Origin of the sequence: Streptomyces cyaneofuscatus, assembly GCF_042718795.1 — a bacterium.
GTDB classification, from domain to species: Bacteria; Actinomycetota; Actinomycetes; order Streptomycetales; family Streptomycetaceae; genus Streptomyces; species Streptomyces cyaneofuscatus_A.
Genome location: NZ_JBHXOX010000020.1, coordinates 110,483 through 167,025, shown reverse-complemented (window position 1 = coordinate 167,025; position 56,543 = coordinate 110,483). Strand labels below are relative to the sequence as shown.

52 protein-coding genes and 2 tRNA genes (2 of these 54 running past the window's edge) are annotated in these 56,543 nt (G+C 71.6%); 13 read left to right on the top strand and 41 right to left on the bottom strand.

Annotated elements, in window-relative coordinates; translation table 11 throughout:
* Nucleotides 1-66: the start of a bifunctional pyr operon transcriptional regulator/uracil phosphoribosyltransferase PyrR gene (gene pyrR, locus ACFWRT_RS23460; RefSeq protein ID WP_018515203.1), read on the bottom strand. It extends 519 nt beyond the left edge of the window; 66 of the gene's 585 nt are visible here — the first part of the coding sequence; its start codon is at nt 64-66; its stop codon lies beyond the left edge, outside the window.
* 221 nt (nt 67-287) lie between these two features.
* Here pyrR and bldD point away from each other — a divergent pair, with 221 nt between their 5' ends.
* Nucleotides 288-788 carry a transcriptional regulator BldD gene (bldD, locus tag ACFWRT_RS23455; RefSeq protein WP_006123181.1) on the top strand — a complete coding sequence of 167 codons (501 nt, stop codon included), beginning with the start codon at nt 288-290 and terminating at the stop codon, nt 786-788.
* A 205-nt stretch (nt 789-993) separates the two neighbouring features.
* Here the strand turns inward: bldD and nusB are convergent, their stop codons facing one another.
* The 13 genes from nusB to ACFWRT_RS23390 form a co-directional block, all read right to left on the bottom strand.
* The gene (gene nusB, locus ACFWRT_RS23450) at nt 994-1,425 is read right to left on the bottom strand and encodes a transcription antitermination factor NusB (protein WP_380953492.1); all 432 of its coding nucleotides are present in this window, start codon (nt 1,423-1,425) and stop codon (nt 994-996) included.
* Between the two features lie 2 nt (nt 1,426-1,427).
* The gene (gene efp, locus ACFWRT_RS23445; protein ID WP_007453234.1) at nt 1,428-1,994 is read right to left on the bottom strand and encodes an elongation factor P; all 567 of its coding nucleotides are present in this window, start codon (nt 1,992-1,994) and stop codon (nt 1,428-1,430) included.
* A 50-nt stretch (nt 1,995-2,044) separates the two neighbouring features.
* Nucleotides 2,045-3,151 carry a M24 family metallopeptidase gene (locus ACFWRT_RS23440; RefSeq protein WP_380953491.1) on the bottom strand — a complete coding sequence of 369 codons (1,107 nt, stop codon included), beginning with the start codon at nt 3,149-3,151 and terminating at the stop codon, nt 2,045-2,047.
* 69 nt (nt 3,152-3,220) lie between these two features.
* On the bottom strand, nt 3,221-4,126 hold the full coding sequence (locus ACFWRT_RS23435) for a Pro-rich N-terminal domain-containing protein (RefSeq protein ID WP_380953490.1): 906 nt from the start codon (nt 4,124-4,126) through the stop codon (nt 3,221-3,223).
* A 123-nt stretch (nt 4,127-4,249) separates the two neighbouring features.
* Nucleotides 4,250-4,690 (bottom strand): type II 3-dehydroquinate dehydratase, encoded by a 441-nt coding sequence (gene aroQ / locus ACFWRT_RS23430; RefSeq protein ID WP_380953489.1) that lies wholly within the window; start codon nt 4,688-4,690, stop codon nt 4,250-4,252.
* On the bottom strand, nt 4,687-6,324 hold the full coding sequence (gene aroB / locus ACFWRT_RS23425; protein ID WP_380953488.1) for a 3-dehydroquinate synthase: 1,638 nt from the start codon (nt 6,322-6,324) through the stop codon (nt 4,687-4,689). Before aroB ends, aroQ begins: the two co-directional genes overlap by 4 nt.
* Nucleotides 6,321-7,505, bottom strand: coding sequence for a chorismate synthase (gene aroC / locus ACFWRT_RS23420; protein ID WP_380953487.1), 1,185 nt, complete (start codon nt 7,503-7,505; stop codon nt 6,321-6,323). The genes aroB and aroC overlap by 4 nt, the downstream gene beginning before the upstream one ends.
* A 146-nt stretch (nt 7,506-7,651) precedes the next feature.
* Nucleotides 7,652-8,479 carry a shikimate dehydrogenase gene (locus tag ACFWRT_RS23415; protein WP_380953486.1) on the bottom strand — a complete coding sequence of 276 codons (828 nt, stop codon included), beginning with the start codon at nt 8,477-8,479 and terminating at the stop codon, nt 7,652-7,654.
* A complete protein-coding gene (gene mltG, locus ACFWRT_RS23410) occupies nt 8,476-10,248 on the bottom strand; it encodes an endolytic transglycosylase MltG (RefSeq protein WP_380953485.1) in 1,773 nt (590 codons plus the stop codon). The genes ACFWRT_RS23415 and mltG overlap by 4 nt, the downstream gene beginning before the upstream one ends.
* 101 nt (nt 10,249-10,349) lie before the next feature.
* Entirely contained in the window at nt 10,350-10,823 is a 474-nt protein-coding gene (gene ruvX / locus ACFWRT_RS23405; RefSeq protein WP_380953498.1) for a Holliday junction resolvase RuvX, read from the bottom strand.
* An 8-nt stretch (nt 10,824-10,831) separates the two neighbouring features.
* Nucleotides 10,832-13,501 carry an alanine--tRNA ligase gene (gene alaS, locus ACFWRT_RS23400; protein WP_380953484.1) on the bottom strand — a complete coding sequence of 890 codons (2,670 nt, stop codon included), beginning with the start codon at nt 13,499-13,501 and terminating at the stop codon, nt 10,832-10,834.
* Complete coding sequence (locus ACFWRT_RS23395; RefSeq protein WP_380953483.1) at nt 13,501-13,839, bottom strand: DUF6167 family protein; 339 nt, start codon at nt 13,837-13,839, stop codon at nt 13,501-13,503. Before ACFWRT_RS23395 ends, alaS begins: the two co-directional genes overlap by 1 nt.
* 7 nt (nt 13,840-13,846) lie before the next feature.
* Nucleotides 13,847-14,305, bottom strand: coding sequence for a DUF948 domain-containing protein (locus tag ACFWRT_RS23390; protein WP_380953482.1), 459 nt, complete (start codon nt 14,303-14,305; stop codon nt 13,847-13,849).
* A gap of 197 nt (nt 14,306-14,502) precedes the next feature.
* On the opposite strand from ACFWRT_RS23390, the gene ACFWRT_RS23385 reads away from it, so the two are divergent.
* Nucleotides 14,503-16,713, top strand: a complete 2,211-nt coding sequence (locus ACFWRT_RS23385) for an ATP-binding protein (protein ID WP_380953481.1) — start codon at nt 14,503-14,505, stop codon at nt 16,711-16,713.
* Nucleotides 16,714-16,730: 17 nt separating this feature from the next.
* On the opposite strand, the gene rpsD is transcribed toward ACFWRT_RS23385, so the two are convergent.
* Nucleotides 16,731-17,345, bottom strand: coding sequence for a 30S ribosomal protein S4 (gene rpsD / locus ACFWRT_RS23380; RefSeq protein WP_007457953.1), 615 nt, complete (start codon nt 17,343-17,345; stop codon nt 16,731-16,733).
* Between the two features lie 191 nt (nt 17,346-17,536).
* On the opposite strand from rpsD, the gene ACFWRT_RS23375 reads away from it, so the two are divergent.
* Nucleotides 17,537-18,238 carry a DUF2470 domain-containing protein gene (locus tag ACFWRT_RS23375; protein WP_380953480.1) on the top strand — a complete coding sequence of 234 codons (702 nt, stop codon included), beginning with the start codon at nt 17,537-17,539 and terminating at the stop codon, nt 18,236-18,238.
* Nucleotides 18,239-18,260: 22 nt separating this feature from the next.
* Here the strand turns inward: ACFWRT_RS23375 and ACFWRT_RS23370 are convergent, their stop codons facing one another.
* Nucleotides 18,261-19,628 (bottom strand): replication-associated recombination protein A, encoded by a 1,368-nt coding sequence (locus tag ACFWRT_RS23370; protein ID WP_380953479.1) that lies wholly within the window; start codon nt 19,626-19,628, stop codon nt 18,261-18,263.
* Between the two features lie 57 nt (nt 19,629-19,685).
* Complete coding sequence (locus ACFWRT_RS23365; protein ID WP_380953478.1) at nt 19,686-20,324, bottom strand: vitamin K epoxide reductase family protein; 639 nt, start codon at nt 20,322-20,324, stop codon at nt 19,686-19,688.
* Nucleotides 20,325-20,608: 284 nt separating this feature from the next.
* On the opposite strand from ACFWRT_RS23365, the gene ACFWRT_RS23360 reads away from it, so the two are divergent.
* The 3 genes from ACFWRT_RS23360 to ACFWRT_RS23350 are packed head-to-tail and all read left to right on the top strand — an operon-like array spanning nt 20,609 to nt 22,454.
* Complete coding sequence (locus ACFWRT_RS23360) at nt 20,609-21,499, top strand: histidine kinase dimerization/phosphoacceptor domain-containing protein (RefSeq protein ID WP_380953477.1); 891 nt, start codon at nt 20,609-20,611, stop codon at nt 21,497-21,499.
* A gap of 2 nt (nt 21,500-21,501) precedes the next feature.
* Nucleotides 21,502-21,837, top strand: coding sequence for a sensor histidine kinase (locus ACFWRT_RS23355; RefSeq protein WP_380953476.1), 336 nt, complete (start codon nt 21,502-21,504; stop codon nt 21,835-21,837).
* A complete protein-coding gene (locus ACFWRT_RS23350; RefSeq protein WP_128850623.1) occupies nt 21,834-22,454 on the top strand; it encodes a response regulator in 621 nt (206 codons plus the stop codon). Before ACFWRT_RS23355 ends, ACFWRT_RS23350 begins: the two co-directional genes overlap by 4 nt.
* Before the next feature lie 90 nt (nt 22,455-22,544).
* On the opposite strand, the gene hisS is transcribed toward ACFWRT_RS23350, so the two are convergent.
* Both hisS and ACFWRT_RS23340 read right to left on the bottom strand, forming a co-directional pair.
* Nucleotides 22,545-23,807 carry a histidine--tRNA ligase gene (hisS, locus tag ACFWRT_RS23345; RefSeq protein ID WP_380953475.1) on the bottom strand — a complete coding sequence of 421 codons (1,263 nt, stop codon included), beginning with the start codon at nt 23,805-23,807 and terminating at the stop codon, nt 22,545-22,547.
* 21 nt (nt 23,808-23,828) lie between these two features.
* Nucleotides 23,829-24,518 (bottom strand): MBL fold metallo-hydrolase, encoded by a 690-nt coding sequence (locus ACFWRT_RS23340; protein ID WP_380953474.1) that lies wholly within the window; start codon nt 24,516-24,518, stop codon nt 23,829-23,831.
* A gap of 168 nt (nt 24,519-24,686) precedes the next feature.
* Here ACFWRT_RS23340 and ACFWRT_RS23335 point away from each other — a divergent pair, with 168 nt between their 5' ends.
* Nucleotides 24,687-25,481 (top strand): peptidylprolyl isomerase, encoded by a 795-nt coding sequence (locus ACFWRT_RS23335; RefSeq protein ID WP_380953473.1) that lies wholly within the window; start codon nt 24,687-24,689, stop codon nt 25,479-25,481.
* A gap of 202 nt (nt 25,482-25,683) precedes the next feature.
* Nucleotides 25,684-26,913, top strand: coding sequence for a DUF349 domain-containing protein (locus ACFWRT_RS23330; protein WP_380953472.1), 1,230 nt, complete (start codon nt 25,684-25,686; stop codon nt 26,911-26,913).
* Between the two features lie 59 nt (nt 26,914-26,972).
* Here the strand turns inward: ACFWRT_RS23330 and ACFWRT_RS23325 are convergent, their stop codons facing one another.
* The 15 genes from ACFWRT_RS23325 to pgsA form a co-directional block, all read right to left on the bottom strand.
* Entirely contained in the window at nt 26,973-29,573 is a 2,601-nt protein-coding gene (locus ACFWRT_RS23325) for a RelA/SpoT family protein (protein ID WP_380953471.1), read from the bottom strand.
* 148 nt (nt 29,574-29,721) lie between these two features.
* A complete protein-coding gene (locus tag ACFWRT_RS23320; RefSeq protein WP_380953470.1) occupies nt 29,722-30,273 on the bottom strand; it encodes an adenine phosphoribosyltransferase in 552 nt (183 codons plus the stop codon).
* Nucleotides 30,273-31,361, bottom strand: a complete 1,089-nt coding sequence (gene secF / locus ACFWRT_RS23315; protein ID WP_380953469.1) for a protein translocase subunit SecF — start codon at nt 31,359-31,361, stop codon at nt 30,273-30,275. The genes ACFWRT_RS23320 and secF overlap by 1 nt, the downstream gene beginning before the upstream one ends.
* A gap of 1 nt (nt 31,362) precedes the next feature.
* Nucleotides 31,363-33,159 (bottom strand): protein translocase subunit SecD, encoded by a 1,797-nt coding sequence (secD, locus tag ACFWRT_RS23310; protein ID WP_380953468.1) that lies wholly within the window; start codon nt 33,157-33,159, stop codon nt 31,363-31,365.
* A gap of 150 nt (nt 33,160-33,309) precedes the next feature.
* Nucleotides 33,310-33,810 carry a preprotein translocase subunit YajC gene (gene yajC, locus ACFWRT_RS23305; RefSeq protein WP_380953467.1) on the bottom strand — a complete coding sequence of 167 codons (501 nt, stop codon included), beginning with the start codon at nt 33,808-33,810 and terminating at the stop codon, nt 33,310-33,312.
* Nucleotides 33,811-33,976: 166 nt separating this feature from the next.
* Nucleotides 33,977-35,062 (bottom strand): Holliday junction branch migration DNA helicase RuvB, encoded by a 1,086-nt coding sequence (ruvB, locus tag ACFWRT_RS23300; RefSeq protein WP_380953466.1) that lies wholly within the window; start codon nt 35,060-35,062, stop codon nt 33,977-33,979.
* A gap of 30 nt (nt 35,063-35,092) precedes the next feature.
* Complete coding sequence (gene ruvA, locus ACFWRT_RS23295) at nt 35,093-35,719, bottom strand: Holliday junction branch migration protein RuvA (protein ID WP_380953465.1); 627 nt, start codon at nt 35,717-35,719, stop codon at nt 35,093-35,095.
* Entirely contained in the window at nt 35,716-36,321 is a 606-nt protein-coding gene (gene ruvC, locus ACFWRT_RS23290) for a crossover junction endodeoxyribonuclease RuvC (RefSeq protein ID WP_380953464.1), read from the bottom strand. The genes ruvA and ruvC overlap by 4 nt, the downstream gene beginning before the upstream one ends.
* Before the next feature lie 170 nt (nt 36,322-36,491).
* Nucleotides 36,492-37,244 carry a YebC/PmpR family DNA-binding transcriptional regulator gene (locus tag ACFWRT_RS23285; protein ID WP_026242063.1) on the bottom strand — a complete coding sequence of 251 codons (753 nt, stop codon included), beginning with the start codon at nt 37,242-37,244 and terminating at the stop codon, nt 36,492-36,494.
* 61 nt (nt 37,245-37,305) lie between these two features.
* The gene (gene pdxT / locus ACFWRT_RS23280) at nt 37,306-37,899 is read right to left on the bottom strand and encodes a pyridoxal 5'-phosphate synthase glutaminase subunit PdxT (protein WP_326706809.1); all 594 of its coding nucleotides are present in this window, start codon (nt 37,897-37,899) and stop codon (nt 37,306-37,308) included.
* Nucleotides 37,900-37,905: 6 nt separating this feature from the next.
* Complete coding sequence (pdxS, locus tag ACFWRT_RS23275) at nt 37,906-38,826, bottom strand: pyridoxal 5'-phosphate synthase lyase subunit PdxS (protein WP_380953463.1); 921 nt, start codon at nt 38,824-38,826, stop codon at nt 37,906-37,908.
* A 111-nt stretch (nt 38,827-38,937) separates the two neighbouring features.
* On the bottom strand, nt 38,938-39,486 hold the full coding sequence (locus ACFWRT_RS23270; RefSeq protein WP_380953462.1) for a hypothetical protein: 549 nt from the start codon (nt 39,484-39,486) through the stop codon (nt 38,938-38,940).
* A 105-nt stretch (nt 39,487-39,591) separates the two neighbouring features.
* Nucleotides 39,592-40,752: a glycosyltransferase family 4 protein gene (locus ACFWRT_RS23265; protein ID WP_380953461.1), complete on the bottom strand. Its 1,161-nt coding sequence runs from the start codon at nt 40,750-40,752 to the stop codon at nt 39,592-39,594.
* Between the two features lie 79 nt (nt 40,753-40,831).
* On the bottom strand, nt 40,832-41,743 hold the full coding sequence (locus ACFWRT_RS23260) for a phosphatidylinositol mannoside acyltransferase (protein WP_380953460.1): 912 nt from the start codon (nt 41,741-41,743) through the stop codon (nt 40,832-40,834).
* Nucleotides 41,740-42,420 carry a phosphatidylinositol phosphate synthase gene (gene pgsA, locus ACFWRT_RS23255; protein WP_380953459.1) on the bottom strand — a complete coding sequence of 227 codons (681 nt, stop codon included), beginning with the start codon at nt 42,418-42,420 and terminating at the stop codon, nt 41,740-41,742. Before pgsA ends, ACFWRT_RS23260 begins: the two co-directional genes overlap by 4 nt.
* A gap of 265 nt (nt 42,421-42,685) precedes the next feature.
* Between pgsA and ACFWRT_RS23250 the strand changes: the two genes are divergently transcribed.
* Together ACFWRT_RS23250 and ACFWRT_RS23245 are read left to right on the top strand one after the other, a co-directional pair.
* Complete coding sequence (locus tag ACFWRT_RS23250; protein ID WP_380953458.1) at nt 42,686-44,908, top strand: elongation factor G-like protein EF-G2; 2,223 nt, start codon at nt 42,686-42,688, stop codon at nt 44,906-44,908.
* Nucleotides 44,909-45,088: 180 nt separating this feature from the next.
* On the top strand, nt 45,089-46,759 hold the full coding sequence (locus tag ACFWRT_RS23245; RefSeq protein ID WP_380953457.1) for a hypothetical protein: 1,671 nt from the start codon (nt 45,089-45,091) through the stop codon (nt 46,757-46,759).
* A 112-nt stretch (nt 46,760-46,871) separates the two neighbouring features.
* On the opposite strand, the gene ACFWRT_RS23240 is transcribed toward ACFWRT_RS23245, so the two are convergent.
* A complete protein-coding gene (locus ACFWRT_RS23240) occupies nt 46,872-47,432 on the bottom strand; it encodes an HIT family protein (protein ID WP_031123634.1) in 561 nt (186 codons plus the stop codon).
* A gap of 66 nt (nt 47,433-47,498) precedes the next feature.
* Here ACFWRT_RS23240 and ACFWRT_RS23235 point away from each other — a divergent pair, with 66 nt between their 5' ends.
* A complete protein-coding gene (locus tag ACFWRT_RS23235) occupies nt 47,499-48,176 on the top strand; it encodes a potassium channel family protein (protein ID WP_380953456.1) in 678 nt (225 codons plus the stop codon).
* Nucleotides 48,177-48,206: 30 nt separating this feature from the next.
* On the opposite strand, the gene thrS is transcribed toward ACFWRT_RS23235, so the two are convergent.
* From thrS to ACFWRT_RS23220, 3 genes are all read right to left on the bottom strand, one after another.
* Nucleotides 48,207-50,183: a threonine--tRNA ligase gene (thrS, locus tag ACFWRT_RS23230; protein ID WP_380953455.1), complete on the bottom strand. Its 1,977-nt coding sequence runs from the start codon at nt 50,181-50,183 to the stop codon at nt 48,207-48,209.
* A 99-nt stretch (nt 50,184-50,282) separates the two neighbouring features.
* The gene (locus ACFWRT_RS23225) at nt 50,283-51,533 is read right to left on the bottom strand and encodes a hypothetical protein (RefSeq protein WP_380953454.1); all 1,251 of its coding nucleotides are present in this window, start codon (nt 51,531-51,533) and stop codon (nt 50,283-50,285) included.
* Complete coding sequence (locus tag ACFWRT_RS23220) at nt 51,533-52,126, bottom strand: DUF4365 domain-containing protein (protein WP_380953453.1); 594 nt, start codon at nt 52,124-52,126, stop codon at nt 51,533-51,535. The genes ACFWRT_RS23225 and ACFWRT_RS23220 overlap by 1 nt, the downstream gene beginning before the upstream one ends.
* A 194-nt stretch (nt 52,127-52,320) precedes the next feature.
* Between ACFWRT_RS23220 and ACFWRT_RS23215 the strand changes: the two genes are divergently transcribed.
* Complete coding sequence (locus ACFWRT_RS23215; RefSeq protein ID WP_380953452.1) at nt 52,321-53,046, top strand: 3'-5' exonuclease; 726 nt, start codon at nt 52,321-52,323, stop codon at nt 53,044-53,046.
* 64 nt (nt 53,047-53,110) lie between these two features.
* Here the strand turns inward: ACFWRT_RS23215 and ACFWRT_RS23210 are convergent.
* Nucleotides 53,111-53,182: transfer RNA gene (locus ACFWRT_RS23210), tRNA-Val, on the bottom strand.
* 196 nt (nt 53,183-53,378) lie between these two features.
* Here ACFWRT_RS23210 and ACFWRT_RS23205 point away from each other — a divergent pair.
* Nucleotides 53,379-55,895 carry an SCO7613 C-terminal domain-containing membrane protein gene (locus ACFWRT_RS23205; protein WP_380953451.1) on the top strand — a complete coding sequence of 839 codons (2,517 nt, stop codon included), beginning with the start codon at nt 53,379-53,381 and terminating at the stop codon, nt 55,893-55,895.
* 113 nt (nt 55,896-56,008) lie between these two features.
* On the opposite strand, the gene ACFWRT_RS23200 is transcribed toward ACFWRT_RS23205, so the two are convergent.
* A tRNA-Val gene (locus ACFWRT_RS23200) sits at nt 56,009-56,080 on the bottom strand.
* 78 nt (nt 56,081-56,158) lie between these two features.
* Nucleotides 56,159-56,543, bottom strand: partial view of a TIGR02611 family protein gene (locus ACFWRT_RS23195; protein ID WP_380953450.1) — the 3' portion only. 80 nt of this gene lie beyond the right edge of the window; only the last 385 of its 465 coding nucleotides appear in the window; the start codon falls outside the window, past its right edge — the gene reads right to left on this strand; it ends in the stop codon at nt 56,159-56,161.

Here is a 56,543-nt window from a genome sequence, read left to right as displayed (position 1 = left end):
GGCGATGTCGGGGGCCTCGAGAACGGGGCGTGCCGCGTTGCCGGTGTCGTCGTGCTGTGCGTCCATAAGAAACGGACCTCCTTCTCCGCCTCACGGGACGGACCTTAAAGGACGTCGAAATTACGTCATCCACGTTACCAGGGCTTGTGTGAGGCCTTGGCCCCGCCCTCTGGAGGTGCCGGTCCGGACCATCCGGCTTGACGCATCCAAGTAACGCTGCGTAACCTCACAGTGAGTTACCAGCCACGCGGCGGAGCCGCACACTGTTCCAGCGTCCGGGGAGCCATATGTCCAGCGAATACGCAAAACAGCTCGGGGCCAAACTCCGTGCCATCCGCACCCAGCAGGGACTCTCCCTCCACGGCGTGGAGGAGAAGTCACAGGGTCGCTGGAAGGCCGTCGTGGTCGGTTCGTACGAGCGCGGCGACCGTGCCGTGACCGTACAGCGCCTCGCCGAGCTGGCGGATTTCTACGGGGTCCCGGTGCAGGAGCTGCTGCCCGGTACGACTCCGGGCGGGGCCGCCGAGCCGCCGCCGAAGCTCGTCCTGGACCTGGAGCGCCTCGCCCACGTCCCGCCGGAGAAGGCCGGTCCGCTGCAGCGCTACGCGGCGACCATCCAGAGCCAGCGCGGTGACTACAACGGCAAGGTGCTCTCGATCCGCCAGGACGACCTGCGCACGCTCGCCGTGATCTACGACCAGTCGCCGTCCGTCCTGACGGAACAGCTCATCAGCTGGGGCGTGCTGGACGCGGACGCGCGCCGCGCGGTCTCCCACGACGAGAGCTGAGACCGGGGCCGAGAGGTCCGGGTCGGCCGCCCCCAGCGGGCCCCTCAGCAGAAACGTGCCGCCGGGTCGGCGGGAGCCTTCGGGTTCCCGCCGACCCGGCGGTTTTTCGGTCCGTAGCGGTGGCGCGTAAGCCGAAGGGCCCACGGTCAACTGACCGTGGGCCCTTCGCGGCGTACGTGGCGCGGCGGCCCCGCACCGGGGCGGGCTACTGCTCCCGGCGGAGGTTCGGCTTGAGGTCCTTGAAACGGGCCAGCAGGCCGTTCACGAAGGACGGCGACTCGTCGGTGGAGAACTCCTTGGCGAGCTGGACCGCCTCGTCGATCACCACGGCGTCCGGGGTCTCGTCCATCCAGATCAGCTCGTACGCGCCGAGCCGGATGATGCTGCGGTCCACGACCGGCATGCGGTCGATCTCCCAGTCCACGGCGTACGTGACGATGAGGTCGTCGATCCGGTCCGCGTACTGCGCGTACCCCTCGACCAGCTCCATCGTGAATTCGCCGACCGGCGGCTGACGGTCGTCGGTCCGCGAGTGCCGGACCCAGTCCGCGAGAACGCTCTGCACGGACTCGCCGCGCTGGTCGGCCTCGAAGAGGATCTGGAAGGCGCGCTTGCGGGCCTTGTTCCGGGCAGCCACGGTTAGCTGTTCACCCGGCCGAGGTAGTCGCCCGAGCGGGTGTCGACCTTGATCTTCTCGCCGGTGGAGATGAAGAGCGGCACGCCGATCTCGTAACCGGTCTCCAGGGTGGCGGGCTTGGTGCCACCGGTGGAGCGGTCGCCCTGGACGCCCGGGTCGGTGTGCTGGATGGTCAGCTCGACCGCGGCGGGCAGCTCGACGTAGAGCACCTCGCCCTCGTGCTGGGCGACGGAGGCGGTGAAGCCCTCGATCAGGAAGTTGGCGGCGTCGCCGACGGCCTTGCGGTCGACCATGAGCTGGTCGTAGGTGTCCATGTCCATGAAGACGAAGTACTCGCCGTCCATGTACGAGAACTGCATGTCGCGGCGGTCGATGGTGGCCGTCTCGACCTTCACGCCGGCGTTGAACGTCTTGTCGACGACCTTGCCGGAGAGCACGTTCTTGAGCTTGGTGCGCACGAAGGCGGGGCCCTTGCCGGGCTTGACGTGCTGGAACTCGACGACGGACCAGAGCTGGCCTCCGTCGAGCTTGAGCACCAGGCCGTTCTTGAGGTCGTTCGTGGAAGCCACGGTTGCGGAATCTCCTGGACTGAAGCTGGTGGAACGACCGGGGATGCGCGCTAGAGCGCGAGCAGTTCCTTGGTCGTCATGGTGAGTAGCTCGGGTCCGCCGTCCGCCTCGGGGCGCACGACGAGCGTGTCATCGATCCGGACACCGCCCCGGCCCGGGAGGTGGACCCCCGGTCCGACGGTGACCGGCACACAAGCGTCCAGTTTACCCATGGCTGTCGGTGCCAATTGCGGGTCCTCCTCGATTTCGAGCCCCACACCGTGCCCGGTCCACGGCTGAAGGCCCTCACCGTGCCCCGCCGACTCCAGGAGATGCCGGGCCGCGCGGTCCACGTCCCGGTAGGCGGCGCCCGGCGCCAGCGCCTCCCTGCCGCCCCGCTGAGCGGCGAAAACGAGGTCGTACAGCTCGATCTGCCACGGGGCGGGGGCGGTGCCGATGACGAAGGTCCGGCCGATCTCGCAGCGGTAGCCGTGGTAGTTCGCGCCGAGGCGGACGGAGAGGAAATCGCCCTCCTCGACCCGGCGGTCGGAGGGCCGGTGGCGCCCCTGGCCTGAGTTGGGGCCGGTGGCGACGGAGGTGGCGAAGGCGGGGCCGTCCGCCCCGTGGTCGACCAGGCGGCGCTCCAACTCCAGCGCGAGATGGCGCTCGGTGCGGCCGACGAGGATCGATTCGAGGAGCTCTCCGAGCGCCTGGTCGGTGATCTCCGCGGCGATGCGGAGGCAGCCGATCTCCTCCTCATCCTTGACGATCCGCTGCTGTTCGACCGTGAAGCCGAGGTCGGCCATCCGGAGGCCCGGCGCGGCCTTCCCCATGGCCCGGTGCCGGGCCACCGTCAGGTCGTGCTCCTCCACCGCGAGCGAGTCCGCGCCCGATGCGGCGGCGAGGCCCGCGGCCGCCACCACCGGGTCCCCGTCGGGAACGGGCAGGACATCGACCCGCAGCGCCTCGTCGGGCCGCCCGTGCCCGGCCTCCCCGCTCGGGGCGCGGGGGCAGAGCAGAACGTCCTCGCCGGGGCCGAGCAGCAGCACGGCGCCGGGCGGCGCTCCGCCCGCGAGATAGCGGACGTTGGCGGGGCGGGAGACCAGGGCGGCCGCGGACCCCGCGGCGGCGCACCGGTCGCGGAGCAGCCCGCGTCGGACGGCGTGCACCTCAGACATGCTCCGAGCGTACGAACGAATCCCGCTCCCCGCCCGGCCGGCGCATCCGACCGGGGCACACAGGGCCGCTTACCAGGTGGGCGGGGAGGCGATGGAGCGGGCGAGCACGTCGTCCAGGACCCGGGCGGTGGTCTCCACGTCGTACGTCGAGTTGTCGATGATCGGGAGCCCGGAGCCGTACCAGCCGGCCATCCGGCCGTGGATGCGGGCGACCTCCTCGTCGGAGAGCCTGCGGTTGCCGCTGCGGGCGGCGTTGCGCTCCAGGACCACCTCCAGGCCGGGCAGCAGCACGACGGGCAGCAGTCCGGGGCCCACATGGCGCTTCCAGCCGCCGAGGCCGACCACCGGGCGGTCGGGGAATACGGCGTCGTCGAGGATGCAGGAGATGCCGTTGGCGAGGAAGTTACGGGCGGCGAAGCCGCAGGTGCGGCGGGCCAGCCGGTACTGGGCCTCGGAGTGGTCGTTCCAGCCGGCCTGGGGGTCGGCGAAGCCGGAGCAGACCCATTCGCGGACGTCGTCCAGGGAGACGTGGGCGGTGGGCACCCGGCGGCGGGCCGCCCAGAGCCGGGCCACGGTGGTCTTGCCCGCGCCGGCGGGGCCGATCAGCAGCACGGCGAGCGTGGCGCCGCCGGTGCCCGGCTCGGCGGGGGGTGCGGGCAGCGGGACGGGGCCGCCCGGGGGCAGCGGGACGTGCCCGGTGGGCTGCCCGCCGGAGGGCGGCGGGGTGGGCCCGGTGCCGCTCCAGCCGTACTGCGGGGCCTGACCGGGGGCGGGAGGCTGCGGTGCTTGCCCCGGGGCCGGAGGCGGTGGGGCCTGGCCGTGCGCGGGGGGCTGGGGGGCCTGGTGCGGCGGGGGTATCGGGGGCGGGCCCGGCGGTCCGGGGTGACCGGGGTGCTGGGCCTGGTGCGACCAGCCCGCCGGCCCGTTCCCGGGTCCCTGGGGCGGCGGCAGCGGGGCCCCCACTGGGTGCTGCATCCGGTGGCCACTCCGTCTCGTAACTGCGACTGACGCTGATGGGACGGCTACCGTACCCTCCCGGACCGTCTCGAGGTGAACGGCCCGGGAGGGCGTGGAGTGCCCGTGAGCACCGGGGGGCTGTCAGTCCGTCAGTTCGTCGGCCAGGGCCCGCAGGGCGAGCCGGTAGGAACCGATGCCGAACCCGGCGACGGTGCCGGTGGCCACCGGGGCGACCACAGAGGTGTGCCGGAACTCCTCGCGGGCGTACGGGTTGGAGATGTGCACCTCGATCAGCGGGGCGGTGCGCTGGGCGGCCGCGTCCCGCATCCCGTACGAGTAGTGCGTGAAGGCGCCCGGGTTGAGGACGACCGGAATCGAACCGTCCGCCGCCTCGTGGAGCCAGCGGATCAGTTGGCCCTCGTCGTTCGTCTCGCGTACGTCGACGTCGAAGCCGAGCTCCTTGCCGAGCGCGGTACAGGTCTCGACGAGTCCGGCGTAGGAGGTGGCCCCGTACACGTCGGGTTCGCGGGAGCCGAGCCGACCGAGGTTGGGGCCGTTGAGGACGAAGACCCTGCGGGTCACGCGGAGACCTCCCCGTAGGCGGCGAGCAGCACGGCCGGGTCGGGGCCCTCCAGGACGGTGGGCTTGCCGAGGGCGTCCAGGACGATGAAGCGCAGGAGGTCGCCGCGCGACTTCTTGTCGACCTTCATGTTCTCCAGGAGCTTGGGCCACTGGTCGCCGCGGTAGGTGAGCGGCAGGCCCACCGACTCCAGGATGGTGCGGTGCCGGTCGGCGGTGGCGTCGTCGAGGCGTCCGGCGAGCCGGCCCAGCTCGGCGGCGAAGACCATGCCGATGGAGACGGCGGCCCCGTGGCGCCACTTGTAGCGCTCGTTCTTCTCGATGGCGTGGCCGAGCGTGTGGCCGTAGTTGAGGATCTCGCGGAGTCCGGACTCCTTGAGGTCGCTGGAGACGACCTCGGCCTTGACCCGGATGGAGCGCTCGATCAGCTCGGCGGTGTGCGGCCCGGAAGGCGTACGGGCGGCCTCCGGGTCGGCCTCGATCAGGTCGAGGATGACCGGGTCGGCGATGAAGCCGGCCTTGATGATCTCGGCCATGCCGGAGACGTAGTCGTGGACCGGCAGCGATTCCAGGGCCGCGAGGTCGCAGAGGACCCCGGCGGGCGGGTGGAAGGCGCCGACGAGGTTCTTGCCCTCGGCGGTGTTGATGCCGGTCTTGCCGCCGACGGCCGCGTCGACCATGCCGAGCACGGTGGTGGGGACGGCGATCCAGCGCACCCCGCGCAGCCAGCTCGCCGCGACGAACCCGGCGACGTCCGTGGTGGCGCCGCCGCCGATGCCGATGATGACGTCGGTGCGGGTGAAGCCGGTCTGGCCGAGCGCCTTCCAGCAGTAGGCGGCGACCTCGACGGTCTTGGCCTCCTCCGCGTTCGGCAACTGGATCGCGATGGCCTCGTACCCCTGGGCCGCGAGGTCCTCACGGACCGCCTCACCGGTCTCGGCGAGCGCCTCGGGGTGCAGGACGGCGACCCGCTTCGCGCGGTCGCCGATGAGCTGGGGCAGCTCGCCGAGGAGCTGGTGGCCGACGAGGACCTCGTACGGGTCGGAGCCCGCGGAGCCTGCGACCTGGATGCGGGTGGGGCTCTGCTGCGTCATGCCGGTGCTCTCCACGCCGGGGGCCGCTTGGCCCTCCGGCAGTTCCAGTGCGTCGATGATCGCCTGGGCGACCTCTTCGGGGGTGTTCTCGTCGGTGGCGACGACCGTACGGGCCACCTCTTCGTACAGGTGGCGGCGGGCGTCCATCAGCTCGCGCCACTGCCGGCGCGGGTTGACCGCGAGCAGCGGGCGGGCGGCGCCCAGACCGACGCGGCGGACGGCCTCGTCCACGTCCATGGAGAGGTAGACGACCGGCCGGCCGGCCAGCAGCTCCCTGGTCGCCTCGTCCAGGACGGCGCCGCCGCCGAGGGAGAGGACGCCCGGGTGCCCGGCGAGCGCCGCGGCGACGGCCCGGCGCTCCAGAGCGCGGAAGTGCTCCTCGCCCTCGTCGTAGAAGATCTCCGCGATCGGCTTGCCCGCCTCGGCGACGACGTCCGTGTCGGTGTCCCGGTAGATGGTGCCCAGCCGGGCGGCGAGCAGTTCGCCGACGGTGGACTTGCCGACGCCCATCGGGCCGACGAGGACGACCAGGGGGCCGCTCATCGGATCTGGAGGTGGTCGAGGTACGACCGGACGTTGCGGGAGGTCTCGGCCACGCTGTCGCCGCCGAACTTCTCCGCGACCGCGTCGGCCAGGACCAGGGCGACCATCGCCTCCGCGACGATGCCCGCGGCCGGGACGGCGCAGACGTCGGAGCGCTGGTGGTGGGCCTTGGTGGCCTCGCCGGTGGTGACGTCCACGGTGGCGAGGGCGCGCGGCACGGTCGCGATGGGCTTCATCGCGGCGCGGACCCGCAGCAGCTCACCGGTGGTGAGCCCGCCCTCGGTGCCGCCGGAGCGGCCGGAGGTGCGGCGGATGCCCTCGTCGGTGGCGACGATCTCGTCGTGCGCCTTCGAGCCGGGGACCCGGGCCAGCTCGAAGCCGTCGCCGACCTCGACGCCCTTGATGGCCTGGATGCCCATGAGCGCGGCGGCGAGCCGGGCGTCCAGGCGGCGGTCCCAGTGCACGTGCGAGCCGAGCCCGACCGGCACGCCGTACGCCAGCACCTCGACGACCCCGCCGAGGGTGTCGCCGTCCTTGTGGGCCTGGTCGATCTCGGCCACCATCGCCTTGGAGGCGTCAGCGTCCAGGCAGCGGACCGGGTCGGCGTCCAGCTTGTCCACGTCGGCGGGGACCGGGTAGACGCCGTACGGCGCCTTCGCGGCGGCCAGCTCCACGACGTGGCTGACGATCTCGATGCCCGCGGTCTCCTTGAGGTAGGAGCGGGCGACGGCCCCGAGGGCGACGCGCGCGGCGGTCTCCCGGGCGCTGGCGCGCTCCAGGACCGGCCGGGCCTCGTCGAAGCCGTACTTCTGCATCCCCGCCAGGTCGGCGTGGCCGGGGCGGGGCCGGGTCAGCGGGGCGTTACGGGCCGACTCGGCCAGCACGGCCGGGTCGACCGGGTCGGCCGACATGACCTGCTCCCACTTGGGCCACTCGGTGTTGCCGACCATGACGGCGACCGGGGAGCCCATGGTGAGGCCGTGCCGTACACCGCCGAGGAAGGTGACCTCGTCCTGCTCGAACTTCATCCGGGCACCGCGGCCGTAACCGAGCCGCCGCCGGGCGAGCGCCTCCGCCACCATCTCCGTGGTGACCGGGACGCCGGCGGGAAGACCCTCCAGCGTCGCCACCAGTGCGGGGCCGTGCGACTCCCCCGCGGTCAGCCAGCGCAACCTGCTCAACGGTGCTCCCTCATGCTCGCGCCTGAAAATCAAACGGCGCGGCCTGGTGCGCGGCCCCGGCCCGCCGCCTTTGATCCTCCCACGACTGTGCGCGGTGTCCGGCCGCCGGTCCAGCAACCGGACGCCACTTCATCAGGTCGAACGTGTCAGCGGGCCGCGAGCGCGGCTTCCCCGGCCCGCCGCATGGCCGCCAGCGGGGCGGGGCGCCGTCCGGTCATCTGCTCGACCTGGAGCAGCGCCTGGTGCACGAGGAGGTCGAGCCCCCCGACGACAGCGCCGCCGTGTGCCGACCAGGCTGCGGCGAGCGGCGTCGGCCAGGGCTCGTACAGCACGTCGAAGAGGATGCCCGGCTTCTCCGGTACGTCGGTGGCCACGGAGTCCGTCGTTCCGGCCGGGGTCGTGGCGATGACGAGCGGCGCCTCCAGTGCGCGCGCGCCCTCCGCCCAGTCCGCGACCCGGACGTCCACGCCGAGGCGCTGTCCCCAGCCGCGCATCTCGTCACCGCGTTCCCGGCTCCGTACGTAGGCGGTGACCGGACCGGCGCAGATCACCGCGAGGGCGGCGAGGGCGGAGGAGGCGGTCGCGCCGGCGCCGAGGACGGCGGCGGACTCGACCTTCTCGACCCCGCGCTCCCGCAGGGCGGCGATCATGCCGGGGATGTCCGTGTTGTCGCCGGTCCGCCGGCCGTCCTCGGTGAACACGACCGTGTTGACGGTCTCCACCGAGGCGGCGGTCGGACTGATCTCGTCCAGCAGCGGAATGATCGCCCGCTTCAGCGGCATGGTCAGGGAGAGCCCCGCCCAGGAGCGGTCCAGCCCCTCGATGAAGCCGGGCAGCGCCGCCTCGTCGACCTCGAACCGGTCGTAGGACCAGTCGTCGAGGCCGAGTTCGGCGTACGCGGCGCGGTGCAGTACCGGGGAGAGCGAGTGGGCGATGGGCGAGCCGAGGACCGCTGCGCGGCGGGAGGCGTTCACTGGCCGGACTTCCCGTCCTCGTATTCGCGCCGGTTCTTCTCGTGCTCCTCGTTGGTCTCCGCGAAGACGGTCTTGTCCTCGTTGATGGAGACGAAGTAGTACCAGGGACCCGGGGTCGGGTTCATGGCCGAGTGCAGAGCGTCCCCGCCCGGGTTGCTGATCGGGCCGGACGGCAGACCGATGATCTTGTACGTGTTGTACGGATCGTCGATCCTCCGGAGATCGTCGACGGCTCCGATGTCCAGGGTGCTCTGACCCTTGATGTAGTTGACCGTGGAGTCGAATTCCAGCCGCCCGACGGTCTCCATGTTGCCCGGCTTGAGGCGGTTGTAGACGACGCGTGCCACCTTGTCGAAGTCGTGCTTGTACTTGCCCTCGACCTGCACGAGGCTGGCGACGGTGACGAGCTCCCACGGGCTCTTGAGGCCGAGCTTCTTGGCGGTGGCGGCCAGGTCGAGCTTGTCGTACTCCTTGTTGGCCCGGGTGACCATCCGCTTCAGCGCGGCCTCGGGCTTCGACCCCTTGGCGACCGGGTAGGCCGCCGGATACAGGAAGCCCTCCAGCGGGTCCTTCACGTCCGGGTTGTCGTCGGCCCAGTCGGGCAGCCCCAGCGACTCCGCCTTGGCCTTGGCGACCTTCGCGGTGGTGCCCTTGTCGAGCCCCAGCCGGAGGTCGATCTTCTCGTAGACCGTGGCGTTACGGGTGCCCTCCGGGATTACCAGGAGGTTCTGGCTCTTGGAATCAAGCATCAGCGCGACCGCGCTGGACGCCGACATCTCCTTGTTGAGGAGGTAGACACCGGCCTGGAGCGACTTGCCCTTGGGGTTGCTGTTCTGTGCAGCGACAAAGGCGTCGGAGGACTTGACGACGCCCTTCTTCCGCAGAATGTTGGCGATGTCGTAGCCGAGGGCTCCCTCGGGGATCTCGACCTCGACCTGCTCCTCGGTGCCCTCCCCCGCGAAGTCCGCCGGGGCGCCGAACTGCTTCTGCCAATAGGTGTAGCCGACGTACGACACTCCCCCGAGGCCGCCGACCAGGACGAGGGAGACGACCAGGCAGGCGCAGCCGTTGCGGCTCTTCTTCTTGCCCTTGCCGCCCCTGCGCTCACTGCCGCCGCGGTCCCGGCGCGCGGAGCGGGAGGAGTCGTCGTCCGGGTCATCGTCGCCGTCGCGGGGCTCACGGGCGGCGGGTTCGTCGGCGCCGGTGAAGAAAGGATGCGTCTCTTCCCGCTGCTCGTCCGGGTCCCAGTCCGTCGACGGCTTCTGCTGCTGCTCGGGCGCTTCGCGGCGGCCCGGCGGCTGCGGCGGGGGGTAGGCCTCGGGGGTGCCGTAGTAGTCGTGCGATTCGCCGTAGCCGGGCTGCTGCTGGGCGTACGGGTCCTGGGGCTCGGCCCCGTACGGCACGGCGGCCTGCTGGCCGGAGTCCCAGCCGCCGTCGTACTGCGGCTGGGCGGGGGGCTGCTGACCGTACGGGTCCTGCTGCTGAGCGGCGTACTCGGGCTGGGGCTGGTGCGGCTGCTCGTACTGCTGGTGCTGGTCGTACGAGTGCTGCTGCGGGTACTGCTGGTGGTTCTGGTACTGCTGGTGCTGATTCTGCTGCTGGTGGTTCTGGTGCTGCTGGGCGTACGGGTCCTGCGGATAGGACTGCTGCTGGTCGCCGTACTGGCTCTGGCCGTGGTCGGCCTGGCGGCCTCCCCATCCCTGGTCCCCGTACAAGGGGTCCTCGGGATGCCACGGTTCGGAGCCAGGGCCCCGGCCATACTCAGTCATCGATCCCCTAGAGCCGCGAGACGACGTTCCGTCTCTTCGCTTCGCTGTGCGGTGTTTGTTCGAACCACCGACGCATCGCGCGGAACGTTACCGTATCGCGATCAGACAACCACTTCGACGCCCTCGCCCGGGGGAAGGCCTGACGCCCGTTCGGACTCCAGAGCGTTCTGAAGGATCACCACAGCGGCAGCCTGGTCGATGACAGACCGGCCCTTCTTGGACTTCACGCCCGAGGCGCGCATGCCCTGAGCGGCCGTCACTGTGGTCATCCTCTCGTCCACCAACCGCACCGGAACGGGTGCGATCGAACGGGCGAACGCCTGGGCGAAGTCGCGGACCTTGGCTGCCGCCGGGCCCTCGCCGCCGCCGAGCGAGCGCGGCAGACCGAGGATGACCTCGATCGGCTCGTACTCGTCCACGATCTGGCGGAGCCGCCGGTGGGCGGCCGGGACATCGCGTCCCGGCACGGTCTCCACCGGCGTGGCCAGGATCCCGTCGGGGTCGCACGAGGCGACCCCGATCCGGGCGTCCCCGACATCGACGGCGAGCCGTCGTCCGCGGCGCATCCGCGTCATCCCGCCCGTCACGCCGTCTCGGTGACGAGGCGTTCGACAGCGGCGACGGCGTCGCCGATGGCGGCCGGGTTCGTGCCGCCGCCCTGGGCGACGTCCGGCTTGCCGCCGCCACCGCCGCCGAGCGTCTTGGCGGCCGTACGGACGAGGTCACCGGCCTTGAGACCGCGCTCGCGGGCGGCCTCGTTGGTGGCGATGACCGTGAGCGGGCGGCCGTTGGCGGTGGTGAACAGGGCCACGACGGCCGGGCGGCCGCCCTGGATGCGGCCACGCACGTCCAGGACCAGCTTGCGCAGGTCGTCGGCGGAGGTGCCGTCGGGTACCTGACCGGTGACCAGGGCCACGCCGCGTACGTCTCGCGCGGACTCGACCAGTCCGGCGGCGGCCGCGAGGACCTTCTCCGCGCGGAACTTCTCGATCTCCTTCTCGGCGTCCTTCAGCTTGCCGAGCATGCCCGCGATCTTCTCCGGGAGCTCCTCGGGACGGCCCTTGACCAGCTCCTGGAGCTGGGCGACGACCGTGTGCTCGCGGGCGAGGAAGTTGTACGCGTCCACGCCGACGAGGGCCTCGATCCGGCGCACGCCGGAGCCGATGGAGGACTCGCCGAGCAGCTTGACCAGGCCGAGCTGGGCGGTGTTGTGGACGTGGGTACCGCCGCACAGCTCCTTGGAGAAGTCGCCGATGGTGACGACCCGGACCCGCTCGCCGTACTTCTCGCCGAACTCGGCGATGGCGCCCTGCTTCTTGGCCTCGTCGATCGACATGACCTCGGCCTGGACGTCGAGTTCGCGCGAGAGGACCTCGTTGATCCGCTGCTCGACGTCGGTGAGGACCGTGCCGGGAACGGCGGCGGGCGAACCGAAGTCGAAGCGGAAGCGGCCGGGCGAGTTCTCGGAGCCGGCCTGGGCGGCCGTCGGGCCGAGCGCGTCGCGCAGCGCCTGGTGGGTGAGGTGGGTGGCGCTGTGGGCGCGGGCGATGGCCCGGCGTCGGGTGGAGTCGATGGAGGCGAAGACCGGGGCCCCGACCGTCACCTCACCGACCTGGACGACACCCTTGTGGACGTGGACGCCGGGGACCGGCTTCTGGACGTCACGGATCTCGATCACGGCGCCCGTGTCCAGCCGGATGCGGCCGGTGTCGGCGAGCTGGCCGCCGCCCTCGGCGTAGAACGGGGTGCGGTCGAGGACGACCTCGACCTCGTCGCCCTCGGTGGCGGCGGGCGAGGGCACCCCGTCGACCAGCAGGCCGACGATGGTGGACTCGCCGGCGGTGGTGGTGTAGCCGGTGAACTCGGTGGCGCCGGAGGTGTCGGCCACCTCGCGGTAGGCGGAGAGGTCGGCGTGACCGGTCTTCTTGGCACGGGCGTCGGCCTTGGCCTTGTCGCGCTGCTCCTGCATGAGGCGGCGGAAGCCGTCCTCGTCCACGGAGAGCCCCTGCTCGGCGGCCATCTCCAGGGTCAGGTCGATCGGGAAGCCCCAGGTGTCGTGGAGCAGGAACGCCTTGTCACCGGCGATGACCTGGCCGCCGGCGGCCTTGGTCTCGGTGACGGCGGTCTCCAGGATGTTGGTGCCGCCCTTGAGGGCCTTGAGGAACGCGGCCTCCTCGGCGAGCGCGACCGTCTCGATGCGCTTGCGGTCGGTGATGAGCTCGGGGTACTGGAGCCCCATCGTGTTGATCACGACGTCCACCAGCTCGTTGACCACGGAGCCGGTGGCGCCCATCAGCCGCATGTTGCGGATGGCGCGGCGCATGATGCGGCGCAGCACGTAGCCGCGGCCCTCGTTGCCGGGGGTGACGCCGTCGCCGATGAGCATCACCGACGTACGGATGTGGTCGGCGACGACGCGGAGCGAGACGTCCGTGCCCTTTTCGGCGCCGTAGCGGACGCCGGTCAGCTCGGTGGCCTTGTCCATGACGACGCGCAGGGTGTCGGTCTCGTACATGTTCTGTACGCCCTGGAGGATCATCGCGAGGCGTTCGAGGCCGAGACCGGTGTCGATGTTCTGCGACGGCAGGTCCCCGAGGATCGGGAAGTCCTCCTTGCCGTCGCCGGCGCCGCGCTCGTACTGCATGAAGACCAGGTTCCAGATCTCCACGTAGCGCTCGTCGTTGACGGCGGGGCCGCCCTCGACGCCGAACTCGGGGCCGCGGTCGTAGTTGATCTCGGAGCACGGGCCGCAGGGTCCGGGGACGCCCATGGACCAGAAGTTGTCCTTCTTGCCCAGGCGCTGGATGCGCTCGGCGGGGACGCCGATCTTGTCGCGCCAGATGGCCTCGGCCTCGTCGTCGTCGAGGTAGACCGTGATCCAGAGCTTCTCGGGGTCGAGCCCGTAGCCGCCGTCCTCGACGGAGTTGGTCAGCGCCTCCCAGGCGAGCTGGATGGCGCCTTCCTTGAAGTAGTCCCCGAAGGAGAAGTTGCCGCACATCTGGAAGAAGGTGCCGTGGCGGGTGGTCTTGCCGACCTCTTCGATGTCCGGCGTACGCACGCACTTCTGCACGCTGGTGACGCGCGGGGCGGGCGGCTTGACCTCGCCGAGGAAGTACGGCTTGAAGGGGACCATGCCCGCGGGGACCAGCAGCAGAGTCGGGTCGTCCGCGATGAGCGACGCCGAAGGCACGGCGGTGTGACCGCGCTCCTCGAAGAAGCTCAGCCAGCGGCGGCGGATTTCAGCCGACTCCATCAGTGGTCCTCATTCCGGTTGTTCGTTTTGTAGGGAAGTGTGCGGTACGTGTTCGCGGGCTCGGCCGCCTCGACGGCGTAGTGCCGCTGGACGGGGAGGTCGGGATCGACCGGTGCCTCCAGGCCGAGGGCGCCGCCCAGTTCGGCTTCCCGCCGGACCATGTTGTCGCGGACGTCGAGGGCGAAGTCCTTGAGCTTGTGGCCGGTCTCGATCGCCTTGTCCGCGGCCTGCGCCGCGAGGCTCTCGGGCGTCAGCTGCTTGATCTTGCGGTTGACCTTGGTGGTGGCCCACACACCGGCGGCTGCGCCGGCGGTGAACCAGAACGTGCGGCGGAACATCGCTGGATCAGTCCTTCTGTCCGCGGGCGTTTCGGCGTTCGCGCTTGCGTCCGCGCGCCGAAGGTACGGTCCGGCCGACGATCACCGTGCGGCGGGAGGAGCGGCTCCGCGCCGGTTCCGGTGCGGGCTCGGGGGCGGTGCGGCGGCCCAGCGCCTGCCGGACGCCGTAGCCGAACGCGGCGACCTTGACGAGGGGGCCGCCGAAGGTGGAGGCGACGGTGGTGGAGAGCGCCGAGGCGTTGGAGGTGACCTCCTGGACGTCGCTCGCGATGGCGTCGACCTTGTCCAACTGGGTCTGGGCGGAACGCACCGTCGCCGAGGCGTCGGCCAGTAGCGGAACGGCCTGTTCCGTCACGTCCGCCACCAGCTTGGTGGTCGCCCTGAGCGTCTGGGCCAGCCTCACCAGCACCACGGCGAGGAACGAGACCAGGATCGCCCAGAAGACGGCCACGATGATCCCGGCCACCTCTCCACCGGACACTGTGCACCGCTCTCTGCTCGTCGCTTGTCTGCTTGTCGCTTGTCCACCGACGAGCCTATCGCGCCGCACATCTTCTCCCGTACCGCATTCCCGGCGGGCCCCGCCGCATTCTCCGGCGGCGGGGGCGGGGCCCGGCGGCCGGATTGTACGGAGAGCACGCGGGCCAGTACCCTGCGTGTTTCATGCGACACCTGCAGCCCCCCTTCACCGACCCGGATGATCCGGACTCCCCCCGTTCCGCCCCGGCTGGCAACGTCCCGGCGGAGCTGAACCGGTTCGTGGGCCGCGGATACGAACTGGCGGCGCTGGGCGGGCTGCTGGAGGAGTCCAGACTCGTCACCGTCGTCGGAGTGGCGGGCGTGGGCAAGACCCGGTGTGCCGGCCGGGTCGCCGCGCTGACGGAGAAACGGTACTGCGACGGGGTCTGGTTCGCCGAGCTGTCCCCGGTCCGCGAGGCCGGCCTGCTGGAGCACGCCGTGGTCGAGGCGCTCGGACTGACCGACCACACGGGCAGGCCGCCGCGCACCGTGCTCGTCGAGCACCTCCGCGAGCGCCGGGCGCTGCTGGTGCTGGACGGCTTCGAGCATCTGGTGGACGGCTGCGCCGATCTCGTACGGGAGTTGCTGCGGCGGGCGCCGGGGCTCCGGGTGCTCGCGGCCGGGCGCCGCCCCCTCCTGGTGGACGGTGAAGTGACGTTCACCCTCGCCCCTATGTGCGACGAGGATGCGGTGGAGCTCTTCTCGGAGCGGGCCCGCTCGGTGCGGCCGGACTGGGAGCCGACCGCCGGGGACCGGGCGGCCACGCTGGAGCTCTGCCACCGCCTCGACGGGATTCCGCTGGCGCTGGAACTGGCCGCGGGGCGGCTGCGCGCCCTCTCCGTCGACCAGGTGCTGCTGCGCCTGGACGACCGGTTCCGGCTGCTGACGGGCGGCAGTCGCGGCGCTCCGCCCCGCCACCGGGCGCTGCGGACGGCCATCGGCTGGAGCCATGAGCTGTGCACGCCCGAGCAGCGGCTGCTGTGGGCGCGGCTCTCGGTCTTCGCCGGGCAGTTCGATCTGGAGGCCGCCGAGTACATCTGCGGCGGCGCCGGTCTGCCGGCCGACGCGGTGCTCGACGTGCTGGAGGAGCTGCTGGCGCAGTCGGTGGTGGAGCGGGAGGACGGCGCGACGGGCACCCGGTACCGGCTGCTGGAGTCGGTCCGTGAGTACGGCGCCGAGTGGCTGGCGGCGGCCGGGGACACCCGGCGGATGCGGCGGCGGCACCGGGACTGGTTCCTGGGTCTTGCGACCTGGTGCGAGCTGGACTGGTTCTCGCCGCGCCAGGCGGAGGTGGCGGCCCGGATCGACGCCGAACTGCCCAACCTCCGGCGGGCGATGGAGTGCTCCATGGAGAGCCCCGACGAGGTCCATCTCGCGCACCATCTGGCGGGTTCGCTCTGGTTCTACTGGGCCGGGTGCGGGCGGCTGTCGGAGGGCCGGTACTGGCTGGAGCACGTCCTGGAGGAGCCGACCCCGTACGACTCCTCGCGGCTCAAGGTGCTGTGGGTGCTGGGGTATGTGGCGGTGCTCCAGGGGGACGCGGTCGGGGCGATCTCGGCGCTCCAGGAGTGCCGGGAGGAGGCCGAGCGGTCCGGGGACGCGACGGCGACGGCGTACGCGGTGCACCGTACGGGCTGTCTGGCGATCGTCACGGACGACCCGGCGCGCGCCGAGGAGCTGCTGCGGGAGGCGCTCGGGCGCTACCGGGAGATCGGTGAGCTGAACAGCAATGTGGTGATGGCCCAGGTGGAGCTGGCCATGGCGGTGGCGTTCCAGGGGGATCTGGACGCTGCGGCGGACATCTGCGAGGAGGTCCGGGAGCTCTGCGAGGACCATGGGGAGCGGTGGGCGCTGGCGTACGCGCTCTACGTCCTGGCGTACGCGGCGCTGCGGCGGGGGCTGCCGGAGCGGGCGCGGCGGATGCTCGGGGAGTGCCTGTCGATCGGCCGGACCTTCGACGATCTGCTGGCCACCGCGCTCTCGCTGGAGCTGCTGGCGCTGGTGACGGCGGTGGAGGGCGACGCCGGGGAGGCCGCGGTGCTCCAGGGAGCGGCGGAGCGGATCTGGCCCTCGGTGGGGCTGCCGCTGTTCGGCTCGGTGCACTTCGGGCGGCCGCGGGTGGAGTGCGAGGAGCAGGTGCGGCGGGAGCTGGGGGACGCGGCGTACGAGGCGGGGCGGCGGGCCGGCTGGCGGCTGGACCGGACGGCGGCGGTCGAGCGGGCGCTCGGCGCGGGCGGTGGCGGGGCTCGGGGGCACCGCGACACGCCCGGGGCGGGCGGTGGTCCCTCCGCCGGGGGAACGCGAAGGCCCGCCGCCTCCCGGATGACCGGGAGGGGCGGGCCGGAGCGCTGGTGAGAGCGGCTACGCCTGGATCAGCGGGCGTAGTACTCGACGACGAGCTGCTCGTCGCAGATCACCGGGATCTCCTTGCGGTTCGGGTCCCGGTCCAGGCGGAAGGCCAGGGCCTTCAGGTTCACCTGGAGGTAGCGCGGGGTCTCACCGTCGGTGTCGTAGCCACCCTCGCGGGCCACCTGGAAGGGGACCTTGGTGCGGCTGCGCTCGCGGACCTGGACGATGTCGTCCGGGCGCACGCGGAAGGACGGCTTGTCGACCTTGCCACCGTTGACCTCGATGTGGCCGTGGACGACCATCTGACGGGCCTGGTAGATGGTGCGGGCGATGCCCGAACGCAGGACCAGGGCGTCGAGGCGGCGCTCGAGCTCGACGACCAGCGCCTCGCCCGTCTTGCCTTCGGCCTTCTTGGCGCGGTCGTAGGCGCGCGCCATCTGGCGCTCGCTGATGTCGTACTGCGCACGCAGGCGCTGCTTCTCCAGCAGACGGACCTTGTAGTCCGAGTTCTGCTTGCGGCCACGGCCGTGCTCGCCCGGCGGGTACGGACGCGCTTCGAAGTACTTGACAGCCTTGGGCGTCAGAGCGATGCCGAGGGCACGCGACTTCTTGACCTTGGGACGCGACTGGTTAGGCACGTTCTCCAGACCTCCGTTGTAGGTTAGGTTAGGCTTACCTTACTCAAGGAGATCGCATGTCTCGCCCTGGGAACACCACTCACGTCACGGACAGCACAGACAGCGGCAGCACCTCCTCAGAGGGTGCTGCTACGACGGAAGGCCGATCTGATCGTGGTCAGCCGCGTCCCAGCGGGCTTGATACCACTCGGATGCCGTCAGCAGCCGAGCGCACACGAACTCTCGTACAGAGTACCTGCTCCGCACTGCTGGTCGTACCGGGGCTGGATCTGGCCCGCGCCGAACCCCTGGTCCCGGACAGCAGGAGCGTGGGGCCGGAGGGTGACCTGTTCCTCGAATTCCCCGCGGATTCCCCGGCTGTCCGGGCCGCGACGCACGCACAGGGCGACGAGCTGACGGCCGTGCTGGAGATCACGGACGTCGCCCCGGTCTCCGTACCGCACCGCATCCGCGGCCGCGCCTGGGTCTCCGGCTGGCTCACCTCCGTACCCGGCCTCGCGGAGCCGGGCCGCATGATGCTGCGCCTGGAGTTCGGAGAGGCGTACGTGGACGACCTCTGGGGCGCCGAGGACATCGAGGCGGAGGACTTCCGGGACGCCGCCCCCGATCCGCTCTCCGGCCACGAGGCGGAGCTGCTCCAGCACCTGCACTCCGCTCACGACGACCAGATGCGCACCCTGTGCGGGCTGCTGGGCGAACGTACGGCGCGGGCCTGCTCCTCGCACCAGCCCACCGCCGTGCCGGTGGCGCTGGACCGCTTCGGGCTGCGGGTGCGGTTCGTGGAGGACAAGGGGTCGTGCTTCGACGCCCGCTTCGAGTTTCCGGAGCCGGTACGGGACGTCACCGAGCTGCGGCGGGCGATGCACACGCTCTTCGAGGCGGCCGCGTCCTGATCCCGGGACCGCCGTCGGCGGGTCAGGACGGGTCCGCGCCTTGGGGAGTACGGCCCAGGCGCTCGCGGACCCGCTCGACCACGTCCGCGTACCGCGCCTCGGCGCCGTGCCGGGTGGGGGTGTAGTACTGCCGGTCGCGGACCGCGTCCGGCGCGTACTGCTGGGCGGCGATACCGCCCTGGACGTCGTGCGGATAGACATAGCCCTGGGCGTGGCCGAGCTTGGCGGCGCCCTTGTAGTGGCCGTCCCGCAGATGGGCCGGGACGGGTCCCGCGAGCCCCTTGCGCACGTCCTCCTGCGCGGCGGAGATCGCGAGCGTCGCCGCGTTGGACTTGGGTGCGAGCGCGAGGGCGATCGTGGCGTGGCTGAGGGTCAGCGCCGCCTCCGGGAAGCCGATCATCGCGACGGCCTGCGCGGCCGCCACCGCCGTCGGCAGGGCGGTGGGGTCGGCGAGGCCGATGTCCTCGCTGGCGGAGATCATCAGCCGCCGGGCGATGAACCGGGGGTCCTCCCCCGCCTCGATCATCCGGGCCAGATAGTGCAGGGCGGCGTCCACGTCGGAGCCGCGGATCGACTTGATGAGAGCGCTGGCCACGTCGTAGTGCTGGTCGCCGTCGCGGTCGTACTTCACGGCGGCCCGGTCGACGGTCGCCTCGACCGTCTCCAGCGTGATCTCCGCCTCGTGCGTGGCGAGCGCCGCACCGGCCGCCGCCTCCAGCGCCGTGAGCGCCCGGCGCGCGTCACCGCCCGCGATGCGCAGGAGATGCGCCTCGGCGTCCTCGGGCAGGGTGACGGCCCCGCCGAGCCCGCGCTCGTCGGTCAGCGCCCGGCGCAGCAGATCCCGCAGGTCGTCGTCGGTGAGCGGCTCCAGGGTGAGCAGGAGCGAGCGCGAGAGCAGCGGCGAGATGATGGAGAAGTACGGATTCTCCGTGGTGGCGGCGATCAGGGTCACCCAGCGGTTCTCCACGGCGGGGAGCAGGGAGTCCTGCTGGGCCTTGGAGAAGCGGTGGATCTCGTCCAGGAACAGGACGGTCTCCTTGCCGAAGCCACCGGTGGCGCGGCGCGCGCTCTCGATGACGGCCCGGACCTCCTTGACGCCGGCGGTGATCGCGGAGAGCTCGACGAAGCGCTTGTTGGTGGCCTTGCTGACCACGTACGCCAGGGTCGTCTTCCCGGTGCCGGGCGGGCCCCACAGGATCACCGACGAGGCACCGGCCGGACCTCCGCTCCCCTCGACGAGCCGGCGCAGCGGCGATCCCGGCTTCAGCAGATGCTGCTGGCCGACGACCTCGTCCAGGACGCGCGGACGCATCCGGACAGCGAGGGGGCTGCTGGACGGGTCCTTCTCCTGGCGGTCTTCGGCGGCTGCGGTAAAGAGGTCGGGCTCCACGTCATGAAGCCTATGCGACCCCACTGACATGCCGTCGGGCCGGTGGGCGGACGGGGCTCAGCTGGTCCAGAAGTCCCACCAGCGCGTCAGGATCAGCATCCCGATGATCCCGATCCACAGCACCGGCGGAACCCAGTGGAACTCGGTCAGCCCGTTCCGCAGCCAGGAGGGCGCGGGGAGGATGCGGTGCTTGACGTTGTGCGTGGTCACGTAGCAGAACATGATGATCGTCGCGACCCAGGCCAGGCAGCACCACAGGCAGAGCGAGTTGATGTTGTACAGCGACTGGTACTGGAGCCAGGTGCAGAAGCCGACGCCGAACAGGGTGCCCGCGTTGAGGCCGAGCCAGAACCAGCTCCGGTAGCGGGCGCCGGCCAGCAGGCCGATCCCGATGGCGATGACCATGCCGTACGTGACCAGGCCGAGCATCGGGTTGGGGAACCCGAACGCCGCGGCCTGTTCGCTCTTCATGATGTTGCCGCACGCGACGACCGGGTTGAGGCTGCAGCCGGGCGTGAAGGAGGGGTCCTCCAGCAGCTTGAACTTGTCGATGGTGATGACCCAGGAGGCCAGCAGACCGGCCGCGCCGGTGATCACCAGAAGCAGGGCGAGTCCCCGTCCGGCCCCGAAGGTGCGCTTACCGCCGTCCTCGTCCAGGTGGGACGGGGAGTGGTGGTCTACCGCTGCAGTCGTCATATCGCCGTTCCATCACTGAGTGGTCAGCCGGGCACGGTCATTGTGCCGCACCCCTGGACGGGTCAGCCGTTCGGTGGACATAAAGGTGTACGGGCAGTGGGCGGGAAATCGCGGCCACCACTGGATGCTCGGGCTCATGACCAAACGTGCGGTGGATGTACGTGGGGATGAATCAGCCCTTGTCAGGTTGACGGGAGGGGAATCGGCCACCCGCGAGGCCCGCCCCTTCCCCCACCGGTCCGGGCGTCGGAGGATGCCCGTTGTGTCCGCCGACGTGTTACGCGATGAGCCCCCCCGGCGCCTCAGGAGCACGGGAGCCCGACGAGTGGGCCCGGCCGCTGCGCCCCTGGGACGGGTACTTCGGCGTGGTCTGGGCGGTCACGGTCGTCCTCGTGCTCGGCGCGGCCGAACCGTCCTGGCCGTTGCGGGTGGTGGCGGCCGCGCTCGTCGGGCTGACGCTGCCCTGGTACCTGTGGGCCGGGCGTTCGGCGCTGCTCGGCGACACGGCGGCCGGGGTGCCGGAGCGGCGTTACGTCCTCGGGGCCGTCCTGCTCTTCCTGCCCGCGGCGGTGCTGGTCGGCGAGACGCAGCTCGTGACCTTCGCGCTCGCCCCGCAGTGCTTCACGCTGCTGCGGCTGGGCGCCGCCCTGCGGGTCCTGGGTGTGCTGGGCGCGGTGCCGTACGTGGGGTGGGTGCTGGTGTGGCGGCCGGCGGCGGGCGAGGCGGGGTTCCGGCTCCTGCTGGCGGCGGCGACCTTCGCCTTCGCGGCGTTCCTGGGCCGCTGGACGATCCGGATCATCGGCCAGAGCCGGGAGAGGGCCGCGCTGATCGCCGAGCTGGAGGCGGGGCGGGAGGAGATCGCCCGGCTGTCGGCGGCCCACGGTGCGCTGGCGGAGCGGGAGCGGATGTCCCGGGAGATCCACGACACGCTCGCGCAGGGGTTCACCAGCCTGCTGATGCTCTCCCAGGCCGTCGAGTCCGAGCTGGACGACGATCCGCCGCGCGCCCGCCGCCATGTGGCGCTGATGGTGCGGACCGCCCGGGAGAACCTGGCCGAGGCGCGGGCGCTGGTCGCCGGGGTTCACCCGCCGATCTGGCCGGTGGATCGCTCGCGGACGCCCTGGGCCGGCTGGCCGGGCGCCACAGCGACGGGACCGGTGCCCCGGCCCGGCTGACGGTGACCGGGACCGCCCGGCCGCTGCCGACCGCGCACGAGGTCGTCGCCCTGCGCGCCTGCCAGGAGGCCCTCGCCAACACCCGTAAGCACGAGGGAGACGCCGTACCGGTGACCGTCCTGCTGGAGTACGCCCCCGACGCCCTGACCCTGTCCGTACGGGACGGGGGGCGCGGCTTCGACCTCCGGTCACCGCACGAGGGCTACGGCCTCGCCGGGCTGCGGGCCAGGGCCGAGGAGGCGGGCGGCCGGGCGGCCGTGCACAGCGCTCCGGGCTCGGGTACGACGGTGACCGTGCACCTGCCGACGAAGCCGCCGACCTCGAGGAGCCCCCGATGATCCGCGTCCTGCTGGCCGACGACCACCCCGTCGTACGGGAGGGGCTGCGCGGGATGCTCGACACCGCGCCCGGTCTGGAGGTCGTCGGCGAGGCGTCGAGCGGTCCGCAGGCCGAGGCGCTCTGTGCCGGGCTGCTGCCGGACATCGTGCTGATGGACCTGCGGATGCCGGGCGGCGGGGGCGTGGAGTCCATCCGCCGGATCCGGGCGGCGGGGCTGCCGTGCCGGGTGGTCGTGCTGACGACGTACGAGAGCGACAGCGACATCCTGCGGGCCGTGGAGGCGGGGGCGTCCGGCTATCTGCTCAAGGATCTGGGGCGGGCGGAGCTGGCGGAGGCGGTGCGGGCGGCGGCTCGCGGGGAGACGGTGCTCGCCCCGTCGGTGGCGACCCGGCTGGTGGACCGGCTGCGGTCCGTGCCGGAGCTGCCCCGGCTCTCGGAGCGCGAGACGCAGGTGCTGCGGCTGGTGGCGGAGGGGTGCACCAACGCGGAGATCGGGCGGCGGCTGTTCATCGGGGAGTCGACGGTGAAGACCCATCTGCTGCGGGCCTTCGGGAAGCTGGGCGTCAACGACCGGACGGCGGCGGTGACGGGCGCGATGCGGCAGGGGCTGCTGTGAACGGCCGGGGCGCGGGCGGGAGGCCGGAAAGCCTGCGCGGGCGGGAAGGCCTGGAAGCCTCCCCGCCCGCGCCCCGTACGTCCGACCGGGTCAGCCCAGCCGCTTCGTCAGCTCCGCGACGACCTCGGCCAGCGGCACCGCGCTCTGCTCGCCGGACTCCATGTCCTTGAGCTGGACGGCTCCCTCGGCCAGGTCGCGCTCGCCGGCCACCAGGGTGTAGCGGGCGCCCGAGCGGTTGGCGCTCTTCATCGCGCCCTTCAGGCCGCGGCCGCCGAAGGCGAAGTCGGCGGCGATGCCCGCACGGCGCAGTTCGGTGACGACGCCGAACAGGGCCCGGCGGGCCTCCTCGCCGAGCGGGACCGCGTAGACGCTGGTGGTGACGGGGAGGTCCAGCTCGACGCCCTCGGCCTCCAGCGCGAGGACCGTGCGGTCCACGCCGAGGGCCCAGCCGACCGACGGCAGCGCGGGGCCGCCGATCATCTCGGAGAGGCCGTCGTAGCGGCCACCGCCGCCCACCGCGGACTGGGAACCCAGGCCGTCGTGGACGAACTCGAAGGTGGTGCGGGTGTAGTAGTCGAGGCCGCGCACGAGCTTCTCGTCGTCCTCGTACACGACCCCCGCCGCCGTCAGCAGCGCGCGGACCTCCTCGTGGTACGCCTTGCAGGCGTCGCAGAGGTAGTCGCGGAGCTTGGGCGCGTCGGTGAGCTGCTGCTGTACGTCGGGCCGCTTGTCGTCCAGGACGCGCAGCGGGTTGATCTCGATGCGGCGGCGGGTCTCCTCGTCGAGGTCGAGGTCGCGCAGGAAGGTCTGGAGCGCCTCCCGGTAGACGGGACGGCACTCCTTGTCGCCGAGCGAGTTCAGCAGGATGCGGAACTGGCGCAGGCCCAGCGAGCGGTACGCCTGGTCGGCCAGGATGATCAGTTCGGCGTCCAGGACCGGGTCCTCGGTGCCGATGGCCTCGGCGCCGACCTGCGAGAAGTGGCGGTAGCGGCCCTTCTGCGGACGCTCGTAGCGGTAGTACGAGCCGGAGTACCAGAGCTTGACGGGGAGGTTGCCCGCCTTGTGCAGGTTGGCCTGGAGGGCCGCGCGCAGGACGGAGGCGGTGCCCTCGGGGCGCAGCGCCAACTGGGAGCCGCCCTTGGTGGTGAGGGTGTACATCTCCTTGGTGACGATGTCGGTGGACTCACCGACACCGCGCGCGAAGAGCTCGACGTCCTCGAAGCCGGGTGTCTCGATGTAGCCGTAGCCGGAGTCGCGCAGGGGCGCGGAGATGGCCTCGCGCACCGCCAGGAACTTCGCGGAGTCCGGCGGGGTCAGGTCGTACGTGCCCTTGGGGGCCTGGAAGGTGCTCACGTGTTTTGCGTCTCTCGTCTTCTACAGTCCTCGGCGCGGCGACGCGTCCAGACCGTTCAGGAACGGGTTGGTGGCGCGCTCGCGGCCGATGGTCGTCTGGGGGCCGTGGCCGGACAGCACCACGGTCGAGTCGTCGAGCGGCAGGCACACACGGGCCAGCGAGCTCAACAGCTCGGCGTGGTCGCCGCCTGGCAGGTCGGTACGTCCGACGGAGCCGGCGAAGAGCAGGTCGCCCGAGAAGAGGACCGGCGGGATGTCCGCGGCCTCGGGCATCTGGAACGTCACCGACCCCTTGGTATGGCCGGGCGCGTGCGAGACGCCGAACTCCAGCCCGGCCAGGGTCAGCTTCGACCCGTCGGTCAGCTCCTTGACGTCGTCCGGCTCCCCCACGGTCAGCTCGCCCATGAGCGGCATCCCGATGGAGCGGCCGAGCGCCTTCTCCGGGTCGCTCATCATGTAGCGGTCCTCGGGGTGGATCCAGGCGGGGACGTCATGGGCGCCGCAGACGGGGACGACCGAGGCGACATGGTCGATGTGGCCGTGGGTGAGCACGACGGCGACGGGCTTGAGCCGATGCTTCCTCAGCGCTTCCTCGACGCCCTGGGCGGCCTGGTGGCCCGGGTCGATGATCACGCACTCCTCACCGGCGGCGGGGGCGACCAGGTAGCAATTGGTCCCCCAGGCCCCGGCGGGGAACCCGGCAATGAGCACGATCGTCCTTAATGTTCGTCCGGAGTATGCGGCAGCGGCGAAGGATGCGGCAGATCAGAGCCTACCGGCGCTCCTCATGACACAGGTAACCCATATACGGTACGGGCAGCCCAGCCCCGAATCCCACGACGTACCCCCGACGTCACGACGTAAGAAGGAGCCCAACCGGTGTCCAGCAGCGAACAGCGGCGGCGGCAGCTCGCCCGGGAGAAGTTCGAGCGCCAGCAGAAGCGCCGGGAGGAAGCCCGTCTCAGGACGCGGCGCATCACCGCGATCGTCGCGGCCTCGGTGGCCGTGGTCGCCGTCGTCGGTGTGAGCGCGTTCGTCGTGGCGGGCAAGGACGACGGCAAGGACGACAAGAAGACGGAAGCGGCAGCGAGCCAGAGCCCGGAGCCGACGCCCTCGGAGAGCGAGAGCAAGGCTCCCCTGCCGCCGATGAAGATCGACAAGAAGGCGACGTACACGATGTCGCTGGGGACGAGCCAGGGCGAGATGGCGTTCGCCATGGACGCGGCGAAGACCCCGCAGACGGCGAACTCCTTCAAGGCGCTCGCCGACAAGGGCTACTTCGACGGGACCAAGTGCCACCGCCTCACCACGCAGGGCATCTTCGTCCTGCAGTGCGGTGACCCCAAGGGTGACGGCACGGGCGGTCCCGGCTACAACATCCCGGACGAGAACCTCACGGCGCTCGGCAAGGCGGGGGACGACGGCACGGTGACGTTCCCCGCGGGCACGGTGGCGATGGCCAACACCGGCCAGCCGGGCACCGGCGGCAGCCAGTTCTTCCTGGTCTACAAGGACACCAAGCTGCCGCCCACGTACACCCCGTTCGGCAAGCTCGACAAGGCCTCGCTGAAGAACGTGGAGAAGGTCGGCGCCGCGGGTGTCGAGGGCGGCGCGGGCGACGGTGCGCCGAAGAAGGCCGTGGAGATCGAGAAGGCGACCGTGAAGAAGAGCTGATCCGGCCGCACGGCCCCGGGGCGCCTCGCGTACCCCGGGCCGCCGGGCGGGAGCGGATAATTTCGGCCGCGCGGAGTGCGGACAGCCGGGTGGCCGGTCGCCTAGATTGGCGTTGTGCAGGGCGGGCGAGGCCCGCCCGAGGAAACTGTGGACGATGCCCGGGGGGCGAACCCCCTCGTAGGCATCAGGTGGAGGAGGCGCTGTGAGCAGCGACCCGTGGGGCCGCGTCGACGAGACGGGCACCGTGTACGTGCGTACAGCCGATGGCGAGCAGGTCGTCGGATCGTGGCAGGCCGGTTCGCCTGAGGAGGCTCTGGCCTATTTCGAGCGCAAGTACGACGGCATTGTGGTCGAGATCGGCCTCCTCGAACGGCGGGTGAAGACCACCGATCTGTCGGCGAAGGACGCGACGACCGCGATCGACCACCTGCGCCGGCAGGTGGACGAGCACCACGCGGTGGGCGACCTGGACGCGCTGCGCAAGCGGCTGGACGCGCTGGTGGCGACGGTCGAGGCGCGGCGCGAGGAGCGCAAGGTCCTCAAGGCCAAGCAGACCGACGAGGCCAAGCACGCCAAGGAGGCGCTGGTCGCCGAGGCGGAGGAGCTGGCGCAGAGCGAGCAGTGGCGGTCGGCCGGTGAGCGGCTGCGGGCGCTGGTGGACACCTGGAAGGGTCTCCCCCGCCTGGACCGCAAGTCGGACGACGAGCTGTGGCACCGCTTCTCGCACGCCCGCTCGGCGTTCTCCAAGCGGCGCAAGGCCCACTTCGCCGCGCTGGACGCCCAGCGCGAGGACGCCCGTAAGGCCAAGGAGAAGCTGGTCACCGAGGCCGAGGCGCTGTCCGGCTCCACGGACTGGGTGACCACGGCCGCGCGCTACCGCGACCTGATGACCGAGTGGAAGGCGGCGGGCCGCGCCCAGCGCGAGGCCGAGGACGACCTGTGGAATCGTTTCCGCGGCGCCCAGGACGTCTTCTTCGCCGCCCGTGGCGAGGTCTTCGCGGAGCGGGACGCCGAGCAGGGCGAGAACCTCAAGCTCAAGGAGGAGCTCGCCGCCGAGGCCGAGAAGCTGGTGCCGGTGACGGACCTGAAGGCGGCCCGCGCCGCTTTCCGGGGGATCAACGAGCGCTGGGAGGCCATCGGCCACGTACCGCGTGACGCCCGGCCCAAGGTCGAGGGCCGGATGCAGGCGGTGGAGCGGGCGCTCCAGGAGTCCGAGGAGTCCGAGTGGCGCCGGACGAACCCGGAGGCGCGGGCTCGCGCCGCGGGTCTGACCGGTCAGCTCCAGGCGGCCGTGGACAAGCTGCGCGGCCAGATCGACACCGCGCGCGCCCAGGGCAACAACGCCCGCGCGGACAAGCTGGCCAAGGAGTTGGAGGGCCGGCAGGCGCTGCTGGACCAGGCTCTGAAGGGCCTGGAGGAGTTCGGCGGCTGATACGGCTGACGGAAGGGCCCCGGTACGCAGCGCGTGCCGGGGCCCTTCCGTTGCCGCTGTTACGGCCTGCGGGCCGAGGTCACCCGGTAGACGTCGTAGACGCCCTCCACGCCGCGTACGGCCTTCAGGACGTGGCCCAGGTGCTTCGGGTCGCCCATCTCGAAGGTGAAGCGTGAGGTGGCCACCCGGTCGCGGGAGGTCTGGACGGCCGCCGACAGGATGTTCACGTGCTGGTCCGAGAGGATCCGGGTGACGTCGGAGAGGAGCCGGGAGCGGTCCAGCGCCTCGACCTGGATGGCGACCAGGAACACGGAGGACTGGGTGGGGGCCCATTCGACGTCGAGGATGCGCTCGGGCTGCTGCGAGAGCGACTCCACGTTGACGCAGTCGGCGCGGTGCACGGAGACGCCGCTGCCTCGGGTGACGAAGCCGATGATCGGGTCGCCGGGGACCGGCGTACAGCAGCGGGCGAGCTTGACCCAGACGTCCTCGACACCCTTGACGACGACGCCGGGGTCGGCGTTGGCGCGGCGCTTGCTGCGGCCGCCGTGCGAGGGCGGGGTGGATTCGGCCAGGTCCTCGTTGGCCTCGTCGTGGCCGCCGAGGGCCTGCACCAGCTTCTGCACGACGCCCGCCGCCGCGACATGGCCCTCGCCGATCGCCGCGTACAGCGAGGAGATGTCGGGGTAGCGCATCTCGTGGGCGAGGGTGACCAGGGAGTCGCCGGTCAGGATGCGCTGGATCGGCAGGTTCTGCTTGCGCATGGCCCGCGCGATGGCGTCCTTGCCCTGCTCGATGGCCTCGTCGCGGCGCTCCTTGGAGAACCAGGCGCGGATCTTGTTGCGGGCGCGCGGTGACTTGACGAAGCCGAGCCAGTCCCGGGAGGGCCCGGCGCCGGCCGCCTTGGAGGTGAAGACCTCCACCAGGTCGCCGTTGTCGAGCGTCGATTCGAGCGGGACGAGCCGTCCGTTGACGCGTGCTCCTATGGTCCGGTGGCCGACCTCGGTGTGGACGGCGTACGCGAAGTCGACGGGGGTCGCGCCGGCGGGCAGCGCTATCACGTCGCCCTTCGGCGTGAAGACGAAGACCTCGTTGCGCGAGAGGTCGAAGCGCAGGGACTCCAGGAACTCGCTGGGGTCCTCGGTCTCCTTCTGCCAGTCCAGGAGCTGGCGCAGCCACGCCATGTCGTTGACGGTGTCCTGGCCGCGTCCGGTGTTCTTGGGGACGTCGGTGCGGACCTTGGAGGCGCCCGCGACGGCCTCCTGCTTGTACTTCCAGTGCGCGGCGATGCCGTACTCGGCGCGGCGGTGCATGTCGAACGTACGGATCTGGAGCTCGACGGGCTTGCCGCTGGGACCGATCACCGTGGTGTGCAGCGACTGGTACATGTTGAACTTGGGCATCGCGATGTAGTCCTTGAACCGTCCGGGCACCGGGTTCCACCGGGCGTGGACGGTGCCGAGCGCCGCGTAGCAGTCGCGGACGGTGTCGACGAGGACGCGGATGCCGACCAGGTCGTAGATCTCGGCGAAGTCGCGGCCTCGCACGATCATCTTCTGGTAGACGCTGTAGTAGTGCTTGGGGCGGCCGGTGACGGTGGCCTTGATGCGGGCGGCACGCAGGTCGGCCTGGACCTCGTCGGTCACTATGGCGAGGTATTCGTCGCGCTTGGGGGCCCGCTCGGCGACGAGGCGGACGATCTCGTCGTACATCTTGGGGTAGAGGATCGCGAAGGCGAGGTCCTCCAGCTCCCACTTGATGGTGTTCATGCCCAGCCGGTGTGCCAGCGGGGCGTAGATCTCCAGCGTCTCGCGGGCCTTCTTCTCCTGCTTCTCCCGCTTGAGGTAGCGCATGGTGCGCATGTTGTGCAGGCGGTCCGCGAGCTTGATGACCAGGACCCGGGGGTCCTTGGCCATGGCCACGACCATCTTGCGTACGGTCTCGGCCTGCGCGGCCTCACCGAACTTGACCTTGTCCAGCTTGGTGACGCCGTCGACGAGGAGGGCGACCTGGTCACCGAACTCGCGCTTGAGGGTGTCCAGGCCGTACTCGGTGTCCTCGACGGTGTCGTGGAGCAGCCCGGCCATCAGGGTGGCCGGATCCATACCCAGCTCGGCGAGGATCGTGGTGACGGCGAGCGGGTGCGTGATGTACGGGTCGCCGCTCTTGCGCTTCTGGCCGCGGTGCCAGCGCTCGGCCACCTGGTAGGCGCGCTCGATCTGGCGGAGGGTGGCCGTCTCGATCTTGGGGTCGTTGCCCCGGACCGTACGGAGCAGAGGCTCCAGGACCGGGTTGTACGGGCTGGAGCGCTGCACGCCCAGTCGGGCGAGGCGGGCGCGCACCCGGTTGGAGGAGCCGCCGGAGCGGGGGGCGGCACCGGCCGGCATGGCGGGCTTCACGGGGGCCGGGGGCGTGGGGGCCGGGGGCTTCGGCTGCTGGGTGGCGGCCGGTCCGACGGGGGGCTGGGCCTTCGGCTGCGGGCTCGACGGAGTGGCCGGTTTCGTCGGCTGCCCGGCGGCCGGGGGGCGCTCGGAGGCTCGATCGGGCTCCGGGGGCGCGGGCTTCGGCGCGTTCGAGGGCGCGGCCTTCTGGGGCGTGGCGGGGGACGCCACGGGCTTGTCGGGCTGCGGGGCGGCGGCTGACTGGGCCTCGTCTGGCAAGAGCGCTCCTCGTGCGGATCCGGGGTACCCGGAGAGCCCATGGTAACGATCCCCCGGCGGGACCTCGCCCGGGGACGGTGAGAGCTTGGACAACGAAGGGCGGGCACCCGGATGTTCCCGGGTGCCCGCCCTTTCCGTACGGAGGTTCTCAGACCGTGATCAGCGCTTCCAGCGGAGCGCCCCGCAGCCCCGGCTCCAGCCGGGTCCGGCCCGCGAGGAAGCCGAGCTCCATGAGGACCGCGACGCCCGCGACCTGGGCTCCGGCCCGCCGGATGAGCTCCAGCGAGGCCTCGGCGGTGCCGCCGGTGGCCAGCACGTCGTCGATGACCATGATCCGGTCCTCGGCGACGAGGTCCTCGGCGTGGATCTCGATCTCCGCGCTGCCGTACTCCAGCTCGTACGCCTGGGCGAGCGTGGCTCCGGGGAGCTTCCCGGCCTTGCGGACCGGTACGAAGCCGAGGCCCGCCCGGACCGCGACGGGCGCGGCCAGGATGAAGCCGCGGGCCTCCAGGCCGACGATCTTCGTGGCGCCGTGCCGTACGCACAGCTCCGCGAGGGCGTCGGTGAGCGCCGTGAAGGCCACCGGGTCCGCCAGCAGCGGGGTGATGTCCTTGAACACCACGCCCGGCTTCGGATAGTCCGCGACATCGCGGATCCGGCTGAGCAGCAGCTCCCTGGTGGACTCGGCGGTGCTGGTCATCAGCGCTTCCCCGGCGTGCGGCCGTGCGAACGCGGACGGCCGATGGCCGTACCCGCGGTCGCGGCGCCCTCACGCGGCTCCTCGTGACCGTCGTCCTCCGGGGACTCGCCCCGGGCGGCGGCGGACGCGCGCTTGGCGAGCACCCGCTTCTTCAGGGCCTTCATCTGCGGCTCGCGCTCCTTGAGGTCGGCGACGAGCGGCGTGGCGATGAAGATCGAGGAGTACGCACCGGCGGCGAGGCCGACGAAGAGCGACAGCGAGATGTCGTTCAGCATGCCGGCGCCGAGGACACCGCCACCGATGAACAGCAGGCCGGCCACCGGCAGCAGCGCCACCACGGTGGTGTTGATCGAGCGGACCAGCGTGCTGTTGATCGACCGGTTGGCGATCTCGCTGTACGTGTAGCGGGTCTGCTTGGTGATGTCCTTCTGGCCCTCCTTGAGGCTGTCGAAGACCACCACCGTGTCGTACAGGGAGTAACCGAGAATGGTCAGCAGACCGATCACCGTGCCCGGCGTGACCTCGAAGCCGACCAGGGCGTAGACACCGACCGTGATGGTGATGTCGTGGATCAGCGCGATGAGGGCGGCGACGGCCATCCGCCACTCGAAGGCGATGGCCAGATAGACCACCACCAGGACCATGAAGACCCCGAGGCCCGTCCAGGCCTTGTTGGCGATCTGCTCACCCCAGCTGGGGCCGACCAGGTCCGCGTTGATCTCCTCGGCCGGGATACCGAGCTCGTCGGAGAGGGTCTCCTTGATCTCGTTGGCCTTGGCGGTGCCGACCTCGGTGATCTGGATACGGAGACCGCCGTTGCCGAGCTCCTGGACGATGGCCATGTGGCCCGAGGCCTCGGTCGCCACGTCCGTCGCCTGGGCCGTGGAGATCTTGGCCTTGGTGTCGGTCGTGAAGACCGCACCGCCCTTGAACTCGATGCCCATGTTCAGACCGCCGACCGCCACGGCGACGATGGCCGTGATGGTGATCAGTATCGAGACGCCGTACCAGATCTTGCGGTTGCGGATGAAGTCGTAACCGACCTCGCCTCGGTAGAGCCGGGCGCCGAGATTGCCGAGTCGCGACATCTCACGCCTCCTTCGGTTCGGTGGAAGCGCTGACACGGCGCGAGCGGCGCAGCGGCGGCTGGGCGCCGAGCCGCTTCGGGTCCAGACCGGACCAGGATCCGCCCTGGGAGAAGAACTTCGTCCGGCCCATCAGCGTCATCAGGGGCTTGGTGAAGAAGAACACCACGACGACGTCGAGCAGCGTGGTCAGGCCGAGCGTGAACGCGAAGCCCTGGACCTTGCCGACGGTGACGAGGAAGAGCACCGCGGCCGCCAGGAACGACACGAAGTCGGAGACCAGGATGGTGCGCCGGGCCCGGGGCCAGGCGCGCTCGATGGCCGGGCGCAGGGTGCGGCCCTCGCGGATCTCGTCTCTCACGCGTTCGAAGTACACGATGAAGGAGTCCGCGGTGATACCGATGGCGACGATGGCGCCACAGACCGCCGGCAGGTTCAGCGCGAAGCCGATGGCCGGGCCCAGCAAGGACATGATCGTGTACGTCAGGATGCCGGAGACCAGCAGGCTGAGCAGGGCGATGAACGCCAGACCGCGGTAGTAGGCGACCAGGTAGATCACGACCAGCGCCAGACCGATGCCGCCGGCGATCAGGCCGCCCTTGAGCTGCTCGCTGCCGAGGGCGGCGGTCACGGTGGTGACGCTGACCTCTTCGAAGGTCAGCGGGAGCGCACCGTAGGAGAGGATGTTGCCGAGGTCCTCGGCCGACTGCTGGTCGAAGCTGCCGGAGATCTGGGCGTTCTTGCTGAGCGCCGTGCGCACCGAGGGCGCGGAGACGACCTCGCCGTCGAGGACGATGGCGAACTGGTTCATCGGAGGCTGCTGCTGCGAGAGCCGGCTGGTGATCGTCTGGAACTTCTTGGCGCCGGCGGAGCTGAACTCCATCGACACGATCCACTCACCGGTCTGCTGGTCGATGGCGCCCTTGGCGTCGTCGACGTCGCCGCCGGAGACCTCGGCCGGGCCGAGGATGTACTTCTCGTAGCTGCCGGGGACGTTCGAGCCACAGGCGACGATGGAGTCGGTGGGCAGGGCGTCCTTGCCCGCCGCCGCGCGCTGCCCGGGGTCGGCGCAGTCGAGCTTGGCGAACTCCTCCTGGAGCTTGGCCGTCGCCGGGTCCGCCGAGGGCGAGGCCTCGGGGGTGCCGGACGGCTTGGGCGCGGCGGGGTCCGTGGGCGTCGGGGTGGGGGCCTTCTTCAGGCCCTCGCTGACCGCACGGCCCTGGGTGGTGGCGCTCGGGGAGGGAGTGGCCTCCTCGCCGGTGGCCTCCTCGCCCTTCTCCTTGTCGTCGCCCTTGTCCTTGTCGTCCGACGCGGCGGACTCACCGGGCTTCGGCGTGGCGCTGCCCGAAGGGGTCGGGGAGCCGGAGGGCGCGGGCTGCTCGGGGCCGCTCGCCGCCACCGTCAGAACGGGCCGGAAGTAGAGCTGGGCGGTCGTACCGACCTGCTCCCGGGCCTGCTCGGAGTTGGTCCCCTTGGGGATGTTGACGATGATGTTGTCGCTGCCCTGGGTCTGGACCTCGGCCTCGGAGACGCCCAGACCATTCACGCGCCGCTCGATGATCCCGACCGCGGTGTCCATGTTGGTCGGGTTGATCGCGTTCGGCTTGCCGGGCTGGTTCTTCGCCTTGAGCGTAATCGACGTCCCGCCGGCGAGGTCGATGCCCAGCCGCGGCGTGGTGTGCCCGGACAGGAACATCCCGCCGGCGAGCGCGACCATGGCGATGAGGATGATGACCAGGGCACGCCCCGGCCTCCCCTGACCGCCGGAGGACGGCCCTCGGCCCTTCTTGGGTGCTGCCACCTTCTCGTTTCTCCCTGTCCAACCGCCCCGCGCCGGGTACGCGCCCGAGCGGCCACGAAGTGTTGTGGGGACCCGCCCCCGCAGACGACCTGCACGGTCCCGGGGACGCCGCGCGCCGGTGGGCGCGCGACGTCCCCGGGATCGTGAGAACTACTTGGTGCCGGCCTCGCCGTCGCCCTTGCCGTCGCCCTTGGCGTCCTTCACGTCCTCGGCCGCCGCGTCCTCGGGCCCGGTCCCGGCGTCCTTGTCGGCCGCCTCGTCCTTGCCCAGGTCGATCTTGGCGATCTCCGCCTTGTCCGCGTCGGACTCACCGGTCAGCGAGGAGGCGTCGTCGGGAACGACCGTGCCGTCCGCGTCCAGCTCCTCGTCGTCGCCGTGCACGATGCGGTTGTACTCCGCGTCGTCCAGGACGGCACCGATCGCGTTCTTCGCGTAGATGGCGTGGACGCCGGGGGCGACCTCGAGGAGCACGGTGTCGTCGTGGACTTCCTTGACGGTCGCGTACATGCCCCCGATCGTCCGGACGCCGGTGCCGGGCTGCATGTCGTTGCGCATCTGTGCGGCCGCCGCCTGCTTCTTCTTGGCGGAGCGGGTCATCAGGAACATGGCCCCGATGAGCACGATGAAGGGGAGGAGAGTGATGAGATCCACGGGACGGGAATTCCTTCGCACGACCGCGCTGGAATGCGGCCTGTATTTACGGGGGTGGGTACACCGACCGTTAAGGGCGGCATCGGCGGAGTCTAGATGAGTCCGCATCGTTGGAACAACGCCCAGCATGGCACCGGGGTTCCTGGCCGCGCGAACCTGTGACGCTTCACGCCCCGAACAGGCCCTCTTGTCCCCTTACTCCGTGCTGCGGCGGAACGAGTCCCAGGTGCGCCCAGGCCGCCGGGGTGGCGACCCGCCCGCGCGGGGTCCTGGCCAGCAGTCCTTCCCGTACGAGGAAGGGCTCGGCGACCTCCTCGACGGTCTCGCGCTCCTCCCCCACGGCGACCGCGAGGGTGGACAGGCCGACCGGTCCGCCGCCGAAGAGCTTCAGCAGGGCGCCGAGCACGGCGCGGTCCAGCCGGTCGAGTCCGCGGGCGTCGACCTCGTACACCTTCAGGGCCGCGGCGGCGATTTCCCGGTCGATGGTGCCCTCGGCCTTGACCTGGGCGTAGTCCCGGACGCGGCGCAGCAGGCGGTTGGCGATACGGGGGGTGCCCCGGGAGCGGCCGGCGATCTCGGCGGCGCCGTCGGCGTCGATCTCGACGTCGAGGAGGCGGGCGGAGCGGTGGATGACGCGCTCCAGCTCGGTGGGGGCGTAGAACTCCATGTGGCCGGTGAAGCCGAAGCGGTCGCGCAGCGGGGGCGGCAGGAGTCCGGCCCGGGTGGTGGCGCCGACCAGGGTGAACGGGGGCAGTTCGAGGGGGATCGCGGTGGCGCCGGGGCCTTTGCCGACGATGACGTCGACGCGGAAGTCCTCCATCGCCATGTAGAGCATCTCCTCGGCGGGCCGGGACATGCGGTGGATCTCGTCGAGGAAGAGGACTTCCCCCTCCTGGAGGGAGGAGAGGATCGCCGCGAGGTCCCCGGCATGCTGGATGGCGGGGCCCGAGGTGATCCGGATCGGGGCGTTCATCTCCGCCGCGATGATCATCGAGAGGGTGGTCTTGCCCAGGCCGGGGGCGCCGGAGAGCAGCACATGGTCGGCGGTGGCGCCGCGGGCGAGGGCAGCCTTGAGGACCAGGTCGAGCTGTTCGCGGACCTTCTCCTGGCCGACGAACTCGTCCAGGTCCTTGGGGCGCAGGGCCGCCTCGACCGCGGTGTCCTCACCGTCCGCGCCCGCGTCGACCAGCCGGTCGTCGAAGACGGGCCCGGTGGGCTCGTCGGTCTCGGGTCCGGTCTCGTCCCAGTTCATTCAGGGGCCTCTTCGGTGGTTCGGTGCCGGTCAGCGTGCGCGGTTGAGAGTCTGCAGGGCGGCCCGCAGCAACTGCGGCACGGGGGGTGCGGTGCCTTCGGCCACGGCTGCCTCGGCCTGGGGGGCGACGGCACTGACAGCCTCGTCGGCCTCGCGGCTCGCGTAGCCGAGGCCGATGAGCGCGGCCTGGAGCTGGTCGCGCCAGCCGGAGGCGTGGGGGGCGCCGACGCCCTGCTGGCCGATGTGCGCGCCGACCGGTGCGCCCAGCCGGTCCTTGAGCTCCAGGAGCAGCTTCTGGGCGCCCTTCTTCCCGATGCCGGAGACGGCGGTGAGGGCCTTCTCGTCGCCGGTGGAGACGGCGAGGCGGAGCGCGTCGGGGCTGTGGGTGGCGAGCATCGCCTGGGCGAGCCGGGGGCCGACGCCGCTGGCGGTCTGGAGCAGCTCGAAGACCTGGCGCTCGTCGTCGTCGGCGAAGCCGTACAGGGTCAGGGAGTCCTCGCGGACGACGAGGGAGGTGGCGAGCCTGGCCTCCTGGCCGAGGCGCAGGCCGGCCAGGGTCTGCGGGGTGCACTGGAGGGCCATGCCGATGCCGCCGACCTCGATGACGGCCGTGGTCGGGGCGAGAGCGGCCACCGGGCCGGAGACGAAGGCGATCATGCGGTGGGGCCTTTCAGCGTGCGGGGCGTGCGGGATGCACCGGGCGTACGGGAGATGCCGGGGGTGGCCTGCGTTCGGGAGGGGCTCGGCGTGCGGTGGGCGGCGACCGCCTGCTGGAGCCTGTTCTGCGCGGGTGCCCGCCAGATGTGGCAGATCGCGAGGGCGAGGGCGTCGGCGGCGTCGGCCGGCTTGGGGGGCGCGTCCAACCTCAGCAGGCGCGTCACCATGGCTCCGACCTTTGCCTTCTCCGCGCGGCCCGATCCGGTGACGGCGGCCTTGACCTCGCTGGGCGTGTGCAGGGCGACCGGGATGCCGCGGCGGGCGGCGCAGAGCATGGCCACCGCGCTGGCCTGGGCGGTGCCCATCACCGTACGCACGTTGTGCTGGGCGAAGACCCGCTCCACCGCCACGTAACCCGGGGAGTGCTCGTCGAGCCAGGCCTCTATGCCGCGCTCGATGGCGACGAGCCGGTCGCCGAGCTCCGCGTCGGCCGGGGTGCGCACGACGCCGACGCCGAGCATGGTCAGCGGGCGGCCCGCGACCCCTTCGACCACGCCGACACCGCACCGGGTCAGCCCCGGGTCAACGCCCAGAACCCGCATGGAGCCCCCCTGTCCTCGCTGCTCGCCCTGCCCACTCGTTCATCTGTTCCCGCAGGCTATCGGCTCGCGCTGACAATCCGTCGCAACCGAACCGCCGCAACCGGCAAAGACGACGGGCCGACGGGGTGTGTCCCCGTCGGCCCGTCGTACCGTGCTGTGCCGGTCGCGCCTCAGGCGTCGACCTTCTCCATGACCTCGTCGGAGACGTCGAAGTTGGCGAAGACGTTCTGCACGTCGTCGCTGTCCTCCAGCGCGTCGATGAGCTTGAAGATCTTGCGCGCGCCCTCTTCGTCCAGCTCGACCTGCATGGTCGGCAGGAAGTTGGCCTCGGCGGAGTCGTAGTCGATGCCCGCCTCCTGGAGCGCGGTGCGGACCGCGACCATGTCGGTGGCCTCGCTGACCACCTCGAAGGTCTCACCGAGGTCGTTGACCTCCTCGGCACCCGCGTCGAGCACGGCGCCCAGGACGTCGTCCTCGCCCAGCTCGCCCTTGGGGACGATCACGACGCCCTTGCGGTTGAAGAGGTACGAGACGGAGCCCGGGTCGGCCATCGAGCCGCCGTTCCGGGTCATCGCGACACGTACGTCGGACGCGGCACGGTTGCGGTTGTCGGTGAGGCACTCGATGAGCACCGCGACACCGTTGGGGCCGTAACCCTCGTACATGATCGTCTCGTAGTCGGCGCCGCCCGCTTCGAGACCGCCGCCGCGCTTGACCGCGGAGTCGATGTTCTTGTTCGGGACGGAGCTCTTCTTCGCCTTCTGGATGGCGTCGACGAGGGTCGGGTTGCCATCGGGGTCCACGCCGCCGGAGCGCGCCGCGACCTCGATGTTCTTGATCAGCTTCGCGAAGAGCTTGCCGCGCTTGGCGTCAATCACGGCCTTCTTGTGCTTCGTCGTAGCCCATTTAGAGTGGCCGGACATCTGCCTTCTCCTTCGCGTCACCAAAATCGAGTCGAACCCGAGAGATCCTACCGGGGTCCGCTCACTTCACCGCGCGCACCATCTCCACGAACAGAGCGTGCACGCGATGGTCGCCGGTCAGTTCGGGATGGAACGACGTGGCGAGGACATTTCGCTGCCGTACGGCCACGATGTGGCCGCCGTGCTCGGCGATGACCTCGGCCTCGGCCCCGACGGACTCCACCCAGGGCGCGCGGATGAAGACGCCCTCCACCGGGCCGCCCTCGATCCCGTCGACCTCGACGGCGGCCTCGAAGGACTCGTTCTGCCGGCCGAAGGCGTTGCGCCGCACGATCATGTCGATGCCGCCGACGGTCTCCTGGCCCGAACGCGGATCGAGGATCTTCTCGGCCAGCAGGATCATCCCGGCGCAGGTGCCGTAGACCGGCATCCCGGCCCGGACCCGCTCGCGCAGCGGCTCCATCATGCCGAAGAGCACCGCCAGCTTGGACATGGTGGTGGACTCGCCGCCCGGGATGACCAGGCCGTCGACCTCGGCGAGCTCCTCGGGGCGCCGGACCGGCCTGGCCAGGGCGTCAGCCGAGGCCAGGGCGATCAGGTGCTCCCGTACGTCGCCCTGTAGTGCGAGGACGCCGATCACAGGGGTGTCGCTCATCAGTGGTTACCAGCCGCGGTTGGCGTAGCGCTCGGACTCGGGCAGGGTGTCGCAGTTGATGCCGACCATGGCCTCGCCCAGGTTGCGGGAGGCGTCCGCGATGACCTTCGGGTCGTCGTAGAAGGTGGTGGCCTTCACGATGGCGGCGGCGCGCTTGGCCGGGTCGCCGGACTTGAAGATGCCGGAGCCGACGAAGACGCCCTCGGCACCGAGCTGGCGCATCAGCGCGGCGTCGGCCGGGGTGGCCACACCACCGGCGGAGAACAGCACGACCGGCAGCTTGCCGAGTTCGGCGACCTCCTTGACCAGCTCGTAGGGGGCGCGGAGGTCCTTGGCGGCGGCGTACAGCTCGTTGTTGTCGAAGCCGCGCAGGCGGGCGATCTGGTTCTTGATCTGGCGCAGGTGGCGGACGGCCTCGACGACGTTGCCGGTGCCGGCCTCGCCCTTCGAGCGGATCATGGCCGCGCCCTCGGCGATGCGGCGCAGGGCCTCGCCCAGGTTGGTGGCGCCACAGACGAAGGGGGTGGTGAAGGCGAACTTGTCGCTGTGGTTGACCTCGTCGGCCGGGGTCAGGACCTCGGACTCGTCGATGTAGTCGACGCCGAGGGACTGGAGGACCTGGGCCTCGACGAAGTGGCCGATGCGGGACTTGGCCATGACCGGGATGGAGACGGCCCCGATGATCTCCTCGATCATGTTGGGGTCGGACATCCGGGCCACGCCGCCGTCCTTGCGGATGTCGGCCGGGACCCGCTCCAGGGCCATGACGGCCACGGCGCCCGCGTCCTCGGCGATCTTCGCCTGCTCGGCGTCGACGACGTCCATGATCACGCCGCCCTTGAGCTGCTCGGCCATGCCGCGCTTGACGCGGGCGGTGCCGATGGCGGGGGACTCGGCGGACTGCGGGGTGCTGGGAAGCGTGGACACGGGACCTCACTCGGTGAAAGACGCTGAATTACTGCATCGCCGAGCAAACGCTGTGGGAGCAGTCCACAGCAAGGGCCAATGGGGAGGGCGTGGATCGTTTTCCCCGCGCGACTAGGTGCCGGGGCGGTCCGCCAGGGCCACCGGCGGGGCGTCGTCCATCTCGAAGGCGAGCGGGAACGGGGCGTGTCCGGCCAGCCGGAAGAGCCGTACGGTACGGTGCCGGCGCAGCGCCCGGGCCGCGCGCACGGAGTCGTTGTGGAAGCGCCGGGCCATCGGTACGCGCCGTACGGCGGCGGCCAGTTCGGCGGCCGCGTCCTCCCCGCCGGGGACCTCCTTCACCGCCTCCACCTGGGCCGGTTCGCCGAAGACGGCGCGCAGGGCGGTGCTCAGCTCGCTCTCGGCGACCTCGCGGTGGTCCTCCTCGGCCTGGCGGGCGGCGTGCGCGGCCTCGTACAGGACGATGGAGGCGGCCGGGTCCAGGACGCCGGAGGTGGCCAGCTCCTGGGTGACCGAGGCGCGGCGCAGGAGTTGGGCGTCGAGTGCGGCGCGGGCGGCGTCGATCCGGGAGTGCAGGCGGTCCAGGCGGCCGGCGGTCCAGCTGAGGTAGACGCCGATCGCGATGAGGGCGACGACGATCCAGACGAAGAGGGTTACGGTCACGGTCGCACACGCTACCGTCGCCGCGCCTGCCTACTTCAACGGGAGGCCCCGGCCCCGCCTTCGGCAGGAGGCCCCGTCCGCGCTGTCGACGGCAGGCCCCGGCCCTCAGTCCCGCGCCAGCCCGAACCGGGCCCGCAGCCCCGACCGCTCGTCCTCCGCCACCGACGCGGCCCCGTCCGTCACCGTCTCGTACACCGCGAGGATGTCGGCCCCGACCGTCCCCCAGTCGAACCGCCGTACGTGAGCCTCGCCGCGCTCCCGCAGTCCGGCCCGGCGCTCCGGGTCGCCCAGCAGCAGGATCGCCGCGTCGGCCAGCGCTTCGGCGTCCTCGTTAGCGAAGAGGTCGCCCGCCGCGCCCTGGTCCAGCACCTGCGCGAAGGCGTCCAGGTCGCTGGCGAGGACCGGCGCACCCGCCGACAGCGCCTCGACCAGGATGATGCCGAAGCTCTCGCCGCCCGTGTTCGGGGCCACGTACACATCGACGCTGCGCAGCAGCCGGGCCTTGTCCTCGTCGCTCACCATGCCGAGGAACTCCACACGCTCGCGCAGCTCCTTCGGCAGCGTTGCCACCGCCTCCTCCTCGTCCCCCCGCCCCGCGACCAGCAGCCGGGCTTCGGGGTGGGCGGCGAGGATGGCGGGCAGCGCCTTCATCAGGACGGGCAGCCCCTTGCGGGGTTCGTCGATGCGGCCGATGAAGCCGAGGGTCCGGCCCTGCCACTCGGCCTTCGGCTCGGCCTTGGCGAAGAAGCCGACGTCGACGCCGTTCGGGATGACCACGGCGTCCCCGCCGAGGTGCTCGACCAGGGTGCGGCGCGCGTACTCGCTCACCGCGATCCGCGCGCTGATCTTCTCCAGGGCGGGCTGGAGGATCGGATACGCGGCGATCATCGCCCGGGAGCGCGGGTTGGAGGTGTGGAAGGTGGCCACGATGGGGCCCTGCGCCGACCAGCAGGCGAGCAGGCCGAGCGAGGGGGAGGTCGGCTCGTGGATGTGGATCACGTCGAAGGTGCCGTCGTGGAGCCAGCGGCGGACCCGGGCGGCCGAGAGGAAGCCGAAGTTCAGCCGGGCGACGGAGCCGTTGTACGGGACGGGGACGGCCCGGCCCGCCGAGACGACGTACGGGGGCAGCGGGGTCTCGTCGTCGGCCGGGGCCAGGACGGAGACGGTGTGGCCGAGCCCGATGAGGTGCTCGGCCAGGTCCCGGATGTGGAACTGAACGCCGCCGGGGACGTCCCAGGAGTACGGGCAGACGATGCCGATCTTCACGTGGGTTCCCCCCGGCGTCCGGTCTTCATGTGCTCTCCCCGGCGTCCGGTCTTCATGTGCTCTCCGCGGAGTCCGGTCGTCACGCGCGCTCTCCCCGGGGGTCCAGGTCGTCCAGCCAGAGCCGCTGGAGCATGTGCCAGTCCTCCGGGTGTTCGGCGATGCCGCCGGCGAAGGCGTCGGCCAGCCCCTGCGTCATGGCGGCGGTCTTCTCGGCGCGGGTGCCTTCCTCCGGCACCTCGATCGCCGGGTGGACGCGGGCACCCATCACCGGCGTGCCGTCGTACCAGAGGGTCACCGGCAGCAGCAGCGCGCCCGTCTGCTGGGCGAGGAGCGCCGGTCCGGCCGGCATCCGGGCGGTGGCGCCGAAGAACGACACCTCGACCCCGGAGGCGGAGAGGTCCCGGTCGGCGACCAGGCAGACCAGGCCGCCCGCGCGCAGCCGCCGGGCCAGGGTGCCGAAGGCCGCGCCGCCGCTGTGCGGGAGGACCTCCATGCCGAGGCCCTCGCGGTAGGCGACGAACCGGTCGTAGAGCGTCGCGGGCTCCAGCCGTTCGGCGACGGTGGTGAAGGGGACCTTCAGGTCGGTGGTGACCCAGGCGCCGGCGAGGTCCCAGTTGCCGAGGTGCGGCAGGGCGATGATCACACCGTTCCCGGCGTCCAGGCCCTCGGTCAGGTGGTGGGCGTCCTTGACGTCGATGCTCGCCTTGATGCGGTCCGGGGTCCAGGTCGGCAGCCGGAACGACTCCATCCAGTACCGCATGTACGAGCGCATCCCGGCCTTGGACAGCTCGGCCAGCCGCTCCGGGCCCGCGTCCGGGACGACCCGCGCCAGGTTCGACTCCAGGCGCAGCACGCTCTTGCCGCGCCGCTTCCAGGTCCGGTCGGCGATGGTGCGGAAGAGGGCGGCGGCGGCTGGCTCGGGCAGCTTCTTCACGGCGCCCCAGCCGAGTCCGTACAGACCGTCGGTGATCCGGCCCTTGAGCGCGCTCACCGGTCGGCCCCGCTCCCCTGCTCGGCCGACCCGTCGGCGGCGGAGACCGCGTCGGCCTCGGCGGACTCGCGGCGCACGGTCACCACGCGCTGGACCAGCGTCACCAGAGAGCCCACGGCGACGATCCACAGGGCGATCGGGAGCAGGATGTCGATGTGCGGGACGCCGAAGGCGTGGAGTCCGGCGAGACCGGCGGCGACCAGCGAGATGACCAGGCGTTCGGCGCGCTCCACCAGCCCGTTCACCGCGACCGGCAGGCCGATCGACTCGCCGCGCGCCTTCGTGTACGAGACCACCTGGCCGCTGGCCAGGCAGAAGATCGCGACGGCGCACAGGATGTTGTCGTCACCGCTCCCCGCGTACCAGAGGGCGAAGCCGGCGAAGATCGCCCCGTCGGCGACCCGGTCCAGGGTCGAGTCGAGGAACGCGCCCCAGCGGCTGGAGATCCCGGCCTGCCGGGCCATGTTGCCGTCGACCAGGTCGGAGAAGACGAAGAGCGTGATGACGATGGTGCCCCAGAAGAACTCCCCCATCGGGAAAAAGACCAGCGCACCTGCCATCACTCCGGCCGTGCCGATGAGGGTGACCGCGTCGGGGCTGACCCCGAGGCGGAGCAGCAGGGCGGCGAACGGGGTGAGGACACGCGTGAAAAATGCACGCGCGTACTTGTTCAGCATGGCTTTCCCGAGGGTTCGGCTGGCCGAGCGGCCCCATCGGCCACCGGCTGGCCCATCGTAGTCACGACCGGTGCCCTCCACCGGACGGGCTCCCGCCCGCAGGGGTGTCACGGGGCAAGCGCGCCCCGCGCCCGACGTATGGACGCCCCGGCGCCCGGGTGCCAAGCTCGAAGGACCGAGGCCGCCTCGGCGGCTCCCCGTATCCGCCATCCAGCGCGGTCGGCTGCCCCCCTCCCGTACCGCGTCGTCCACCGGGAGGCACACCATGGGCGAGAAGACGCACGCACACCCCGGAGCCGCCGGAGGAGTACCGGCGGCCGGCCACCCCTCCGCCGTACGGAACGTGGTGCTGGTCGGCCACAGCGGTTCGGGCAAGACCACGCTGGTCGAGGCCCTGGCCCTGACGGCGGGGGCGCTCAACCGGGCGGGCCGGGTCGAGGACGGGGCGACCGTCTCCGACCACGACGAGATCGAGCGGCGCCGGCACCGCTCCGTCCACCTCTCGGCGGTCCCGGTGGCGTGGGACGGCTGCAAGGTCAACCTGCTGGACACCCCCGGGTACGCCGACTTCGTCGGGGAGCTGCGGGCCGGTCTGCGGGCGGCGGACGCGGCCCTCTTCGTCGTCTCGGCGGCCCAGGAGGCGGAGTCCGTGGCCGCGACGACCCGGGCGGTGTGGGAGGAGTGCGCGCTCGTCGGGATGCCGAGGGCCATCGTCGTCACCCATCTCGACACCGCGCGCACCTCCTTCGAGGAGATGACGCGGATCTGCGCGGAGTCGTTCGGCGGGGACGACCCCGATGCCGTACTCCCTCTGTATCTGCCGGTCCTCGGTCCCGAGGCCGCCGACGGGCATGCCCCGCTCACCGGGCTGACCGGGCTGCTCACGCAGCGGATCCTGGACTACTCCTCCGGGGAGCGGGCCGAGCTGCCACCGGCGCCGGACCAGGAGGAGCCGCTCACCCGGGCCCGTGACCGGCTGATCGAAGGGATCATCGCCGAGAGCGAGGACGAGTCGCTGATGAACCGGTACCTCGACGGCGGTGGTGATGGCATCGATATATCGACACTGGTCGCCGACCTGGAGCGGGCCGTCGCCCGGGGCACCTTCTTTCCCGTGCTGGCCGCCGCTCCGGCCGCCGAAGGCGCCCGGCAGGGCATCGGCACGGTGGAGTTGCTGGAGCTGATCACGCGCGGCTTCCCGACCCCGCTGGAGCGCACCCCGCCCACCGTCACCACCCCCACAGGCTCTCCCCGGACCGCCCCGGCCTGCGATCCGGAGGGCCCGCTGCTGGCGGAGGTCGTCAAGACGTCGTCCGACCCGTACGCGGGCCGGATCTCGCTGGTGCGGGTCTTCTCCGGCACCCTGCGGCCCGACGACACCGTGCACGTGTGCGGCCACGGCCTGGACGCGGCGGGCCGGGAGCCGCGCCCCTGTCACGAGGCGGAGGTCCGGGTGACGTCCCTGACCTCGCCGTTCGGCCGGCAGCAGCACCCGGTGGACCGGTGCGTCGCGGGTGATCTGGTCTGCGTGGCCCGGCTCGGCGAGGCGGAGACCGGAGACACCCTCTCCGCCTCCGGCGACCCGGTCCTCATCGAGCCCTGGTCGACCCCGGACCCGCTGCTCCCGACGGCGGTGAGGGCGCACGGGAAGGCGGACGAGGACAAGCTCTCGCACGCGCTGGCCCGGCTGGTCGCGGAGGACCCGACCCTGCGCCTGGAGCAGAACCCGGACACCCACCAGGTCGTCCTGTGGTGCCTGGGCGAGGCCCACCAGGAGGTCGCCCTGGACCGGCTGCGCAGCCGGTTCGGCGTCCAGGTCGACGCCGAACCGCACCGGGTCGCGCTCCGCGAGACGTGTCGCGGACGGGGAGCCGGGCGCGGACGGCACGTCAAACAGTCCGGCGGGCACGGCCAGTTCGCGATCTGCGAGATCGAGGTGGATCCGCTGCCGGCGGGTAGCGGCGTCGAGTTCGTGGACAAGGTCGTCGGCGGGTCGGTGCCGCGCCAGTTCATCCCGTCGGTGGAGAAGGGCGTCCGGGCCCAGGCCGCCCGGGGCCTGTCCGCCGGGCACCCGCTCGTCGACGTCCGGGTCACGCTGCTCGACGGCAAGGCGCACTCGGTGGACTCCTCCGACGCCGCCTTCCAGACCGCGGGCGCGCTGGCTCTGCGCGAGGCGGCGGCGGACGCCCGTATCCAGCTCCTGGAGCCGGTCTGCGAGGTCGCCGTACTGGTCCCGGACGACTATGTGGGCCCGGTGATGAGCGACCTGTCGGGGCGGCGCGGCCGGGTGGTGGGCACCGAGCAGAGTCCGGGCGGGCGCACCCTCGTACGGGCCGAGGTGCCGGAGACGGAGATCGGCCGGTACGCGCTCGACCTGCGCTCCCTGACCCATGGCACCGGCCGGTTCGACCGTACGCACGCCCGGTTCGAGGCGATGCCGCAGCAGCTCGCGGAGAAGGTCCGCGCGGAGCTGTCGGACACCCCCTAGGGGACGGATCACCCGGCGCGTGACCGGCGCACGGACGCACACACCTCCCGGGTCCCGGTGGGTGACGGACGGTGCGGGGGTCCGGACGATACGCTGTGGGCGCAGCTCAGAAGGTATGCCGCGTACGGTAGTTGGGCACACCGCAGGAGCAGACCGTGCGGCGAGTGGGGGCGACAGGCAGTGGCCAACGACGTATTCGACTTCTCACCCGGGGCCCAGATCCCGATCCAGGGGTCCGGCGGCCAGTCGGTGGCGACCAATGCCCTGGCCTCGGCGGCGTACCGGGACAGCCCGGTGGACGTGATCCTCGACGCCAACAGCGACTGGCACAAGTCGACGGTGAAGCCGGGCGCCTCCAAGCTCTTCAAGTCCGACTACTTCAAGCCGAATCTCGGCGAGGCGTTCTCCCGGGCCGTCCAGGAGCGGATGCTCGGCGGTTCCCGGGCGGCGCTCATCCAGTCCTTCGGCACCGATCCGCAGACGGTGGTGGAGCACTGTCTGTCGGCGACCAACCTGCGTAAGGCGCGCGACACCCGGCTCACGCTGATCACGGCGGTGTTCGGCTTCCTGTTCCTGCCGGGGATGATCGCCTGGGTGATCGCCTTCCGGATCAAGGACGCGCTGGCCAAGTCCAAGGACGCCGCGTTCCGGGCGGTCGGCACGGTGCTCCTGGCCGCGTTCGGGATCGGCGCGCTGATCCTGCTGTGGAAGCTGCCGACGGACCGCTTCTGGCCGCTCTACGTGCGGGGGGCGATCGTCGCTCCGCTGATCGGCTGGTTCCTCGCCAAGCGGGTCGCGGAGACCTCGGCCCAGGACCTGCGGGCCCGCTGGGGCGGGCTGCTGTCCGGCACCGGAGTCATCGCCAAGATCCCGGAGGCGGTGCCGAAGAACCCCAACGAGACCGCGCGCGAGGCGCTGCGCCAGGGGCTGGAGAAGCTCTCGGCCGAGCAGCAGTCCAACGCCGTCTTCTACGCCGGCCCCAAGGGCATCCTCGGCATGGGCACCCGGTGGGGAAGCTGGCAGCTCGCCGAGGAGCTGACGCCGAAGGACCCGACGAAGGAGATCCACCAGTTCCGCAGCTGGGACCTGGTCCGGATCATCCACGACCAGTTGAAGATGCTGGAGCGCGGCCCGCTGAACACCGGCGGCTTCCCCAAGCCGTCCGTGAAGCACTGGGTCGTCTCCCCGATCGGCGAGAACGCCGACTCCGTCTCCCGCCCGGAAGGCGAGGACGTCGCGACCTTCCAGGTGAAGCCGCACGAGATACAGCGGATCTGCAATCACCAGCAGTTCGGCAGCGGTGACCGGCACTACCTGGGCGTGCAGTTCACGCTCTGGGACGGGCAGCTCGTCATCACGATGATGATCACGGTGACCGTGCTCCACGAGACGCTGCGCATCGAGGTCACCGGCCACGCGCTGGGCCCGGTCCACGGGCTGTTCTTCGCCAAGCCCGCTGCCCGGACCAGGACGGTCAACAAGACCATGAGGTTCTGGGAGACCCGGGACATCCAACTGCCGGTGGTGGAGGCCAGGGAGGTCGTCCGGCTCGCGCTGCGGGCGCCCTTCACCTGGTATCCGCCGGTGCTGGACTACCTGGGCGGGAAGATAGTGCTGCCGGAGCCCTTCGGACTGCGGCACGCCTGGGCCGCGAAGCCGTGGAACCACCGCTTCATGGCGGACGACGCGATGCGGGCGGCGACGCCGGTGCTGCGCGTGGTCCACTCGGCGGCGATGCGGGTCCTCGCGGAGCACGGCGTGGACACCGAGCGCTTCGACAACCGCTCGATGATACTGAGCGGCCTCGTCCAGGACCCGTCCCCGCGCAAGGCGGACGTGTACGACGCGTAGACCGGCGTATGTACGGGAGAGCAGACCGGGCGTACGTACGGGAGAGGGGCACCCGGAACGGAGGAGGGGCACCGGAAAAGCCTGGGCGCCCCTCTTCCCCGTACCCGCTCGGCTATGCGGCCGGCCAGGCACCCGCCAGCATCGCCCGGGTGTCGCCCAGCAACTGCGGCAGCACCTTGGTGTGGCCGATGACCGGCATGAAGTTGGTGTCCCCGCCCCAGCGCGGCACCAGGTGCTGGTGCAGATGGGCGGCGATCCCGGCGCCGGCGACCGAGCCCTGGTTCATCCCGATGTTGAAGCCGTGCGCCCCGGAGGCGGCGCGCAGGGCCGCCATCGCCCGCTTGGTGAAGTCCGCCAGCTCCGCCGTCTCCGGACCGTCCAGCTCCGTGTAGTCGGCGACGTGCCGGTAGGGGACGACCATGAGGTGCCCGCCGTTGTACGGGTAGAGGTTCAGCACCGCGTAGACGTGCTCGCCGCGCGCCACCACGAGCCCGTCCTCGTCGGATTTCGCCGGAATCGAACAGAACGGACAGCCGTCCTCGGCGCCCGGGCCGCTCGGCTTGTCCTGACCCTGGATGTACGCCATCCGATGGGGCGTCCACAGACGCTGAAACGCGTCCGGCGTCCCCACGCCGATCTGCTGCTCCGGCTCACTCGTCATGCCGATCAGCATATTGCGTCACCCGCGGCGAGCGTGTCGCCGGGGCCGCACCGCTCGGCCGCCCGCGATGCTGAGGCGATGAGCAACCGCCCCGTCCACCAGCCACCGGCCCGGCTGACCCGCTGGGAGCAGCGCACGGAGGTGCCGCTCTTCCTCGCGGGACTGCTCTTCCTCACCGGGTACGCGGTCCGGGTGCTCACCCCGCACGAGGCCGAGCCCTGGAACGACCTCGCGCTGACCCTGGTCTGGTCGACCTGGCTGCTCTTCCTCGTGGACTACGTCACGCGGCTGCGGCTCAGCGGCCTGGGCTCGCGCTTCCTCCGCGTCCGCTGGCTCGACACGGTGGTCCTGCTCCTGCCGCTGCTGCGCCCGCTGCGCATGGTGAAGGTCTACCAGGCGGTGCAGCGGCGCCACGACCGGCCGCGGCTGGACCTGTACGCGCGCGTGATGGCGTACGCGGGCATGACCGCCGTCCTGCTGGGCTTCGCCGCCTCGCTCGCGGTCTACCACCTGGAGCACCGGGCCCCGGACGCCTCCATCCGCACGTTCGGGGACGCGGTGTGGTGGGCGTGCGCGACGCTGACGACGGTCGGTTACGGGGACGCCACACCGGTCACGTTCTGGGGACGGGTGGTGGCTACGGGGCTGATGGCGTGCGGGCTGGCGCTGCTGGGGGCGGTGACGGGGTCGTTCTCGTCGTGGCTGATCCAGGTGTTCACGCGGGAGGACGAGAAGCGGCCCCCGGAGCGCGGGTAGCGCTCCGGGGGCCGTGACCCGAGAAGAGGCTCAGACCTGTACGCGGTCCTCGACAGCCTTCGCGATCTTGGCGATGGCCTCGTCGACCGGGATGCCGTTCTCCTGCGAACCGTCGCGGTAGCGGAAGGAGACGGCGCCGTTGGCCATGTCCTCGTCACCAGCGATGATCATGAACGGAACCTTGTTCTTCTGCTGGTTGCGGATCTTCTTCTGCATCCGGTCGGAGGACGCGTCCACGTCCACCCGCAGCCCCTGCTTCCGCGCCTTGGCGGCGAACTCCTGGAGGTAGGGGATGTGGGCGTCGCCGATCGGGATGCCGACCGCCTGGACCGGGGCGAGCCAGACCGGGAAGGCGCCCGCGTAGTGCTCCAGGAGCACGGCGAAGAAGCGCTCGATGGAGCCGAACAGGGCGCGGTGGATCATGACCGGGCGCTGCTTGGAGCCGTCCGGGCCGGTGTACTCCAGGTCGAAGCGCTCCGGCAGGTTGAAGTCGAGCTGCACGGTCGACATCTGCCAGGTCCTGCCGATGGCGTCCTTGCACTGCACGGAGATCTTCGGGCCGTAGAACGCGGCGCCGCCCGGGTCCGGGACCAGGGGCAGACCCTGCTTCTCGGCGACCTGGCGGAGCGTCTCGGTGGCCTCTTCCCAGGTGTCGTCGGAGCCGACGTACTTCTCCGGGTCCTTGGTGGAGAGCTCCAGGTAGAAGTCGGTCAGCCCGTAGTCGCGGAGCAGGTTCAGCACGAAGGTGAGCGTGCGGTCGAGCTCCTCCGCCATCTGCTCCTTGGTGCAGTAGATGTGCGCGTCGTCCTGCGTGAAGCCGCGCGAGCGGGTCAGGCCGTGCACGACGCCCGACTTCTCGTACCGGTACACCGTGCCGAACTCGAAGAGGCGCAGCGGCAGTTCGCGGTAGGAGCGGCCGCGCGCATCGAAGATCAGGTTGTGCATCGGGCAGTTCATCGGCTTGAGGTAGTAGTCCACCCCGTCGTCGAGCTGCATGGGCGGGTACATGCCGTCGGCGTACCAGTCCAGGTGGCCGGACTTCTCGAAGAGCTTGCCCTTGGTGGCGTGCGGCGAGTAGACGAACTCGTAGCCCTCCTCCTCGTGGCGGCGGCGCGAGTAGTCCTCCATGGCCCGGCGGATGACGCCGCCCTTGGGGTGGAAGACCGCGAGGCCGGGGCCGATCTCGTCGGGGAAGGAGAAGAGGTCCAGCTCGTTGCCGAGCTTGCGGTGGTCGCGCTTGGCGGCCTCCTCCAGGAACTCCAGGTGCGCCTTCAGCTCGTCCTTGGTCGGCCAGGCGGTGCCGTAGATGCGCTGGAGCATCGGGTTCTTCTCGCTGCCGCGCCAGTACGCCGCGGCGTTGCGCATCAGCTTGAACGCCGGGATGAACCGGGTGGTCGGCAGGTGCGGACCACGGCAGAGGTCCTTCCAGCACAGGTCACCGGTCTTGGGGTCCAGGTTGTCGTAGATGGTCAGCTCGCCGCCGCCCACCTCGACGTCCGCGCCGTCGTCCGAGGAGGCGGAGCCCTTGATGCCGATGAGCTCCAGCTTGTACGGCTCGTCCGCCAGCTCCTCGCGCGCGGCCTCGTCGGAGACCACGCGGCGGGAGAACTTCTGGCCCCGCTTCTGGATCTCCTGCATCTTCTTCTCGATGGCCTTGAGGTCCTCGGGCGTGAACGGCTTCTCGACGTCGAAGTCGTAGTAGAAACCGTCCTTGACCGGCGGGCCGATGCCGAGCTTGGCCTCGGGGAACAGCTCCTGCACGGCCTGGGCCATGACGTGCGCGGTGGAGTGGCGCAGGATGTTGAGGCCGTCCTCGGAAGAGATCTCCACCGGCTCGACGCTCTCGCCGTCCTGGAGTTCGTAGGAGAGGTCCTTCAGCTCGCCGCCGATGCGCGCGGCGACGACGGTGCGCTGACCGGGGAAGAGCTCACCGGCGGTCGTGCCCGTCGTCACCACGTGCTCTTCCCGCTCGGAATCGCGTTGGATGATCACACGGACGTCTGACACCGGTCTCTCCTGACTGAGGGGGTTGCCTGTCTTCTTATTGACCAGACAAGGCGAATCGTACCGAGCCGTACGCCCCCGATGCGAACGCCTTCCCTCTCGTCAGGCCTCCTCCCCCGCGCACGCCTCCTCGAAGAAGTCCAGGTTCTCCTGGAGCGACTTCATCAGCCGGTCCCGCTCCGCCTCGTCGACCTGGACGGGCGCCACCTGCGAAGCCCCGGTGAGCCGCCGGAAGCCGCCCCGCCGCTCCAGCCGGCCCTCCACCCGCAGCGGCAGCCCGACGAGGTGAGCGTGGCCCGCGATCCGGTACGCCTCCTCGTCCAGCTCCACCCGGACGTGCGCGACCTCCGCCCCCGCCAGCACCCGCAGCCGTACGATTCCGGCGCCGCGCGGCCCCGAGCGGCGCAGCCGGACCACAGCCCCGGTGATCCGGACCGGGACAGCGGGCTCCTCGCGGAGGTAACGGGCCCCGGCGGAGCGCAGGGCGGGGAGGTCGCCCGGGGAGAACTCGACGGGTGCGGGGCGGGCCGGGCAGCCGTCCGGGGTTCCGGCGGCGGGCGCCCACCGCAGGTCGATCCCGGCCCCCTCCGTACCGCGCACCAGGGCCACCAGCGCCTCGGTCAGCTCCCGGCTGACGCCCGCCGCCACCGCGCTGTCGAAGGCCTCCATGCCTCCGGTGGCCCGCTGGTAGTCCACCGCCTCCCGAGTGGCGTGCAGGGCCTGGCAGAGCTGGACGGCGACGGCGCGTCCCGACGCGACGGGGACGAACGCGGTGAGCCGGCGCCCGCCCGGCGCGGGCCCGATGAGCGTGCCGTCCAGCGCCGCCCGGGCCTTCCTGCGGTGCCGGGCCCCGTGGTAGCCGGCCCGGCCACGGGCGGCGAGCGCCCCGGCGAGGAGGATCTGCCGGGCCGCCGACCGCAGCTCCTCCGCCTCGGCCCACCCCGAGGCGCCCGCCGCCCCGGCCGCCGATTCGGGGACCTCGCGCCACCAGCGGACCTCGTCACTGGGCACCGCGAGCGAGACCAGGATGTCCTGGGCCGACGGGGCGGCGCTGCGGGAGAGCGCGGTGAGCGCCTCGGCCAGCAGATCCTCGGCATCGGGGAAGGCGGCGTTCTCCGGGACCAGCAGACTGGCGCCGGCGGAGGGTCCGGGCGGGGCCCAGCGGCTGTAGCGCCCGGCCGCTCCCCCGCGCCGCTGCCAGCCGTACCGGTGCAGGAGCGCGGTGAGCACCGCCGGGTCGGGCAGCGGGGTGCCGTCGCCGCCCGGGTCGGCGTACTCCCTGCTCACGGCGGGGTGCGCCCGGGCGCCGAACAGCTCCGCCGGGCCCGTGGGTTCGTCCATCGACCGGTGCATCAGGGTCTCCCTCCGGCCCCGACCCGGGCCATGATGTCGCAGAGTGCGCGGTCGTCGAAGATCCGTGAGGTCGGGATGCGCACGGTGGTCCGGTACCGGCCGGTCACCGCGTGGCCGGCCAGGTTGGTCCAGTAGCAGCAGTGCCGCAGATCGAGGCTGCCGGGCCCGGCGCTCAGCCACTCGTCCTGGCTGCGCGGCACGATCATCACCACCAGGATCTTGTGCACCGAGACCGGGGTGTGGGCGAGCTTGACGAGATGGGCGTTGTCGAGCGTGAAGGAGAACGCCCCGCCCGCCGGGTGCGGCGGTAGCTGGTAGGTGCACTTGAGCTGCACCTTGATGGTCACTTCGTCGTCGACGGTGTGGGCGGCGGCACCGTGGCTGACGTGCCAGTCGATGCCGTTGTCGGGGAAGGGCTGGGACAGCGAGCATCCCGCCGCCGCGGCGACCGCGTGCAGGTAGCCCACCTGGAGGGTCTCCATGCAGGCGGTGGTGGCGAGGGAGCCGCGCAGCGGTGCGTCGTTCCGCTGCTCCACCGGCCCGAACCCTTCGGCGCGGGCGGGCCCTCCTGGATCGGGCTGCGCGAGCGCCATGGCCCCGTATGCCTTCCGGACGTGCCGTCAGAAGTGACGTCGTATGAGGGGGAGGAGCAACTGCCCTGGCTCCTGACTGTGTTGTCACCGCAGGAGAACGCCCGCAAACGGCGTATCAGGCAAACAGCACGGGTATCACCGATATCGGGCAGAGGAATCACTCCATCTGCCGCGCAGGTGCGAGGAGTTCGGGGATGATGCACTGGTTCGAAGGGCCACTGGCCGCTTTTGACACGGAGACGACAGGCGTGGACGTCGAGCGGGACCGGATCGTTTCGGCCGCTCTCGTCGCGCAGGACACGACGGGCGGACGCGTCCGCACCACCCGCTGGCTGGTCAACCCGGGGATCCCGGTGCCCGCCGGGGCGACCGAGATCCACGGTCTGACCGACGATCACCTCCAGCGCAACGGCCGCTGGCCCGCTCCGGTGATGGACGAGATCGCCCGTACGCTGGCGGAGAGTTGCGCCACGGGCCGCCCGCTGGTCGTGATGAACGCGCCGTTCGACCTGACCCTGCTGGACCGCGAGCTGAAGCGGCACCGGGCCTCGTCGCTGGCCGGGTACATGGCCGACGTGCCGCTGCGGGTGGTGGACCCCCGGGTGCTGGACAAACACCTGGACCGCTACCGCAAGGGCCGCCGCACCCTCACCGATCTCTGCGAGCTGTACGAGGTGCCGCTCGACGGCGCCCACGACGCGGCGGCGGACGCCTCGGCCTCGCTGGAGCTGGTGCGCGCGATAGGCCGGCGTTTCTCGTCCCGGCTGGAGCGGCTCTCCCCCGCCGAGCTGCACACCCTCCAGGCCACCTGGCACGCGGCGCAGGCGCGCGGCCTGGAGGCGTGGTTCGCGAGGAGCGGGACACCGGAGCCGGTGGACCCGGCGTGGCCGCTGCGCCCGGAGCTGCCCGCGGCGGCGTAGGTCTTGGGGGCCCGGACATGCGAAAGCCGGTCCGCCGTGATGCTGGCGGACCGGCTTTCCCCGGTGGGCGATACTGGGTTCGAACCAGTGACCTCTTCGGTGTGAACGAAGCGCTCTCCCACTGAGCTAATCGCCCGGGAACGGGTTGAACCATACAGGGCTCGGCGGGCTTCGTTCAAACCGCTTCCGGCCGCGTCTCGACCGGTGCTTGCCTCCCGTCCCCACCGGCGCTCACCCCACGCCTCCACCGGCGCTTACTCAGGCGCGGAAACGCGGAAACTGAGTATCCGAGCGCATGTACGAGGCGGAGGGCCGGGGCCACACTCCCGTACATGGAACATGTGCCGCCGCCCGCCGAGGAACTGGCGCTCCTCGACCGAGAACTGGCTCAGTTGGACGCCCGCCGGGCCCACCTGCTGACCCGTCGTGCCTGGCTGGTCAGCGCGTTGCGGCCGCAGGCGCCGGACGCGCCCCGCTGGCAGACGCCGCCCGTCGGCCACGGCTGGGCGCCGGGGCAGCCGTGGTCGGCCGCGCCCCGGGCCGCGAAGCCGTCCGGGCCGCCGCGCAGCGCGCAGAACGTGCTGCTGACGCTCGGCGGTCTGCTGCTGACGGTCGCGGCCGTCGCGTTCACCCTGGTCAGTTGGGGCTCCATGGGGATCGGCGGCCGGTCCGCCGTCCTGGCGCTGGTCACGGTGGCGGCGCTGACCGCCCCCGCGGTCCTGCTGCGCCGGAAGCTCGCGGCCACGGCGGAGGCTCTGGCGGCGCTCGCCCTGGTCCTCACACTGCTGGACGTCTACGCGATCCACGCGGTCGCGGCGCCGGACGCCGACGGGCTCACCTTCACCGCCGTGGCCTCGGCGGTGCTCGCCGCGCTCTGGGCGGCCTACGGCCTGGCCCTGGGCAAGCTGCACCTGCCGCTGCCCGCAGCCGTGTTCTTCGTCCAGTGGCCGCTGCTGCTGGGCGCCTGGGCCGCCGGTGCTCCGGCGATCGTGGTCGGCTGGGCCCTGCTGGTGACGGCCGTGGTGGACGGCGCTATCGCCTTGTGGGGCAAGGGCCTGGGCGTACGGGTCACGGCGGGTATCGGCCTGGCTGTGATGGGGTCGGCGGCGCTGCTGACGGGGCTCGGGGAGTCCCTGACGGCCGACGGTCCGCTCGGGGCCGTGCTGCCGGGCACGCTGCCGCTGACGGCGGCCGTGGCGGCCCTGGCCGGGGCGTGGCGCGCTCCGAACGGCTATGCGCAGGCGGGCGGCGTGGTGGCCGGTCTGGCGGCGGTGACGGCGGTGGGCGGCGTGCTGCGGGCGGCGGTGCCGGGCACCTGGCACGTTCCGGTGTACCTGCTCTGCGGCCTGGCCCTGCTGTCCGTCGTACGGGCACCGCTGCCGCGCAGTGCGGGGCGCGGGGTGCTGGCGGCGGCGGGCGCGGTGGTGGCCGGTGCGCTGCTGTGGGCGGTGCCTCCGGTCGCGGCGGTGCTGCTGGGGCCGGTCGAGCTGGTCGCCGAGGTGTGGGCGGGGGCGCCGGACGGGTTCCGGGGCGCGCTCGGGGAGTCGATGCGGTGGTCGGAGACGGCCGCGGCTCCGGTGGTGCTCGCGGTGGTGGCGGGGCTGCTCGGTGCGGCGTACCGGTGGTGGCCGTCGCTGGTGCGGGTCGCCGCTCCGCTGGTCACGCCGGGGGCGAGGGCGCGCGGTGCGGCGGGCGCGGGGGCGCTGGCGCTGGGCTGGGCGGCGCTGCTGGTGGCGGCGGCGGTGCTGGGGGTGCCGTACCCGGTCGCGGTGGCCTTGGAGACGGTGCTGGTGGCGGGGCTGCTGGTGGTGGCGGTGCGGGATTCCGGGGAGTCCTCCGCCGGTCCGGCGAGGGCCGTGGCGGGGGCATCCGGCGGTGGCTGGTCCGCCATGACCGTGACCGCGCTCGTGGGCGCCGTCGGCGGGTCGGTGAGCGTGGGGTTGCTGTCGCTCGCTGCGGAGGTGGCGACGTACGCGGTGTTCGGGGCGCTGGTGGTCCTGTTCGCGGGGGCGGCGCTGCGGACGCGCGCGGTGGTGGAGCAGGCGGTGTTCGCGGTGGCCGCGGTGGTGTGGGGCACGGTGCTGACCGGGTGCGTGGCCGGGTCCCTGAGGCTCGCGCCGCACGAGGCCGCGCCGCTGCTGCTCGTGGTGCCCGCGGTGACGGTGCTGCTGGGGGCGCGGCTGCGGCTGCACCCGGTGGCGTTGCCGGTGGAGCTGGCCGGGGCGCTGGGTGCGCTGGTGGCCGTCGGGCTCGCGGTGCCGGATGCGCCGTTCCTGGCCCTGGTGCTCGCCCTGTGCGGGGTGCTGGCGGCGGGGGCGGCGGTGCGCCCGGAGCGGCGGCCGGCGGCGGGGTACGTGGCGGCGGTGCTGTTCGTGGCGGCGACCTGGGTCCGGCTGGCGGCGTCGGAGGTGTCGGCCCCGGAGGCGTACACCCTGCCGGTGACGGTGCCCGCCCTGGTCGTCGGCGTACTGCGGCGGCGCAAGGACCCCGAGGCGTCCTCCTGGACGGCGTACGGGCCGGGGCTCGCGGCGACGCTGCTGCCGAGCCTGGCCGTGGCCTGGACCGACCCCGACTGGGTGCGGCCGCTGCTGCTGGGCGTGGCGGCGCTGGTGATCACGCTGCTGGGGGCGAAGTACCGGCTCCAGGCGCTGCTGCTGCTCGGCGGCGCGGTGCTGGCCCTGGTCACGCTGCACGAGCTGGCGCCTTACGTCGTCCAGGTGGCGGGTGCACTGCCGCGCTGGCTGCCGCCGGCGCTGGCCGGGCTGCTGCTGCTGGCCGTGGGGGCCACGTACGAGCAGCGGCTGCGCGACGCACGCAAGCTGAAGGACGTGCTGGGCCGGATGCGGTGACCGGTGCCCGGCCCCAGGATCTCGCGGGTCCTGGGGCCGGGAGCGCGGAAGACCCTGGGGCGGGAAACGCAGAGGCCCCCGAGACTCGGAAGTCTCGGGGGCCTCTCTCCGGGTGGGCGATACTGGGTTCGAACCAGTGACCTCTTCGGTGTGAACGAAGCGCTCTCCCACTGAGCTAATCGCCCGGGCGCACCGCAAACATTACCCCATGTCAGCGGTGCTTCCGGACCGTCCCCGGCGCCGGCCACCCGCAGTCCGCGTCCCTACTCGCCGACCGTCCACGGCAGGGCGAGGCCGAACTTCCAGACGTAGATCCCGACCAGCACCGCCGCGATCACCAGCCCCACCGCGGTGAGGATGATGTTGCGCCGCCGGACCTTGGGATCCAGCGCCCGCTGGGCGGCCTCGGTGACCTTGCGCTTGGTCCAGCGCAGCACCAGTTGGGCCCAGACGAACTCGGTCGCCCAGATCGCCATACCGCCGAAGATCACCAGCCAGCCGGGCCCCGGCAGCACCAGCATCAGCACACCGGCCACCACCACCCCCAGGCCGACGACGAAGACGCCGACCTGCCAGCTCAGGTGCAACGGTTTGGACGCCTTGATGAAGCCCGGCGCCCGCGATCCCAGCTCGCGTTCCACCTTTTCC

Bases quoted from the DNA above. Each gene is read 5' to 3' on its own strand.
- ACFWRT_RS23250 (WP_380953458.1), top strand. From the start codon at position 42,686: ATGGGCGAGAAGACGCACGCACACCCCGGAGCCGCCGGAGGAGTACCG.
- ACFWRT_RS23385 (WP_380953481.1), top strand. From the start codon at position 14,503: ATGCGACACCTGCAGCCCCCCTTCACCGACCCGGATGATCCGGACTCC.
- mltG (WP_380953485.1), bottom strand. From the start codon at position 10,248: ATGACTGAGTATGGCCGGGGCCCTGGCTCCGAACCGTGGCATCCCGAG.
- ACFWRT_RS23225 (WP_380953454.1), bottom strand. From the start codon at position 51,533: ATGCACCGGTCGATGGACGAACCCACGGGCCCGGCGGAGCTGTTCGGC.
- ACFWRT_RS23215 (WP_380953452.1), top strand. From the start codon at position 52,321: ATGATGCACTGGTTCGAAGGGCCACTGGCCGCTTTTGACACGGAGACG.
- ACFWRT_RS23205 (WP_380953451.1), top strand. From the start codon at position 53,379: ATGGAACATGTGCCGCCGCCCGCCGAGGAACTGGCGCTCCTCGACCGA.
- aroB (WP_380953488.1), bottom strand. From the start codon at position 6,324: ATGAGCGGCCCCCTGGTCGTCCTCGTCGGCCCGATGGGCGTCGGCAAG.
- ruvC (WP_380953464.1), bottom strand. From the start codon at position 36,321: ATGCGGGTTCTGGGCGTTGACCCGGGGCTGACCCGGTGCGGTGTCGGC.
- ruvB (WP_380953466.1), bottom strand. From the start codon at position 35,062: ATGAACTGGGACGAGACCGGACCCGAGACCGACGAGCCCACCGGGCCC.
- ACFWRT_RS23285 (WP_026242063.1), bottom strand. From the start codon at position 37,244: ATGTCCGGCCACTCTAAATGGGCTACGACGAAGCACAAGAAGGCCGTG.
- bldD (WP_006123181.1), top strand. From the start codon at position 288: ATGTCCAGCGAATACGCAAAACAGCTCGGGGCCAAACTCCGTGCCATC.
- ruvX (WP_380953498.1), bottom strand. From the start codon at position 10,823: ATGACGCGGATGCGCCGCGGACGACGGCTCGCCGTCGATGTCGGGGAC.
- alaS (WP_380953484.1), bottom strand. From the start codon at position 13,501: ATGGAGTCGGCTGAAATCCGCCGCCGCTGGCTGAGCTTCTTCGAGGAG.
- secF (WP_380953469.1), bottom strand. From the start codon at position 31,361: ATGTCGCGACTCGGCAATCTCGGCGCCCGGCTCTACCGAGGCGAGGTC.
- ACFWRT_RS23440 (WP_380953491.1), bottom strand. From the start codon at position 3,151: ATGTCTGAGGTGCACGCCGTCCGACGCGGGCTGCTCCGCGACCGGTGC.
- ACFWRT_RS23395 (WP_380953483.1), bottom strand. From the start codon at position 13,839: ATGTTCCGCCGCACGTTCTGGTTCACCGCCGGCGCAGCCGCCGGTGTG.
- pgsA (WP_380953459.1), bottom strand. From the start codon at position 42,420: ATGCTGAACAAGTACGCGCGTGCATTTTTCACGCGTGTCCTCACCCCG.
- pdxT (WP_326706809.1), bottom strand. From the start codon at position 37,899: ATGAGCGACACCCCTGTGATCGGCGTCCTCGCACTACAGGGCGACGTA.
- ACFWRT_RS23220 (WP_380953453.1), bottom strand. From the start codon at position 52,126: ATGGCGCTCGCGCAGCCCGATCCAGGAGGGCCCGCCCGCGCCGAAGGG.
- ACFWRT_RS23435 (WP_380953490.1), bottom strand. From the start codon at position 4,126: ATGCAGCACCCAGTGGGGGCCCCGCTGCCGCCGCCCCAGGGACCCGGG.
- ACFWRT_RS23240 (WP_031123634.1), bottom strand. From the start codon at position 47,432: ATGCTGATCGGCATGACGAGTGAGCCGGAGCAGCAGATCGGCGTGGGG.
- ACFWRT_RS23320 (WP_380953470.1), bottom strand. From the start codon at position 30,273: ATGACCAGCACCGCCGAGTCCACCAGGGAGCTGCTGCTCAGCCGGATC.
- ACFWRT_RS23235 (WP_380953456.1), top strand. From the start codon at position 47,499: ATGAGCAACCGCCCCGTCCACCAGCCACCGGCCCGGCTGACCCGCTGG.
- ruvA (WP_380953465.1), bottom strand. From the start codon at position 35,719: ATGATCGCCTTCGTCTCCGGCCCGGTGGCCGCTCTCGCCCCGACCACG.
- ACFWRT_RS23365 (WP_380953478.1), bottom strand. From the start codon at position 20,324: ATGACGACTGCAGCGGTAGACCACCACTCCCCGTCCCACCTGGACGAG.
- ACFWRT_RS23360 (WP_380953477.1), top strand. From the start codon at position 20,609: ATGAGCCCCCCCGGCGCCTCAGGAGCACGGGAGCCCGACGAGTGGGCC.
- ACFWRT_RS23350 (WP_128850623.1), top strand. From the start codon at position 21,834: ATGATCCGCGTCCTGCTGGCCGACGACCACCCCGTCGTACGGGAGGGG.
- ACFWRT_RS23375 (WP_380953480.1), top strand. From the start codon at position 17,537: ATGCCGTCAGCAGCCGAGCGCACACGAACTCTCGTACAGAGTACCTGC.